The sequence below is a fragment of the Vibrio tasmaniensis genome, from assembly GCF_024347635.1.
Taxonomy (GTDB): domain Bacteria; phylum Pseudomonadota; class Gammaproteobacteria; order Enterobacterales; family Vibrionaceae; genus Vibrio; species Vibrio tasmaniensis.
Genome location: NZ_AP025510.1, coordinates 2,536,733 through 2,594,403, shown reverse-complemented (window position 1 = coordinate 2,594,403; position 57,671 = coordinate 2,536,733). Strand labels below are relative to the sequence as shown.

The window sequence follows — 57,671 nt, the reverse complement described above, 5'->3', positions numbered from 1 at the left end:
GCGAATTAAATAGATTAAGTTAATCGAAAAAAGCGATGAGCTTAATCTTTGCCCAGTCCTTAGGTCTGCTGACCTTTACGTAACTTATCCTACTCATATTACAAAGTAATTTCATGAATAAATGGCCAAGTCTTAAGCAACTTCACTATCTCGTGACCCTTCACGAAACTCGTCACTTTAGCGATGCGGCGGATCGCTGTTTCGTAAGTCAATCCACACTAAGTAAAGGCATTCAAAACCTCGAAGAGTTGATTGGTTGTCCTCTCTATGAAAAGAAAGATAAAAAGAGTCCCTTAGTTTTTACTCAAGCTGGAGAGCTGGTGGTTAAGCATGGTCGAGAGCTATTGGCGAAAGGGCAAGACCTTGTCGAGCTTGGAAATCTATGTAACGGGGATGCGATGCAAGGGCAGTTGCGAGTAGGGTGTATTCCTACCATTGCGCCATTCCTTTTGTGTGATTTGGTCCAAGAAGCCAACCATCGTTTTCCACAATTGAACTTACTGTTACGTGAAGACACGACGACTAACTTATTGGCTGCACTGCGTCATGGTGAATTAGATGTGCTGATTCTGGCCCTGCCTGTTGACATCGATAACATGGAGAGCAAAGTTGTTGGGCAAGATCCTTTCAGAATGGTGATCAGTCGCAACCAAGCTGACGGTATTCGTGTTCCGATTAAATACGATGACCTGCCAGACGAATCTGTATTTCTACTAGAAAATGAACACTGTTTAACAGAGCACGCGGTATCGGCTTGTAAGTTAACAGACAAAGAGAAGATCAACCCGTTCACCGCGACAAGCCTACATACATTAGTGCAAATGGTGGCGAATGGCCTTGGTACTACCTTTATTCCGCAGATGGCGATAGATCACGGCTTGCTAGAGAATCAGAACTTAGTGGTAATCGACCCACCAGGCCAGCAAGCATACCGAGATATAGGCCTTGTTTGGCGACCAAGTTCTTCACGTCGCGAAACATTTCATCAACTAGCGGATGTAGTTTCGGAATTGCTTTAAAAAGCTGAGCAATAAAATAAAAAGAGCAGTTATTTGGCTGCTCTTTTTATTTGTTCATTTGAGAAGAAAAACGCCACAAATAGTGGCGTTAGAAGCTTATTTATCTATTTATCTATTTATCTATTTTACTATAGCGTTAGATTTTGAAAAAACTCAGTAAGTCTTTTTGCTTAACGGCTAATGAAGAGAGCTCCTCACTCGCTTGTTTGCTCTGCTCAATCCCTGAAACATTTTGATGAACAATATCAAAGGTCAGAGAAACATTTTGTGAGATATCTTGTGTCACGCCAGATTGCTCTTCAGACGCAGTCGCTACTTGTGTGTTCATATCAGAGATTAGTTGAACAGAGTCAGTGATTGAGGCGAATGCAGTGCGAAGCTGTTCGCTATATTGTCTAGACTCTTCTGCCAACGAAAGATTGGATTGCATAAATTGGTTCGCATCTTTCGCTTGAGCTTGAAGGCGAGAGATTATTTCTTGAATATCGACCGTTGACTGTTGTGTTTTCGCTGCCAGAGAACGAACTTCATCTGCAACCACAGCAAAGCCTCGGCCTTGCTCTCCCGCTCGAGCGGCTTCAATGGCTGCATTTAATGCAAGCAAGTTAGTTTGCTCTGAAATAGAATTGATTACTTCAATAACACTACCGATCTCTACCGAGTACTCCTGCAATTGATTAACGATGTTTGATGTTTCTTCGATCGAATCTTCAACTTTTCGGGATATATCGTCTGATGCATCGAGTGAAACACTGCCATCTTTGACATTTGTCGTCGCCCCAGTTGCTGCGCTCTCTGCGCTAGCTGCGTTCTGGCTAACCTCACTCGCAGTACTAGAAAGTTCATTGATGGCTGTCGCGATTTGCTCCATTTGACTCAGTTCTTGTTGAGCATTGCCTTCTGTTTGGCTCATTACCGCAGTTAGCTCAACGGAGGCAGCTGAAACATTGTCTGAAATCTGGTGGAAACCATCGATGATTCGACGTAGTTCTTGGCGCATTTCTAAAATGTTTGCGTATATACCGGTTTCTTTACCTGTAATTGGAATCTGCTTTGAAAGATCACCAGCAGCAACTTCGGCAACAATGGCTTGGATGTCACTTGGCTCTCCTCCAACGACTTTCCATACGCTGCGGTAAATCGAAATGGCAATGCTAAGAGAAGCGGCGACAACGATAATTGAAAGAACGCCTAGCACAAATTGTGCGTTAGAGAATCGTTCGACCATATTAGGCCCGACAGAGTCTTGCTCTGATTTTGTCGATAGCTTTATCTCTTCAATTGTTTTTGCTGCATTAACACCGGCAAGATCAAGAGTCCCTGAAATGATGCCATTTCGTGTATTTATAGTGTTAACGATCTTTGAAAATGTGCTGCGATAAGTTTTGAAGGCACTAGTGAAATCGTTTAAGTAGCCGATTTGTTCCATCGACATAAGTTGAGATTCGATTGTTTCTGCTAGCAGTGCGGCAGAAGCGAATTCTTTTTCAGCACGCTGAGCATCCTCTGCTTGATTACTAGTCAAAAACTTAGAAGCGTACAATCTTGATAGCAATACATGTTGTTGAAGCTGGCCTGAACTTACGGCAACCTCAAGATCTTCTTCAGCTGAAGCTTGGGTCATCAAGTTGGTCACTGCTTTGCGCATATTGACCCCTGATGGATCTAAGGCCTCTTGAACTAGGTTGTTTCGAGTATTGACCAGTTGAACTACTTGGTTAAAGCCTTGGCTATATTGATTAAGCAGGCCTTCTATAGCTAGGAATTCATTTTTGTGTAGGTCGTCAATATGAGAGTCTAATATGTCATCGATCAATTGATTTGATGCGGTGATACGTCTATTCAGTTCAGAAGCATGTGACGGAGTAGGGTTCTTAATATATTTAAGTGCAGATAAACGAGCCTCCAGTATATTGGCTTGGATTCGACCCGTTGAGACGCTTGTTAATGCAAGGGAGCGGTAGGTGTTAAACCCATCACTCGATTGATAAAAGCGTAATGAAGCAACGACTGAAATAACCAAAATTAGCGCGAGAATCACGCCAAAACCTAAGGTCAGTAATTTCTTTAAACTCATAAATATCATTCCTAGTAAGGCAGCTTGTGTCTATTCTTAACAAATTCTTACATGATTCTAACGATAAATATATCAATAAATAGTATGTATCTACTATATTTTGATGCCTAAAAATGATAGGTGAAGTAGGTTGTTGATATTATTGTTTTTTGTAACTTGCTTCTCGGTTTTTTACAAAAAATCAGATGAGGCTTTAGATGTGTCAGAATTTAGATATGTGAAGAGCCTCGGGTTCAAAGGCTCTAAGGATTATCGTAAGTAGAACAAACGGATTAACTTTCGACTTCTTCTGGTTCCGCTTCTTCTTGTAGCTCTAGCAGGTTAATGGCTATCGTAACGAAATCGCTGTCTGTAATGATGCCCACGAGTTCGTGGTTCTCTACGACAGGTAAACAACCCACTTTGTGTTTCTGCATATAAACAGCAGACTCTTTTAGTCCTGCGCGCGGCTCTACAGACATAACACTCTTGTGCATGATGTCATTGAGTGGTGTTGCAAGAGTATAGGATTGAGCTTGTGGGATGTTTTGTAGGCTAGATTCTTGAGCGGCAAGAACGTCTCGCTGTGTGACGACGCCAAGTAGTTGTCTGTCGGCATCAACAACCGGAATATGGCGGATATCAAGCGCTTCCATCATGTGCTTTGCATCGGCCAGTGAGTGTGAGCGCAATAGGGTATGAGGGTTGCGAGTCATCATATCTTCAACCTTGATCATACGGACCTCCTTCTTTTTTATTTATTGCTATTACTATAGTTTTTTATCCAAAAAATAACTGAGATCTAACGCATTTTTGGGTGAGTTTCATGCAACTAATTTTGGTTTTTTTATGAGGGGGAGTGGTCGTATTATTTTACGACTCTTTACAATAATCCAATGCTGTAAACCTTGCTATTGCGGCTCGTGTGCCTATACTAGCCCACTGCGAAATTTTTAGTCATGTTTACGATGTGTTTCTGGTAACGATTTACTTACCGAAACGATTGTTCGGCAACTTCGACTTATTATTCGTCAACGGCATAAATATCATCAACTAAGACAAGACTCGACACATGCAAGTTTCAGATTTTCACTTTGACCTACCAGATGAACTCATTGCTCGCTACCCTCAAGAGGAGCGCACAGCAAGCCGCCTACTTAAATTAGATGGCAACAATGGCAACCTAGCTGATGGTTCGTTTAAGGACGTTTTAGACTTGGTTGAGCCAGGCGATCTTGTTGTTTTTAATAACACTCGCGTGATTCCTGCTCGTGTATTCGGTCGCAAGGCATCAGGCGGTAAGCTTGAAGTGTTGGTTGAACGTATGCTTGATGAGAAAAGCATTCTTGCGCATGTTCGTTGTTCTAAATCACCGAAACCGGGCACCAAATTGTTCCTTGGTGAGAACGATGAGTATGAAGCTGAAATGGTGGCACGTCATGATGCGCTATTTGAAATCCATTTCACATCCGATCAAAGCGTTTTAGAGATTCTTAACAGTGTTGGTCATATGCCACTGCCTCCTTACATCGATCGTCCAGATGAAGACGCCGATAAAGAGCGCTACCAAACTGTCTATAATGAAAAGCCGGGTGCGGTTGCTGCGCCAACAGCAGGCCTTCACTTTGATGATAAGCTAATGGCTGACATGAAAGAAAAAGGTGTTGAGTTTGCTTACGTGACACTTCACGTTGGTGCTGGTACGTTCCAGCCGGTAAAAGTCGATAATATCAATGACCACCATATGCATGCTGAGTACGTTGAAGTACCGCAAGAAGTGGTGGATGCCGTAGCTGCTGCAAAAGCTCGTGGCGGACGCATCATTGCCGTTGGTACAACCTCTGTGCGTTCACTAGAAAGTGCGGCTCAAGATGCAGTGAAAAATGGCACTGAGTTAGTTCCTTTCTTTGGTGACACAGAAATCTTCATCTTCCCTGGTTATGAATACCAGTTGGTAGATTGCTTGATTACCAATTTCCACTTACCAGAATCGACACTGATCATGTTGGTGAGTGCATTTGCTGGTTATGACAATGTGATGGGCGCATACGATCACGCAGTGAAGAGCGAATACCGTTTCTTCAGCTACGGTGATGCGATGTTCATCAATAAGAAAACGAGCTAATTTTAGCTGGTTATAAACGATATAAGCAGAATTTACGGGTGCTAGCAGTAAGCTAGGAGTCGGGCAGGGTGTCTGTCTAATCTCTCGCAAGGAATACGCGACCGCTCCTCATAGAATCCACTAGACTTAACTTTTGTTTGGCCTAAGGTTCTGAATTAACAGTCAGATTGTTTCTCTGGCATATTGGAGGCTTCGTGAAATTAAAATACGAACTTAAAAAAACTAATAGCGGCGCACGTCGTGGTCAACTTCAGTTTGAACGCGGTACCGTTGAAACCCCAGCATTCATGCCTGTAGGTACTTACGGTACGGTTAAAGGCATGACACCTGAAGAAGTAAAAGACACAGGTGCTGAAATCCTACTAGGTAATACATTCCACCTATGGCTACGTCCTGGTCAAGAAATCATGAAACTGCACGGTGATTTGCACGATTTCATGAACTGGAAAGGTCCTATCTTGACTGATTCAGGTGGCTTCCAAGTATTCAGCCTAGGCGCAACGCGTAAAATCACTGAAGAAGGTGTTCATTTCCGTAACCCTGTAAACGGTGACAAGATCTTCATGGACGCTGAGAAGTCGATGGAAATCCAAAAGGATCTAGGCTCAGACATCGTAATGATCTTTGACGAATGTACGCCTTACCCTGCGACGCATAAAGAAGCTAAAGACTCGATGGAGATGTCTCTTCGTTGGGCTCAGCGTTCACGCGATCACTTTGATAAGCAAGAAAACCCGAACTCATTGTTTGGTATTGTACAAGGTGGCGTATACGAAGACCTTCGTGATGTATCCGTTAAAGGCTTAACAGAAATTGGCTTTGACGGTTACGCAGTAGGTGGTCTAGCTGTAGGTGAACCAAAAGAAGATATGCACCGCATTCTTGAGCACACATGTCCTCAACTGCCTGAAGATAAGCCTCGTTACCTAATGGGTGTAGGCAAACCTGAAGACTTGGTTGAAGGTGTTCGTCGCGGTATCGATATGTTTGACTGTGTTATGCCAACGCGAAATGCACGTAATGGCCACCTGTTTGTAACAGAAGGTGTGATCAAGATCCGTAATGCGAAGCATAAAACCGATACAACACCACTAGATTCAGATTGTGACTGTTACACTTGTAAGAACTACAGCAAGTCGTACTTACACCATTTGGATCGTTGTAACGAAATCCTAGGTGCTCGACTGAACACGATTCACAACCTGCGTTTCTACCAACGAGTAATGTCAGACATTCGTCAGTCTATCGATGAAGACCGCTTTGAAGAGTTCGTTGCAGAGTTCTACGCAAGAATGGGGCGTGAAGTGCCACCACTAGGTAAAGAATCTTAGTATTTCTTTTTTGCGAGCCCTATCTCTCTTCCGAGTGATGGGGCTTGAAAATAAAGGGATACGACCCAATTAGACAAACAATTACGAAAATATAATAGAGGATGTTTTAAATGTTTATTTCTCAAGCTCACGCAGCAGCAGAAGGTGCACCAGCAGGCGGCGGTTTCGAAATGCTTATCATGCTAGGTATGTTCGCTGTGATCTTCTACTTCATGATCTACCGTCCACAAGCTAAGCGTGTTAAAGAGCACAAGAGCCTTATGTCTTCTATGGGCAAAGGCGATGAAGTTCTTACAAGCGGCGGCCTAATCGGCAAGATCACTAAGATTGCTGAAGACAGCGACTACGTTGCTATCGAACTGAACGCAAACAACGAAGTCGTTATCAAGAAAGACTTCGTTACAGCAGTGCTACCAAAAGGTACTCTGAAATCACTATAAACAGCTAGAGGATCCTCGCTGTGCTAAACCGTTATCCGTTATGGAAGTATTTGATGGTGATGTTTGCCATCGCTATCGCTGCGTTGTACGCACTTCCAAATATATACGGTGAAGATCCGGCAGTTCAAGTTACAGGGGCGCGTGGCGCCTCTGTAGATCTGTCTACGCTGGATGCTGTCACCAATGCTCTTGAAGCAGAAAACCTTTCTACTAAATCCGTTGCTCTCGAAAACGGTTCCATTCTTGTTCGATTTAACGATACAGATACGCAAATCAGTGCCCGTGATATCATCACAGAAGCACTCGGTGATGACGTTATCGTAGCTTTAAACCTAGCGGCTTCAACTCCTGATTGGCTTGAATCTATTGGTGCTGCACCAATGAAACTGGGTCTTGATCTACGTGGTGGTGTTCACTTCTTAATGGAAGTGGATATGGACGCTGCGATGCAAAAACTGGTTGGCCAACAAGAAGAAGCGTTCCGCAGTGAACTTCGTGAAGAGAAAATCCGCTACCGTGCTATTCGCCCATCGGGTAAAGATGCGGTTGAAGTGATTCTGCGTAACGAAGAGCAGCTTGCTGAAGCGAAATCGCTTCTGCAATCTAAGCACCAAGATATGACGTTCGTAGATTCAGAATCTAACGGTCGTTTCTCTTTGATTGCTAACTTCACTGAAACTCGTCTTCAAGAAATCCGCAATTATGCGGTAGAGCAAAACATTACTATTCTACGTAACCGTGTTAACGAACTTGGTGTTGCTGAGCCTTTGGTTCAACGTCAAGGTGCTAGCCGTATCGTAGTGGAATTGCCAGGTGTTCAAGACACGGCTCGTGCTAAAGAAATTTTAGGCGCAACCGCGACTCTTGAATTCCGTGAAGTGGACAGCAGTGCCGATTTGGCCGCTGCAGCTTCTGGCCGTGCTCCTGCTGGTAGTGAAATTAAGCAAGACCGTGATGGTCGTCCTGTAGTACTTAAGAAACGCGTTATCTTAGGCGGTTCTAGCATTACAGATGCAAGCTCAAGTGTTGATGAATATGGTCGCCCACAAGTTAACATCTCGCTAGACAGCGAAGGTGGTAGCAAGATGTCTACATTCTCTCGTCAAAATATCGGTAAGCTAATGGCAACCGTATTTGCAGAGTATAAAGACAGCGGTCGTAAAACACCTGAAGGCCGAGTGATCCTAAGTAAGCACGAAGAAGTGATTAACCAAGCGACGATTCAATCTGCGCTTGGCCGTAACTTCCGTATTACAGGTATCGACTCAACGGCTGAAGCTCATAACTTGGCACTTCTACTACGTGCAGGTGCATTGATTGCGCCTATCTCGATTGTAGAAGAACGTACGATTGGTCCATCTATGGGTCAACAAAACATCGATATGGGTATCATGGCGATGGTTTGGGGTATGGCTGCAGTAATGCTGTTTACACTGCTTTACTACCGTACTTTCGGTTTGATTGCGAACGTCGCTCTGATGGCTAACTTAGTGTTGATTATTGGTGTGATGTCGATGATTCCTGGCGCGACAATGACGCTACCAGGCATTGCCGGTATCGTATTGACGGTCGGTATGGCAGTCGATGCCAACGTTCTTATCTTTGAGCGTATACGTGAAGAACTTCGAGATGGACGCAGTCCACAACAAGCGATTCACCAAGGTTATGCAAACGCATTTAGTACAATCGCCGATGCCAACATCACCACACTACTAACAGCAATCATTCTATTTGCTGTAGGTACAGGTGCGATTAAAGGCTTCGCGGTAACGTTATCAATTGGTATCTTGACTTCAATGTTTACAGCTATTATCGGAACACGTTGTATCGTGAACCTGATGTATGGCGGCAAACGCGTTAAGAAACTGTCGATCTAAGGCTAGGAATTAATATGTTTCAGATTCTAAAAGCAGACAAAATGATCGACTTCATGCGTTGGTCAAAGGTTGCCTTTTTATTCTCAATCTTGATGATTGGTACTGCTATCTTCACCCTAACAACGAAATCGTTGAATTGGGGTCTAGATTTTACCGGCGGTACTCTGATTGAAGTGGGCTTTGAGGAGCCAGCAAACCTACCTGACATTCGAAGCGCACTAGAAGCTGAAGGCTTTGGTGATGCTACGGTTCAGAACTTTGGTTCTGCGCGTGAGGTAATGGTTCGTCTACGTCCACGTGATGGTGTTGCGGGCGAAACGCTTGGTAACCAAATCCTGTCTGCAATTAAAGATGGTACTGGTGAGCAAGTTGAAATGCGTCGTATCGAGTTCGTTGGTCCTAACGTAGGTGACGAATTAACAGAAGCTGGTGGCCTTGCTATCCTTGTTTCTCTTATCTGTATCTTGATCTACGTATCAGTGCGATTTGAATGGCGATTAGCTGCAGGTGCGGTATTAGCCCTAGCGCACGACGTTATCATCACACTAGGCGTGTTCTCTCTAATGCAAATTGAGGTCGACCTTACTATCGTGGCAGCCTTGCTAACGGTAGTCGGTTACTCCCTCAACGATACCATCGTTGTATTCGACCGTATTCGTGAGAACTTCCGTAAGATGCGTAAAGGCGAGGCACCTGAAGTGCTGAACAGCTCAATCACACAAACATTGAGCCGTACATTGATCACTTCTGGTACAACGTTATTCGTAGTTATCGCACTGTTCGTTCAGGGCGGCGCTATGATTCACGGCTTTGCGACTGCACTTCTACTGGGTATTACCGTTGGTACTTACTCTTCTATCTACGTTGCATCTGCACTAGCTATGAAGTTGGGTATTACGCGTGAACACCTAATGCCACCACAAGTGGATAAAGAAGGTGAAGAGTTTGACGAAATGCCTTAGGCCACGGCTTAACAACTTTCGCTAAACCAAAAAAACCGCTGGGCAACTAGCGGTTTTTTTATGTCTGTATATTGTGGGTTAGCTTTTGGAACCGACTGAACATTGTCGTATTTACTAATACCAATACCAATACCAATACCAAGTGCCAAAGTAGCTAAGTCACTATCTAGTGACGATCTAAATACAGCCGACAGAGCAGTGATTTGTGTTCACTGTAACTAACCGACATTTTGGTCGTATCTCGTATCTCGTATCTCGTATCGCGGATACAAAAAAGCCTCGCAATAGCGAGGCTTTGAAAATCTTCTGCTCTTAACTAGAGAGCATTAACGCAAGGTCTGAATTACTTCAGCATACCTTCGTTAGAGTTCTCACGAACGTGCTTAAGAATAGACTTAACACCACGTGCGCTTGAAGCAACAACATTACCAGACGTCATGTAATCAGTGCCGCCAGCAAAGTCAGTCATGATAGCACCAGCTTCACGAGCGATTAGATCGCCAGCTGCTAGATCCCATGGCTTAAGGCCTAGTTCTAGGTAACCGTCAACACGGCCAGCTGCTAGGTAACATAGGTCAAGAGCTGGAGAACCAGTACGACGGAAATCAGCACAATCAACGAATAGACCAGAGATGATCTTCATGAAAGATTCAGAGTGTTGTTTTTGCTTGAATGGGAAACCAGTCGCTAGAACAGTACCTTGAAGGTCTTTTAGTTGAGTAACACGCATACGAGCGTTGTTAAGTTGAGCGCCAGCGCCACGTTGAGCTGTGAATAGCTCGTTTAGCATTGGGTCATAAACACAAGCAACTTCTGTACGACCGTTCATGCGAACAGCGATAGATACAGAGAAGTGAGGGAAACCTTTTACAAAGTTGTTGGTGCCATCTAGTGGGTCAACGATCCATTGTACGTCAGAATCTTTACCTTCAGTTAGGCCTGACTCTTCAGAAATAATGCTGTGCTCTGGGTAAGATGATTTGATTGTCTCAATGATCATGTACTCAGCTTCTTGAGCAATGTTAGTAACGTAATCGTTGTTACCTTTTAGAGACGATTCGATCTTATCAGTTGTTTCTAGAGATTTAGCAATATGGTTGCCAGCTTTACGCGCAGCGCGTATCGCAATGTTTAGCATTGGATGCATATGGTTTTTCCCACAAGATGTTAAAGAACAGTTTAAAGCGGCGGCGAGTATACCAAAGTTTCCCCAAAAGGGAAGTGGTTATTTTTTGAACTTTTGATTTCACATTCCGAGAAGGGTCTGACCATTTTACTTAGCTATGTGTTAATATCTCGCGATTATTTTTAAAGTGGTGTCATATAGCATGTTAGACAATGTAAAAGTCGTTCTGGTTGGTACGTCTCATTCGGGAAATATCGGATCAGCAGCTCGCGCAATGAAAGTGATGGGTTTGAGTCAGTTAGTTCTTGTAGACCCTCAATGTGAAGTTGACGAGCAGACCTTAGCACTGGCTGCGGGTGCAGGTGACATCGCGGAAAACGCGACCATCGTTTCTACACTGGATGAAGCAGTAAAAGACTGTGGTTTGGTGGTTGGTTCGAGTGCACGCTCTCGTACGCTTGAATGGCCAATGCTTGAGCCGCGTGAATGTGGACAAAAATTTGCAGTTGAAGGTCAAAAGCACCCTGTAGCGTTAGTGTTCGGCCGTGAGCGTACTGGCTTAACCAATGATGAACTTCAGAAGTGTCATTTCCATGTATGTATTCCTGCAAACCCAGAATACAGCTCACTAAACCTAGCAATGGCAGTACAGACTCTTAGCTATGAAGTGCGTGTAGCACACCTTGATATGGTGGCGAGCCAGTACCAGCCGCAGCAACAAGATGAGTACCCTCGTCACGAAGAACTAGAAATGTTCTATGAGCACCTTGAAAAAGTGATCATTGATACCCAATTTATCTCTAAGGATAAGCCGGGTCAGGTGATGAATAAGCTACGTCGTTTGTTCAGTCGAGCTCGTCCAGAGCTGCAAGAGATCAACACTCTACGCGGCATTTTGACTTCAATTGAGAAGAGCAAAAACGACAAATAAAGCCCATGCAAACCCTAAGGGTGAATACCTGACTAAAATAGTCAACTAAATACTTGACCAATTTAGTCGGGTATGGGAAAATTCCAACCACATAAACAATGTGGATACGGTGTGATATGAAACTTACATCTAAAGGAAGATATGCGGTAACAGCTATGCTAGATGTAGCACTGCATTCGCAAAAAAGCCCAGTTCCTCTGGCTGATATTTCAGAGCGACAAGGCATCTCGTTATCTTACTTAGAACAACTTTTTTCTAAGTTACGTAAAGCTGGCTTGGTTGCTAGTGTTCGTGGTCCTGGCGGTGGTTACCGTTTAGGTGCTGAAGCGAGCGACATCGCTGTCGGAACTGTAATTGCTGCAGTTGACGAATCAGTCGATGCAACTAAGTGTCACGGTCGAGCAGATTGCCAAGGTGGTACTCGTTGTTTAACTCACACTTTATGGCGTGATTTAAGCTCCCGAATCAGCAGCTTCTTAAACGACATTACGCTCGGTGAGCTAATGAAAGATAACGAAGTTTTAGAAATTTCTGATCGTCAAGATATCGATCTTGCGGTTAATAATGGTTTTGCACATAAAAATACGAGCACTACAACGATTAGTGCAGCACCTCACGGTGTTAATGCCCGCTCTTAGCGGTCAGTTTTTACATTGGAGTAGAAAATGAAACTGCCTATTTACTTTGACTATTCAGCTACATGCCCAGTCGATCCACGTGTTGCTGAAAAAATGGTTCAGTGCATGACGATGGACGGTAACTTCGGTAACCCTGCATCTCGTTCACACCGTTACGGCTGGCAGGCAGAAGAATCAGTAGATAATGCTCGTGAGCAAATTGCCGATCTACTAAATGCAGACCCACGTGAGATTGTTTTCACGTCAGGTGCTACAGAGTCAGATAACCTTGCTATCAAAGGTGCTGCGCACTTTTACGAGAAGAAAGGTAAGCACGTAATCACGTGCAAAACAGAACACAAAGCGGTTCTTGATCCATGTCGCCAATTAGAGCGTGAAGGTTTTGAGGTGACATACCTTGAGCCAGAAGCAAACGGCATCATTGATCTAGACAAGCTACAAGCTGCAATGCGTGAAGATACTGTTCTAGTTTCTATCATGCACGTAAACAACGAGATTGGTGTAATCCAAGATATCGGTGCAATCGGCGAATTATGTCGTGCACGCAAGATCATCTTCCACGTTGATGCAGCGCAGTCTGCGGGTAAAATCCCACTAGACGTAAAAGAGATGAAAGTTGATCTTATCTCTATGTCTGCACACAAAGCATACGGCCCTAAAGGCATCGGCGCTTTGTACGTTCGTCGTAAGCCACGTATTCGCCTTGAAGCGCAAATGCACGGTGGCGGTCATGAACGTGGTTTCCGTTCTGGTACGCTTGCTACTCACCAAATCGTGGGTATGGGCGAAGCGTTTGCTATCGCTAAGCAAGACATGCAGAAAGATTACGACCACGCACTAGCACTTCGTGAGCGCCTATTGAAAGGTGTTCAAGATCTAGAAGCAGTAACCGTAAACGGCGACTTAGACCAACGTGTACCACACAACCTAAACGTGAGCTTCGCTTTCGTTGAAGGTGAGTCTCTGCTTATGTCTCTAAAAGACCTAGCGGTATCATCAGGTTCTGCATGTACATCAGCAAGCCTAGAGCCTTCATACGTTCTACGTGCTCTTGGTCTGAACGATGAACTGGCACACAGCTCAGTACGTTTCTCATTCGGCCGTTTCACAACGGAAGAAGAAATCGACTACGCGATTGCACAAATCCGTGTAGCGGTAAACAAATTACGCGACATGTCTCCTCTATGGGATATGTATAAAGAAGGGATTGATTTGAACACTGTTGAGTGGGCTCATCACTAATCTCACGGAAATAGAGGATTCGAGGTAACTATCATGGCATATAGCGAAAAAGTAATTGATCACTACGAAAACCCACGTAATGTAGGTTCGTTTGATAAAGAAGACCCAAGTGTAGGTAGCGGCATGGTTGGCGCACCGGCTTGTGGTGACGTAATGAAACTGCAAATCAAAGTATCTGCAGAAGGTATTATTGAAGACGCAAAATTCAAGACTTACGGTTGCGGTAGCGCAATCGCTTCTAGCTCACTAGTAACTGAGTGGGTTAAAGGTAAAAGTATTGATGAAGCAGCTGCTATTAAAAACTCTGAAATCGCAGAAGAGCTTGAGTTGCCACCAGTGAAAGTTCACTGTTCAATTCTTGCTGAAGATGCAATCAAAGCAGCTGTTGCGGATTACAAAAAGAAGCACTAATCGCTTCAATACTGTAATTACGTCGACAAAATAAGTAATATTTGGGAGCACCCTTTGTGCTCCCACCTGAGTTCTCAATTTATATAAAACACAAGGTTGTAGTATGGCCATCACCATGACAGATACGGCAGCAAGCCGAGTTCAAGCTTTCCTAGATAACCGTGGTAAAGGTCTCGGGTTACGCTTAGCAGTAAAAACTACTGGCTGTTCGGGTATGGCGTATGTACTGGAATTCGTTGACGAGCTTAACGAAGAAGACGAAGTGTTCGAGCACTCAGGTGTTAAGGTCATCATTGATCCAAAGAGCCTAGTATACCTAGACGGTACTGAGCTTGATTATGTAAAAGAAGGCCTAAACGAAGGTTTTGAATTCAACAACCCTAACGCGAAAGGCGAGTGTGGTTGTGGTGAGAGCTTCAATGTTTAAACGCTTGAATCGTTAAGCGTTGTAAGCGAAGAATAAAATTAGGCTCTGAACAAAGAGCCTAAACTTAGGACCACCTTTACATGAATCATTTCGAATTATTTGGGCTACCACTTCAGTTTCAACTGGATGGTAGCCTTCTTTCTTCTCAGTTTAGAGATCTGCAACGCCAATTCCATCCTGATAAATTTGCGATAGCTTCTGAGCGTGATCGCTTATTAGCCGTGCAAAAAGCGGCACAAATCAATGATGCGTACCAGGTATTGAAAAATCCAATCAGCCGAGCAGAATACCTGTTGGTTCAACACGGAGAAGACATTCGTGGTGAACAACAAACCATGCAAGATCCTATGTTCCTGATGGAGCAAATGGAACTGCGTGAAGAGCTGGAAGACATCGCAGACAGTTCTGATCCTGAAGATGCGCTATTTGCATTTGAAGGCAAGGTTAGCAAAATGTATAAACAACAATTAAGCGCTATCCAACAAGAACTCGAAAGCGAAGCTTGGCTAGAAGCAGCAGACCGAGTAAGAAAGCTTAAGTTTATTGCAAAATTAAAGAATGAAATCGAATTAGTTGAAGATCGTTTGATCGACTAGTTTGTATAACAAGGACACATCCATGGCACTACTTCAGATTGCAGAACCAGGGCAAAGCGCCGCTCCTCACCAGCATAAGCTTGCTGTGGGTATTGATTTAGGTACAACAAACTCGTTGGTTGCTGCAGTACGCAGTGGCGAGGCGAGCACGCTCGTTGATCAACAAGGTCGAAGCATTTTACCTTCCGTTGTTCACTATACGTCAGAGTCGTACACCACTGGCGATGAAGCTCGTGCTAACGCGCAGACTGACCCTAAAAATACCATTATCTCAATAAAGCGATTAATCGGTCGCTCACTGTCGGATATTCAACAGCGCTACCCGTCTCTGCCATATCAGTTTGAAGAAAGTGATAATGGTTTGCCTGTGATTCGCACAGAGCAAGGCAACAAAAACCCAATTCAAGTATCAGCAGACATTTTGCGAGCGCTCGGTCAACGTGCTGAGTCAACACTCGGTGGTGAGCTAGCTGGTGCAGTAATTACCGTTCCTGCGTATTTTGATGATGCACAGCGTGCTGGTACCAAAGACGCAGCGCAACTGGCTGGTCTTCACGTGTTACGTCTTCTTAATGAACCTACTGCGGCAGCGATTGCTTATGGTTTGGATTCAGGTAAAGAAGGGGTAATCGCCGTTTATGACTTGGGTGGTGGTACGTTTGATATCTCTATCCTACGCCTATCTAAAGGTGTCTTTGAAGTATTAGCAACCGGTGGTGACTCTGCATTAGGCGGAGATGATTTTGACCATTTGATTGCAGAACATTTCCAAGAGCAAATAGGCCTATCAGCGCTAACGGCAGAACAGAACCGTATTCTTTTAGACGCAGCAACAGAAGCGAAGATTGGCTTATCTGAAGCTGAAAGCGTTGATGTTGACGTGCTGGGTTGGTCTGGCTCATTAACTCGTGAAGAGTTCGAAGAGATCATCAAGCCGCTAGTTAAGAAAACGCTACTTTCGTGCCGTCGTGCACTGAAAGATGCGGAAGTTGACGCGGAAGAAGTTCTGGAAGTGGTTATGGTTGGCGGTTCAACTCGTACCTTACTTGTACGTGAAATGGTCGGTGACTTCTTTGGTCGTACTCCATTAACCAGCATTAACCCTGATGAAGTGGTTGCGATTGGTGCGTCGATTCAAGCGGATATCTTAGTCGGCAACAAGCCTGACTCTGAAATGCTGCTACTGGACGTTATCCCTCTGTCTCTTGGCATCGAAACCATGGGTGGCTTGGTCGAAAAGATCATCCCTCGTAACACCACGATCCCAGTTGCTCGCGCACAAGAATTTACCACGTTCAAAGACGGTCAAACTGCAATGACAGTTCACACCGTGCAAGGCGAGCGTGAGATGGTTGATGACTGTCGTTCATTGGCTCGATTTGCTCTGAAAGGCATACCGCCAATGACAGCAGGTGCTGCGCATATTCGTGTCACTTACCAAGTGGATGCGGATGGCCTGCTATCGGTTACCGCAATGGAGAAGAGCACTGGCGTTCAAGCTGAAATCCAAGTTAAGCCTTCTTACGGCTTAAGCGATAACGAAGTGGCTAGCATGCTGAAAGATTCGATGACGTTTGCAAAAGAAGACATGCAAGCGCGTGCTCTTGCTGAGCAACGCGTAGAAGCGGATCGCGTTATCGAAGGCCTTATCGCAGCAATGCAAGCTGATGGTGACGAGCTACTTGATGATCAAGGCAAACAACAACTTGTTCAAGCGATTGAAGCACTGATTGAAGTGCGCAATGGTGACAATGCTGATGCCATTGAACTAGAAATTAAGAATACCGACAAAGCGAGCCAAGATTTTGCTTCTCGTCGTATGGATAAATCAATTCGAGCTGCACTGTCAGGTCAGTCAGTCGATAATATTTAATAGTTAGAGAATAGATAAACATGCCAAAGATTATTGTTTTACCTCACGAAGATCTATGTCCAGAAGGCGCTGTTTTAGAAGCAAAAACTGGTGAGACGGTTCTTGATGTTGCATTGAAGGCCGGTATTGGTATTGAACACGCATGTGAAAAGTCGTGTGCATGTACTACATGTCACGTTGTGATTCGTGAAGGTTTCGACTCATTAGAAGAGAGTGATGATCTAGAAGACGACATGCTAGATAAAGCATGGGGCTTAGAGATGGAATCTCGCCTTGGTTGCCAAGCTAAAGTTGCTGATTCGGATCTTGTTGTAGAGATTCCAAAGTACACATTGAACTTAGCTTCTGAAGAGCATTAAGAATTCAGCTCGACTAAACGTGTTAGTAAAACTGGCATAGAATATAAATCATTAAGATGACAAATCGTCGCTGATAAAGATAAGGAAGTGTTATGAGCTTGAAATGGATTGATTCGCGAGATATTGCGATTGAGCTATGCGATTTATACCCGGAGACGGATCCTAAAACCGTACGTTTTACGGATTTGCATCAATGGGTGCTAGATCTTGAAGATTTTGATGATGAGCCGAATCACTCGAATGAGAAAATTCTAGAGGCCATTATATTGTGCTGGATGGATGAGATGGATTAATCCTCTTGTCTAATTATTTGGTTGCAGGTTGGTATCAGTCCAATATAAACGCAGCCAAGTTAACAATTTTCACTAAAAAAAGCGGACCTTATGGTCCGTTTTTTTATCAAAATGACATTTTCATCCTACATAATGCTAACATCAGTGCGCTAATGAAAAATAATCAGAATCACACACTCAAAGTGGTTCATGACAAGGAGAAATCATGTCTACACAGATGTCAGTATTTTTAAGTCAACAAGCTGCCCAGCCTCAGTGGGGAGCAAGAGCTATTTTATCGTTCTCAGAAGCGGGAGCGACAATTCACATTGGTGAAGGCCACGATCTAGGCGCGGTTCAACGTGCAGGTCGTACGCTTGACGGACAAGGAATCGCATTGGTTTCACTTAGTGGTGAAGGTTGGGATCTAGAAAGCGTTTGGGCTTTCTACCAAGGCTACCGTGGACCAAAGAAAAAGAATGCATTGGAATGGGATGCGCTTTCAGAAGCCGATCAAACTGAGCTTGAAGCTCGAATTCGCGCGACTGACTGGACGCGTGACATTATCAATAAAACCGCTGAAGAAGTGGCACCTCGTCAACTCGCGACAATGGCTGCTGAATACATCAAGTCAGTGGCTCCAGCTGGTACAATTAAAGCGAAAATCGTTAAAGACAAAGATCTACTAACCGAAGGTTGGGAAGGCATCTACGCAGTAGGCCGTGGCTCTGAGCGTACTTCTGCAATGCTTCAACTGGACTTCAACCCAACAGGTGACGAAAACGCACCCGTGTTTGCTTGTCTAGTGGGTAAAGGTATTACTTTTGACTCAGGCGGTTACAGCATTAAGCCTGGTCAATTCATGACAGCGATGAAGGCTGACATGGGTGGTGCAGCGACTATTACGGGTGGTTTAGGCCTAGCGATTGAACGCGGTCTGAACAAGCGCATTAAGCTTATCCTATGTTGCGCAGAGAACATGATCTCGGGTCGTGCATTGAAGCTTGGCGACATCATTACTTACAAAAATGGTAAGACTGTCGAGATCATGAATACCGATGCGGAAGGTCGTTTAGTTTTAGCTGATGGCCTGATGTTCGCAAGCGCTCAGAATCCAGAGTTGATCATCGACTGTGCAACGCTAACAGGCGCGGCTAAAAATGCACTAGGTAACGACTACCACGCACTATTAAGTTTTGATGATGAGTTATCTCACCAAGCGCTAACGGCGGCAAACCAAGAGAAAGAGGGCTTATGGCCACTGCCTCTTGCTGATTTCCACCGTGGTATGTTGCCTTCAAACTTTGCTGATCTTTCAAACATCAGCTCGGGTGATTACACACCGGGTGCAAGTACCGCTGCTGCGTTCCTTTCTTACTTTGTAGATGACTACAAAAAAGGTTGGATTCATATGGATTGCGCGGGTACTTACCGTAAGTCAGCGAGTGATAAATGGTCGGCAGGCGCAACGGGTATGGGTGTTCGCACACTGGCTCGTCTTCTTATCGACCAAGCAAAATAATAATAAGAGTGAGCGGTATTTCGATGCCGCTCATTCAAAAAATTGAGATCGAAAGATTTCAGCAATTTCAGTCTTTAATAACAAAAAAATGAAGTAAAGGAACCCCTATGGCTCTAGAAAGAACGTTCTCAATTGTTAAGCCGGATGCAGTTAAGCGTAACCTTGTTGGTGAAATCTACCACCGAATTGAAAAAGCAGGCCTAGAAATTATTGCCGCTAAGATGGTTCGTCTTACTGAAGAGCAAGCGAGTGGCTTCTACGCAGAACACGAAGGCAAAGAGTTCTTCCCAGCTCTAAAAGAGTTTATGACTTCTGGTCCTATCATGGTTCAAGTACTTGAAGGCGAAAACGCGATTGCTCGTTACCGTGAACTTATGGGCAAAACAAATCCAGAAGAAGCGGCATGCGGCACTATCCGTGCTGACTACGCAATCAGCATGCGTTACAACTCAGTACACGGCAGTGATAGCCCTGAATCGGCGGCTCGCGAAATCGAATTCTTCTTCCCAGAATCTGAAATTTGCCCACGTCCAGCTGAATAAGCAGACAACAGCAAATATCAATAAAGGCTTCACTTCGGTGAGGCCTTTTTCGTTTCTGGTGGATTGTGGAAAAAGAGGTGTAGTGAAAAGCGAGATTCCAGATACTTCGTTCCTCAGTTCTGGAATGACGGGCTTTGAGGAATTCATAACCTGATGGCGATGAATAGTGAGAGCCACAACCTCGTGCTAAGTATTGTTGAACTGTTGGCGATTATGTACGTCATTCCCGAAAGCGACGAAGGAGCGTAATCGGGAATCTCGCTTTGAATCGACCAAACTTAAGCTGGTCAATTTTATTGTGTAAATTTTAATCGCTTAACTTTGAATGTCTTAATAAACACAGGGTTTTACAGTGCTTGTTGAAGTTGCGTAAAGCCTGTACAATTCGCGCCCTTAATTATTGTTCCGTCATTGAGAGGCATCATGACCACAGCTAAAGTCAATCTACTCGATTTTGATCGTAAAGGTCTTCGTAAATTTTTCACAGAAGAACTGAATGAGAAAGCGTTTCGAGCAGAGCAAGTGATGAAGTGGATTTATCACTTCGGTGTCGATGACTTCGAACAAATGAACAACATCAACAAAAAATTACGCGAGAAACTGCTGCATCGCTGTGAGATTGTTGCCCCTATCGTTTCTGAAGCTCAGCACTCAGCAGATGGCACAATTAAGTGGGCGATGAGCGTTGGTGACCAAGACGTTGAGACTGTATACATCCCAGATGGTGATCGTGCGACGCTATGTGTATCTTCGCAAGTAGGTTGTGCGCTTGAATGTAAATTCTGCTCTACGGCTCAACAAGGCTTCAACCGTAACCTGAAAGTTTCAGAGATCGTTGGTCAAATCTGGCGTGCAGCACGTGAAATCGGTTTAGAGAAAGAAACGGGTCGTCGTCCAATTACTAACGTCGTAATGATGGGTATGGGTGAACCTCTATTGAACATGAAGAACCTAATTCCATCATTGGAGCTGATGCTTGATGATCTGGGTTTCTCACTGTCTAAGCGTCGTGTAACAGTATCAACATCTGGTGTTGTTTCTGGTCTTGATCAGATGACAGATAACATCGATGTAGCTCTGGCGATTTCTCTACACGCACCAAACGATGCACTACGTAGCCAAATCATGCCAATCAACGACCGTTGGGATATCCAAGACTTCCTAGCATCGGTTCGTCGCTACATTGCTTCTTCAAATGCTAACCGCGGCAAAGTAACGGTTGAGTACGTTCTATTGGATCATGTGAATGATGATATGGACCACGCTCGTGAACTTGCTGAGCTAATGAAAGATACGCCTTGTAAGATCAACTTGATTCCATTTAACCCTTATCCGGGGTCGCCTTATAAGAAGCCAAGCAACTCTCGTATTGATCGCTTCCAAAAAACGCTGATGGAATACAACTACACAGTTACGGTTCGTAAAACTCGTGGTGATGATATTGATGCCGCATGTGGTCAGCTGGTTGGTGATGTTATTGATAGAACCAAGCGTACTAAAATGCTGAAAGCCGCCTCTGAAGCTAACTTGATCGCAGGTGATGTGATTCAAGTAAAAGCGGTTTAAATACCATTTAGATCTAAACAAGCCAGAAGGATTCCTTCTGGCTTGTTGCTTTTCTGGAAGGTGAATTTCCAATAATTGGATTTTTTCCCCACGCTTTCTTACATTTTTCGTTAAATTTTGGACAAAACCATGAGCTGACGGTAAATTTTGTCGAAAGTGTTTTTGCCTTGTAATGGCATTAGCTTATGATTAAATAATCTTAAATTAATTTAAGTGCTCGCTTGTTACCCGATAATCGTCAATGTGTCTATTTAGGTTGGCTACTTGATAAACTAGCTTCCTGAGAAAATCGCTCACCAACAGCGTGTGGTTTTCTACTTTAAGGGTTGATGAACTGGGTTGCAGGAAAAATTCCACATAGTAGGTTGTAAGATTGAGCTTAAACGAAAATAAAAAATGCTCTCATCAACCTGCGATAATTATTTAGAAGTTCACTCTCTATGAACACAGAACACGAAATACAAGTACAACCGAAAGAAACTGTCGCTCCAGCAATTGAAGCGGGAACGCTGCTCAAAAATAAACGAGAATCTCTTGGGTTAACACAAAAGCAGATTTCTGATCGTTTGAAGTTGCGCGTTACGCTTATCCAACAAATTGAAGAAAACCAATTCGAGTCAGATCAGGTCGCCACCTTTATGCGTGGTTACATCCGTTCATACGCGAAATACGTGAATCTTGATGAAAAAGTGGTGTTGAACGCGCTTCATCATTCTGGTGATGCTCAACATCAAGAACAAGAAATGCTGAGTTTTTCTCGTAAGACAAAAACAGAGAAGCATAACAGCCGTATTATGATCCTCACATGGAGCATCTTTGCTGTGATTGCGGGTATCTCATCACTTTGGTGGTGGCAGAACCAGCAGCAAGACACCTTATCTCAATCTCTCGCCAACACAGAAAGCTCAGAAGAGCTTGTGGTGGAAGAGTCTCTAGAGCCAGAATTTACGTCATTAGAAGTGATTGAAGCCGAGCAAAACAGTGCGCAGCCTTCAGCGACTGAAAGTACGGATGAACTTGCAGTGGTTAGCGCGGCTGAGGCTTCAGAGAATATTGAGCAAGCAGAACAGACACAAGACGTTGCAGAGGTTACCCCTGTAGCGGCTGAATCAGAGACAGTGACGCCTGAACCTGTAGCCAACGAGCTAGTGATGCAGTTCTCTGCAGACTGCTGGATCCAAGTTAAAGATGCGGCAGGCAAGACTTTGTCGACTGGCATCAAAAAAGCAGGTCAGTCGTTAAATCTATCAGGAACTGCGCCATATAAAGTGATTCTAGGTGCGCCAGAAGGCGTATCGATGACATTTGCAAGTGAACCTGTCGACCTTTCTGGGTATACTTCAGGCAAAGTAGCTAGAATAACCTTACCTTAGAGTTAATATGCAACACGAATCTCCTATTATTCGTCGCAAATCAACCCGTATTTATGTGGGTGATGTGCCGATCGGTGATGGTGCACCAATTGCTGTGCAATCCATGACCAACACAAGAACAACAGATGTAGCCGCGACCGTTGCTCAAATTCGAGCTCTGGAAAAGGTTGGCGCTGATATCGTTCGCGTATCTGTACCGACTATGGAGGCCGCTGAAGCCTTTAAGCTAATCAAGCAGCAGGTCTCTGTTCCTTTGGTTGCTGATATTCACTTCGACTACCGTATTGCCCTTAAAGTGGCAGAGTACGGCGTTGACTGTCTGCGTATCAACCCAGGTAACATCGGTAACGAAAGCCGTATCCGCTCAGTTGTTGATTGTGCACGTGATATGAATATTCCGATTCGTATTGGTGTTAACGGCGGTTCTCTTGAGAAAGAGATCCAAGAGAAATACACAGAACCTACAGCAGAAGCGCTTGTTGAATCTGCAATGCGCCACGTAGATATCCTAGATCGTCTGAACTTTGATCAATTCAAAGTCAGCGTTAAAGCTTCTGATGTATTCCTAGCTGTCGGTTCTTACCGTTTGCTTGCCAAGCAGATTGATCAACCTCTTCACCTTGGCATTACCGAAGCGGGTGGTGCGCGTGCAGGCTCTGTGAAGTCAGCGGTAGGTTTGGGCATGCTGCTTTCTGAAGGTATCGGCGATACCTTGCGTATCTCGCTAGCGGCGGATCCTGTTGAAGAGATCAAAGTTGGCTTTGATATTCTTAAATCTTTGCGTATTCGCTCGCGTGGCATCAACTTCATTGCGTGCCCGAGCTGTTCTCGCCAAGAATTCGATGTTATCAACACTGTTAACGCCCTTGAAGAACGCTTAGAAGACATAGTGACTCCAATGGATGTCTCTATCATCGGTTGTGTCGTTAACGGCCCAGGTGAAGCTGAAGTGTCTCACTTAGGCCTTGCGGGTAGTGCACGTAAGAGTGCCTTCTATGAAGACGGTAAGCGTCAGAAAGAGCGTTTTGACAACGATGACCTTGTCGACAAACTTGAGGCTAAGATTCGTGCAAAAGCGTCAGTGCTTGATAAAGCAAATCGCATTGATGTAGAAAACTTAGAAGATTAATACAACGCGATGGGGTGTGATTGTCTATTCGCACTCACACCTGGTCGTGAGAAATTACGGAATAAATACTGTGGCTAAAAATATCCAAGCAATTCGAGGCATGAACGACTGCCTTCCAACTCAATCACCACTGTGGCAGAAAGTAGAAAGCGCAGTTAAAAGTGTGGTGAGCGCATACGGTTACAACGAAGTACGTATGCCTATCGTTGAAGAGACGAACCTATTTAGCCGTGCGGTTGGTGAAGAGACAGACGTTGTTTCTAAAGAGATGTACACCTTTGATGACCGTAATGGTGACAGCCTAACGCTGCGTCCAGAAGGCACTGCAGGTTGTGTACGTTCATGTATTCAAAACAGCCTTATTAACCGTGATGAACAGCGTCTATGGTACATGGGCCCAATGTTCCGTCACGAGCGTCCTCAAAAAGGTCGTTACCGTCAATTCCACCAATGTGGTGTGGAAGTATTTGGCCTAGACGGTCCAGACGTTGACGCAGAACTTATTATGATGACAGCACGTCTATGGCGTGAGCTAGGTATCGATAAACACGTTCGTCTTGAATTGAACTCAATCGGTTCTCAAGAAGATCGCGTAAGCTACCGTACTGCGTTAGTGGCTTTCCTTGAGCAACACATTGATGTGCTAGATGAAGACTGCAAACGTCGCATGCACACTAACCCTCTACGTGTACTTGATACTAAGAACCCGGATGTTCAAGCTATCTTAGGTGACGCACCTCGACTATCTGAATATTTAGGTGAAGAATCGAAGCAACATTTTGCTGGTTTGTGTGAACTTCTTGACGCTGTTGGTATCGAATACCAAGTTAACGAGCGTCTAGTACGCGGCCTAGATTACTACAACCGCACCGTATTTGAGTGGATCACAGACAGCCTTGGTGCTCAAGGTACAGTATGTGGCGGTGGTCGTTACGATGGTCTTGTTGAACAACTCGGCGGCAAAGCAACCAATGCTGTTGGCTTCGCTATGGGTCTAGAACGTCTAGTCCTTATGATGGAAACGCTAGAGCTTACAGAAGTTCGCCGCAGTGTTGACGTATACATGGTTGCTGCTGGCGAAGGTACTATGATCGCGGGCATGCAGTTAGCGAATCAATTACGCGATAACGTTGAAGGCGTACGTGTGATGAACCACTTCGGTGGTGGTAACTTTAAGAAGCAATTCAAACGTGCTGACAAAGTAGGTGCTGTTGTGGCGTTAGTACTTGGTGAGAACGAAGTTGCTGACAATACAGTTGTGCTAAAAGATTTGGTTGGCGGCGAGCAACAAACCGTGTCTCAAACGGAAGTTGCAGAAAAAGTTGCGGCGTTAATCTAAGCCATTGAGCAAACGCTCATCATGAATATCAACGTCAGCACTATGCTGGCGTTTAAAGAATTAAAGAGGACAGGAAGTGGAACTTTACGATAGCGAAGAGCAACAAGTTGAAGCCATTAAAGATTGGTGGAAAGAGAACGGTAAAGCCGTAATCTTCGGTGCGGTTATTGGTTTAGGTGGTCTATTTGGTTGGCGCTATTACCAAGATTCAGTCGTTGAAGCGCGTGAAGCCGCTTCAGAAAGCTACACCTCTGCAATTTCAGCTCTAGATGCTAAAGGCGTTGATGCTCAATCTGATATTCAAGCTTTTATCGACGCTAACAAAGACGCTGAGTACTCGGTACTTGCTGCTATGCAATTAGCAAAAGCGCAAGTTCAAGCGGGTGAGCTTGCAGCAGCACTTGAACAGCTTGAGTGGGCACAATCGGCAACTAAGGATGCGGCACTTACGCCACTACTTACTTACCGTGCCGCACGTATCAAAGCAGAGCAGGGTGAATTTGACGCTGCATTGACTGATCTTGAAGCGATGACTGACGAATCTTGGAAAGGTCGTGTTGCTGAACTGCGAGGTGATATCTCACTTCGTAAAGGCGACACAGATGCGGCTTACAGTGCTTACTCTGAAGCTCAACAAGCTGCTGATGCGAGCCAAACGCTTCAAATCAAACTTGACGACCTAGCTAAATAAGGCGCTTTGAATGAAGAAGATGTTTCCAAAAGTGGCGTTGTGTGCGATTGCTCTTGGCCTGCTAGCGGGCTGTGCAAGTGAAGAAGACACCGTAATCATGGCGCCAGTACCAACGGTAAACAGCGAGTTCACTCCTAGTCAGGAATGGTCTACGTCGGTTGGTGATGGTGTTGGTCACTACTTTTCAAAACTAACGCCAGAATTGGCTTACGACAAAGTATTTGTTGCGAGCCGTGAAGGTATGGTTAAGGCGCTTGATCCTGAAACAGGTAAAGAGCTTTGGAAAGTCGATCTTGAGAAAGAAGTACTGGCTCGTTTATCGGGCGGCTTAACGGCAGCTTACGGCAAGGTATTTGTTGGTTCTGAAAATGGCGAAGTGATCGCGATGGACGAATCAACTGGTGAAGAGCTGTGGCGTGTCTCAGTGAATGGTGAGGTGCTTGCATCCCCTGCAACTGAAAGCAACATGGTTATTGTTCATACCAGCCGCGGCATGCTGACCGCGTTAGATCAAGAAAGTGGTGAGCAAAAATGGACCATCAGTACTGAAGTACCAAGCCTAACACTTCGTGGCGATAGCTCACCTGTAGCTGTTTCTGGTGGTGTTTTCTGGGGTACAGCGAATGGTCGTTTAGCCGCAGCTATCGTTGATCGTGGTCAGCTTATTTGGCAACAACCAGTAGGTACACCAAAAGGCGCAACGGAAATTGATCGTTTGGTTGATGTGGATGCGTCACCGGTTGTTCTTGGTGGAACCCTGTATACCGTCGGTATCAATGGTCAGTTGATTGCAATCGATCTTCGTTCTGGCAAGCCAGTTTGGAAACGTAATTACTCGTCAGCGATTGATTTGGCAAGTGATGGCAGCCGTTTATTCGTTGTGACTGACAAAGACCATGTGGTTGCGGTTGATGCGCGTAGTGGTACTGAACTGTGGAGCACTCCATTGTTAGAAAACCGCTTACTGACAGCACCTGCTATTATTAATGGTTATGTAGTTGTTGGTGATACGGAAGGTTATCTGCACTGGTTAGATCGTTCATCAGGTGAGTTTGTAGCTCAACAGTTGGTCGATGATAGCGGCTTTGCGGTTGCGCCAATTGAAATGCCTCAAGGCTACTTAGTGACGACTCGCAATGGCGATGTAAAGAAACTAACGATTAGCCAATAAAAGCGTGATATAATTCACAGTCGGCTCCTGGTTGGTAACAGCTAGGAGCCGTTTTGTTGTTATAAATTAATAAACCGTGTGGTTATAGGTAAGAGTTTAAACTTGCGATCAAGTGCTTACCTATAACTACATTTAGAGAAGAAATTGTAGAGGTTGTTATGGTACCTGTTGTTGCTCTAGTAGGGCGTCCGAACGTAGGTAAATCTACGTTATTTAACCGATTGACTCGAACTCGTGATGCATTGGTTGCGGATTTCCCTGGCTTAACGCGTGACCGTAAATACGGTCATGCTCATTTTAGCGAGCATGACTTTATTGTTATCGACACTGGTGGTATCGACGGTACCGAAGAAGGTGTTGAAACTAAAATGGCTGAACAGTCGCTAGCGGCGATTGATGAAGCTGATGTCGTTCTATTTATGGTAGATGGCCGTGCGGGTCTAACACCTTCAGACGTAGCTATTGCTAAGCACCTTCGTCAACTAGAAAAGCCTTCAATGCTAGTAGTAAACAAGGTTGATGGTATCGACCCTGATGCTGCAAGTGCTGATTTCTGGCAACTAGGCGTAGAAGACATGTACCAAATCGCTGCAGCGCACGGTCGTGGTGTAACTGCGTTGATTGATCTTGCTCTAAACCCATTCGCTGAAGCGTTAAAAGCTGAGAATGGCGAAGTAAGCGATTTAACTGAATTTGAAGACGAAGAAGAAGAGCAAGTTGATTTCACTGAAGAAGAAGCGGAAGAAGAATTCAAGCGCCTTCAAGATCAACCGATTAAGCTAGCGATCATTGGTCGTCCTAACGTAGGTAAATCAACACTAACTAACCGTATTCTTGGTGAAGAACGTGTTGTTGTTTACGATATGCCAGGTACAACTCGTGACTCTATCTACATTCCGATGCAGCGTGATGAGCGTGAATACGTTCTGATTGATACTGCGGGTGTTCGTCGCCGTAAAAATATCAATGAAACAGTTGAGAAGTTCTCAGTGGTTAAAACACTGAAAGCGATTGAAGATGCTAACGTTGTATTACTGCTTATCGATGCTCGCGAGAACATCTCAGATCAAGATCTAAGCTTGTTAGGCTTTGCGTTGAATGCTGGTCGTTCAATTGTTATTGCCGTAAACAAGTGGGATGGCCTAGATAACGACGTTAAAGATCGTGTTAAGAAAGAACTAGATCGTCGTTTAGGTTTCGTTGATTTCGCGCGTATTCACTTTATCTCTGCACTTCACGGTACTGGTGTTGGTCACTTGTTTGAGTCTGTTCAAGAAGCTTATAAGTCAGCAACGACTCGTGTTGGTACTTCTGTTCTAACTCGTATCATGAAAATGGCAACCGATGATCACCAACCGCCTATGGTTCGTGGCCGTCGTGTGAAACTCAAATACGCGCACGCTGGTGGCTACAACCCACCGATTATCGTTATCCATGGTAACCAAGTACGTAACTTGCCAGATTCATACAAACGATTCTTGATGAACTACTACCGTCGTTCACTAGAAATTATGGGTACACCTATCCGCATTCAATTCCAGAACAGCGAGAACCCATTTGAAGCTAAGACAACCAAGCTGACAATTTCTCAAGAACGTAAACGTAAGCGTATGATGAGCATGGTTAAAGGTCGTAAGTAAACCTTTCCAATAGATTTGATACCCGAGCCTGTCTCGGGTATTTTTTTAAGCAAAATTCACGTTAAGCCATAACTGCACCTTTTCGTATCGCTATGGCTTAACGAATCAGACTAGATTCCAAAAGAAGAATGATATGGCCATTAGCGATTTGAATACACCTGCGACATCCATGAAACCAACAATAGTCATCACACCAACCATCACTCAATTTTGTCATCAAACTTGGCTGCTCAATGCAAAAGCGGTGTACGTTGAAAGTGACGACAGCAAAACTCACTTGATCACTGACGTGACACCTTTCCACCCTGTGAGTCATATTTGGCCCGATCACCCAGCAGACCGAGGTTTTGTCAGCGTAGGTGGTGAACAGTATATTGTTGAAGATTGCCTTGTTGGTGCAATAGAGCAATCTACTGGAAATCTTTATATTGCAGCAGATATCCCTGTTAAGCGTGATACGGAAGGGTGGGCGTTTGTGGTTGTCCACCAACTACCTGTATCAGCTTCTATGATTAACATGGGCGATGAAATTGAGTTGTCGGTTGATAAAGAGCACCAAGCCAGTTTGAGCCGCGGTCATAGTGCCGGACATATTGCTTTCTTAGCCTTGAATAAAGTATTGGCTGAGAGTTACTGGCGTAAAGATGCAGACAGAAAAGATCCATTCGGCAGCTATGACTTCAATAGCTACGCACAGGTGACTAGCTTTGTGACTCCAGAGTTGTGTACCGATAAGTATCGTTTAGGTAAAACCTTGAAGAAACGCGGTCTGAACGTGGCTGACATGCTAACGAACCTTGATGGCATTGAGGCCGACATCAACCAGATGATTGCAGGCTGGCTTGTTGAATCGACTCTTGTAACGATGAGACTAGAAGGTGAGGCGTTAACAGACTCTCGCTACTGGGAATGGCAGCTAGATGACGAGACTTTAGTTTCTATTCCGTGTGGTGGTACTCACATTGATAATACGTCAGAACTTAAGGCATTATCGGTTAAGTTAACCCAATTAGATGATCAACATATCGAAATGCAGACGTGTGTATCTCGATGATCTCAATTAAAGATCGGAAATAGATTATTCTGATCTGTATGTGTTTTTATTTTTAATTTGGTTTTATATGTCACTTGAAATTGAAATGCAGCATATGTAACTTATGCTTTCGGTGTGTGGTGATATAAATATTCTTTTTGGGGTAGATCGCTGATCAAAGTAGATAAAGCAAAAGATCAACCTATGATCTTCGGTGGTGTGTTGTGACAATTTAGTGTGTTAATATTGACCAGTATAGAGGCTTGCATAAGAACAAGCTGTTCCCAGTACACAATTGAAAGCTTTAGTAAATGAAACAACAATTTTTATTAGAAGGTCACCGAGCAGTAAACAGCTTGCTTCGAAAGCTTGCCCTTGGGTTGGAGCGCAAAGAATTAAATCGCAAGATCATTCAACTCACCGAGCAAATTTTTGGTGAAAGAATGGCCTCTATTTTATTGCTAAACCCTGAATCGAATACATTGCATTTAGAGTATGCTCCAAACTTACCTGATTTTTATAACCAGCAGATTGAAGGGGTTGGGATTGGTGCTGGGATTGGTTCTTGTGGCGAAGCGGCGGCACTTAAGAAAGCTGTCATAGTTTCCAATATTAACGCACACCCGAATTGGACTCCTTTCTTAGCCTTAACCAATCAGGCTAATCTTCATGCATGTTGGTCTGTGCCAATTATCTCTTCAAACGGCCATGTATTAGGTACCTTCGCAATTTACAGTCAGTACATCTCAGAGCCCCATGAGTGTGAACTTGAGATCTTAGAGCTATTGGCTTCTCTGTATTCAGTGGCACTCGAGAAGTATGAGTTAGAGAATCAACTCAACTTTTTTGCTAATCGAGACTCCCTAACACACAGTTTGAATCGCAGAGCGCTGCTGAGAGAAGCTGAGCTAGTGCTAACTAAGCGCTGTTTTTCAGAAAAAGTGATGGCGTGCTTGTTTGTTGATGTCGATAAATTTAAGTCAATAAATGATAGGTTTGGCCACAGCTTTGGCGATAAGGTGTTGTTAGCCGTTGCAAAAGTGCTTGATCAAGCGACCACTGCCTGTGCCAAGATAGGGCGCTATGGTGGCGATGAGTTTGTGGTGTTTTCTTGTTTTAATGATCGAGAAAGCGTGCTGAACTTTTATCAAAGCTTAGAAAGAGCCTTGGAGCAAGCTCTCTATATCGATGGCACTCAGTTTTCAGTCAGTATTGGGCTTGCTTATGAGAAAGATCCAGAGTTATTGGAAGCCTTGATCGCACAAGCTGATAAGAACATGTACCAAATCAAGCAAACCAAGTCTCAGCAATAGTAGATTGTAAAAATAGTTGTGAATTAGGAAATGCTAATGAGTGAAAATATCTGCCCTAAGTGCCAATCTGAGCTAGGTTGGGATGGAAAGTATCACTGTGAAAGTTGTCAGGCACACTTTACTAAGGTTGGGTTTTGCCCTGAGTGCAGCAGCCAACTTGAGAAGCTTCAAGCTTGTGGTGCAGCGAGCTATTTTTGTAATGGTGAGTGTAATGAGCTTAAATCTAAATCGAGAGTAAAGTTCGAATTCCAACCAGCGGAATAGCCTTAAATTATTTGGTTTGAACGACAATCGGTGATGTTATATCAGAGACTCAATACCAAAGTGTTGGGTCTTTTTTGTATCTAATGAACCTAGAGCTCGCTCTTAGCGAATCTTGTTGTCACTTGCGATTCAATCACACCGTCTTCAACTTGGGTGGTGATCACTTCACCGACTTCGATATCGTTAACGGATGATACAGTTTTACTCGATGCTGAATGGGTAATGCTGTAGCCACGTTTTAGGGTTGCTAATGGACTTACGGTTTCTAACTTTTCGGCAGCCATGGCTAGTTGGTGGCGAGTAGTCAGTAATGTCTTGTCCATTGCATCCAATAGCTTTTGCTCTGAACGTTGTAGATGCAGTTTCTGTTCACCAAGGCGTTTCACTGGCGAGTTCAGCTGAAGTTGGTGCTGCTTACGTTCAACACGCTGCGCATGCTGCTTTAGGTATTGAGTCATACCACGACGCAAACGCATGTCTAAGTCATCAAGTTGCTGACTCTGCTTTTGCAGTTGGTAGCTCGGGTGTTGTTTCTCTAAGCGGTATTTCAACGTTTGAGTTGATTGCGCTTGTTTGATTAACACATGACGAATCGCACTCACTAAACGAGCACGTTTAGACGCATAAGCTTGCTCTTTATGACTGTTGTCACGGCTAACCAATTCAGCGGCTGCTGATGGCGTTGGAGCACGCATATCTGCGACGAAATCGGCGATAGTGACATCAACTTCGTGTCCAACGGCGCTGATAATCGGGATCTGACTTGCTGCAATGGTGCGAGCTACGATCTCATTATTAAAGCACCATAGATCTTCCAAAGAACCGCCGCCTCGGCCAACGATCAATACATCACACTCATTGCGTTCATTGGCACGCCCAATTGCTTGAGCAATTTGAATCGCCGCTTCTTCGCCCTGAACCATGGTTGGGTAAACCACAACAGGCAATGAAGGATCGCGTCTTTTCAGTACATCGAGAATATCGAAGAGGGCTGCGCCTGTTTTTGAGGTGATAACACCGACGCATTTAGGATGTTCTGGAAGAATTTGTTTACTGGACTGAGCAAATAAACCTTCCGCCGCCAAGTTCATCTTAAGTTTTTCAAACTCTTGCTGAAGCTTGCCGTCACCTTCTGGCTGCATGCTTTCGATGATAAGTTGATAGTCACCGCGTGGCTCATAAAGAGACAGACGTGCTTTGACTAACACTTGATTACCGTTCTGAGGCTTAAAAGTCACACGGCGGTTATTGCCACGAAACATGGCGCATTTAACTTGAGCTAGAGAATCTTTAAGCGTGAGGTACCAGTGACCAGAGACAGGTGCAGAGAAATTTGAGATTTCACCAACGAGCCAGACTATTCCCATTTCGTTTTCTAATAGGAGACGAACCTCTGAGTTGAGGCGAGAAACAGTAAAGATGTTTGGATTGGTCATAGAAGCGCTATCTATCCTTGAAGGAAGGTCTTTATCTTGGAATCTCACTGGGCGTGAGTATGGAAGATAGCGGCAATATAATACATAGCAAGGGGGTGAATGCAAATTAAAAGTATAAAAATGTGTAGCCAAGCGATTTCGTTGGCCGTATAATCCGTCCGCAATATCTAATCCAAATGCAGTTTGATTTTCCTTAATTGGCTGCCCTCATTAGGCGAAACGATGAGATTGGATTGTTTCTTTTTACTCCTATTATTGTGAGATATTGCAAATGCTAAGAATTGCCAAAGAAGCGCTGACATTCGACGACGTACTGCTAGTGCCAGCACACTCCACCGTTCTCCCTAATACAGCTGATCTTCGCACTCAGTTGACGAAGAATATTTCCCTTAACATTCCAATGATCTCTGCATCGATGGATACTGTGACAGAAGCTCGCCTAGCGATTGCACTGGCACAAGAAGGCGGAATAGGCTTCATTCATAAGAACATGTCTATTGAACAGCAAGCTGAAATGGTTCGCCAGGTTAAAATTTACGAAGCAGGTGTGGTTTCTCACCCTGTTACTGTAAACCCTGACGCGACAATCGCTGATGTTGTAGCCCTTACTCAAAAACACGGCTTTGCCGGTTTCCCTGTTGTTACTGAAACAAACGAATTGGTTGGTATCATTACTGGCCGTGACGTTCGCTTTGTGACTGACCTTTCTAAGAAAGTTGACGTAGTAATGACGCCTAAAGCTCGCCTTGCTTCTGTTAAAGAAGGTGCAACTCGTGAAGAAGTTCAAGAGAAAATGCACGAAGCGCGTGTTGAAAAAGTTCTTGTTGTAAATGATGACTTCCAACTAACGGGAATGATCACTGCAAAAGATTTCCATAAAGCAGAACGTAAACCAAACGCTTGTAAAGATGAGCGCGGCAGCCTACGTGTAGGCGCAGCTGTTGGTGCTGGTGCTGGTAACGAAGAGCGCGTTGCTGCTCTTGTTGAAGCTGGCGTAGACGTTCTACTTATCGACTCTTCACACGGTCACTCTGAAGGCGTACTTAACCGTATCCGTGATACGCGTGCTGCATACCCTGATCTACAAATCATCGGTGGTAACGTAGCAACTGGCGCTGGCGCTCGTGCTCTTATCGAAGCCGGTGTGAGTGCAGTTAAAGTGGGTATCGGCCCGGGTTCAATCTGTACGACTCGTATCGTTACTGGTGTTGGTGTTCCTCAAGTAACAGCAATCGCAGACGCAGCTGAAGTGGCTAACGAATACGGTATTCCAGTAATCGCAGATGGCGGCATCCGCTTCTCTGGCGATATCTGTAAAGCTATCGTTGCTGGCGCATCTTGTGTGATGGTTGGTTCAATGTTCGCGGGTACTGAAGAAGCACCGGGTGAAGTTATCCTTTACAACGGTCGTTCTTACAAGTCTTACCGTGGTATGGGTTCTCTTGGCGCTATGTCTCAAGGTTCTTCTGACCGTTACTTCCAATCTGACAACGCTGCAGACAAGCTTGTTCCAGAAGGTATTGAAGGTCGTATCGCATACAAAGGTCGTCTAAAAGAGATCGTTCACCAACAGATGGGCGGTCTACGTTCAAGCATGGGCCTAACGGGTTCTGCAACTGTTGAAGACATGCGTACTAAAGCTGAGTTTGTTCGTATCTCTGGTGCGGGCATGAAAGAATCTCACGTACACGATGTTCAAATCACGAAAGAAGCACCTAACTACCGTTTAGGTTAATAATACGTCCAAACGTTTGAATAATGTGCTGATTTAATCGGCACATTATTTTATCTACCGCCTGTTTTGTTGAACGTATGATTTTCTCAAAACACGGGGTTAAAGATATCCTACGAAAACGTTTGCTTTATTTCTTGAAGAGTTAATCAGAGGTGAGTAAACTCGCCTCCGTTTTATCACATAGCCAATAAGACTGCTTACAATGACTAAAAATATTCATGACCAACGTATTCTAATTCTGGACTTCGGTTCTCAATACACACAGCTAGTAGCTCGTCGTATTCGTGAGATCGGTGTTTACTGTGAACTTTGGAGCTGGGACGTAGAAGAAGCGGATATTCGTGAATTCAATCCAGACGGCATCATCCTATCTGGTGGTCCTGAAAGTGTAACGGAAGAGAATTCTCCACGTGCACCCCAGTACGTATTTGATTCAGGTGTTCCTGTCTTCGGTATCTGCTACGGCATGCAAACTATGGCTGAGCAACTTGGCGGTAAAGTAGCAACGTCTACTGAGCGCGAGTTCGGCTACGCAGCAGTACAAGTAACGGGTGAATCTGCACTTTTCGCTGACCTTGAGACGACTCAAGATGTTTGGATGAGCCACGGTGATAAAGTGGTTGAAATCCCTGCTGATTTCACAAAAATCGCAGAGACAGACACTTGCCCATACGCAGCAATGGCAAACGAAGATAAGAAATACTACGGTGTTCAATTCCACCCAGAAGTAACGCACACTAAAAACGGCCTGAAAATGCTTGAGAACTTCGTTCTTAACGCGTGTGGTTGTGAAGGTCTGTGGACTTCAGCATCTATCATTGAAGATGCAGTTGCACGTATTAAAGAACAAGTAGGTGACGATGAAGTTATCCTTGGCCTTTCTGGTGGTGTTGATTCATCAGTAGTAGCAATGCTTGCTCACCGTGCTATCGGCGACAAACTAACATGTGTATTTGTTGATAACGGTCTTCTTCGTTTAAACGAAGGCGAGCAGGTTATGGAGATGTTTGGCGATCAATTCGGCCTAAACATCATTAAAGTTGATGCTGAAGATCGTTTCCTTGACGCTCTTGAAGGCGAAGCTGAACCAGAAGCGAAACGTAAGATCATCGGTCACGTATTCGTAGATATCTTCGATGAAGAGTCTAAGAAACTGAAGAATGCTAAATGGCTTGCTCAGGGTACTATCTACCCAGACGTAATCGAGTCTGCAGCATCTAAGACAGGTAAAGCACACGTAATCAAATCTCACCACAACGTTGGTGGCCTTCCTGATGATATGGAAATGGGCCTTGTTGAGCCTCTACGTGAGCTGTTTAAAGATGAAGTACGTAAGATCGGTCTAGAGCTTGGTCTTCCATACAACATGCTTTATCGCCACCCATTCCCAGGTCCTGGTCTAGGTGTTCGTGTACTTGGCGAAGTGAAGAAAGAGTACTGTGATTTACTGCGTCGTGCTGATGCTATCTTCATTGAAGAGCTTCACGCTGCTGACCTTTACCACAAAGTATCTCAAGCATTCACGGTATTCCTACCTGTACGTTCAGTTGGCGTAATGGGCGATGGCCGTAAGTACGATTGGGTTGTATCTCTACGTGCAGTAGAAACTATCGACTTCATGACTGCTCACTGGGCACACTTACCATACGACTTCCTAGGTAAGGTATCTAACCGTATTATCAACGAAGTTAACGGCATTTCACGTGTTGTTTACGATATTTCTGGTAAACCACCAGCAACTATCGAGTGGGAATAATCTCTTAGAGATTTAACCAGTTTTGATTAAGATCTTAAGCCTCGAACTCAGTTCGGGGCTTTTTTCTTTTTATTTAGGAGATTAAGGATTTACATCTACAACGAGCAACAAAATCCGTTGGAAGTTAGATATCACCTCAAGAAACAATGAGACGTTTTGTTGTGTTGAAGGATACATAAAAGTGTCACTCGCACTTTTTATAAATTCACATGGTAACGACTGGCTCATTTCCCATGCGCCGCATACTCTTTGATGGACTTATTAAGGACAGATAAGAGAATCCATCATGTTAAAAATCAAATATTTGGCGACAGTAGTTGGCTGCACTTTAGCTGCGCACAGTTACGCGTCTTTGAACATTCAACCTGATCCGCAAAACCCGAATGGCTACCTTGTTGAAAAGTCAGCATTACAAGCGGCTGAACAAGCGAAAACATCCGATCCTATGTATGCGATCTGGTCACAGGCATTGCAGACTCGACCAAATAGCATTGTTGAGGCGATTGAACCGGGCTTGGCTTCTAACCCTGAAAACGTGAAACGAGTCGAGCGTGTGTTCCCTCAATCTGAATGGGACTTCCTGACTCAGATGGCAGCACCAGAGTACACTTATACTCGCTTCTTACGCGCGATTGGCAAATTCCCAGCCTTCTGTGGAGAGTACACTGATGGCCGCGACTCTGACGCCATTTGTAAGAAATCCATCATCACGGCCTTTGCTCATTTCGCTCAAGAGACCGGCGGTCATATCGCGATAGATAACACCTCTGATAACCCATTGGCCCTAGAAGAGTGGCAGCAAGCTTTGGTGCATGTTCGTGAAATGGGTTGGTCTGAAGGTCAAGAGGGTTACACCACAGGGTGTGGTCAGAACGATTGGCAGAATGCACGCTGGCCATGCGCGGCAGGGCAGGGTTACTTTGGACGTGGTGCTAAACAGCTTTCTTACCATTTTAACTACGGCGCGTTCTCTGAAGTGATGTTCGATGGCGATGCGACGGTGCTACTGAACAATCCGGGCTTAGTCGCTGATTCTTGGTTGAACTTGGCTTCTGCTATCTGGTTCTTCCTTACGCCTCAAGCTCCTAAACCTGCTATGCTGCACGTTATCGACCGCACTTGGACGCCATCTCAACGCGAATTGGATGCGGGCATTGGTTATGGGTTTGGTACCACGATCAATGTGATAAATGGTGGTATTGAATGTGGTGAGCAGAACAAAGATAAAGGCCAACCCGTTAACCGTATTCGTTACTGGGAAGGGCTAGCGGCGCACTATCAAATTCCTGTAGAAGCGGATGAAGCCAATACATGTTGGCAGCAAACCCCTTATGGAAGCCTGAACCTCAATGGTGCAACGGATGTGTTGTACACCAACTGGGATGGAAACTGGAAATACTACGCAGACCGCCCAGAAGGCTACTCATTTGAATGTGAGTTGGTTGGTTTCCAAACCGCTTATTCAGCCTTGGTGGCCGGAGATTACGAGAAGTGTGTGACCAATTTTTATGGATCACATGCGAGCTGGCCTGAAGTGAAAGTGGTCGATAAGCTTGAACCGGTTGACCCTGGTACTAACCCCGGAGGCAATGGTTGGAGTGTAACGAAAGTTTACAATGCTGGCGACCAAGTCACTCACAACGGCGCGACTTATCAAGCTAAGTGGTGGACTCAAGGGGATGATCCTGCCAATGGCGGCCCTTGGAAATTAGTAGCGGGTGAGCTAACACCACCCGTAGTGACAGATCCATCGCCAGTTGACCCTACACCTGTCGATCCTGATCCGGTAGACCCAACACCGGTTGAACCACCTGTGACTGAGCCGCCTGTCGTTGTTGATCCATCGGTGTTTATCACATGGCAAGCGGGTGTTAGCCAAGTGAGCAATGGCGATAAGGTTACACATAATGGCAAGTGCTTCGTAGCTAAAAACGGCCCAGGAGTCTGGGAAAGCCCTGTTCAATCGAACTGGTTTTGGGATGAAATTAGCTGTAAATAATTGACTTAAGCAAGCCTCCTAGAGGCTTGCTTGTTCAGTGACAGTTATACGACACTTCCCTTACTTTCTATTACAGTAGTGCTTTCCATTTATCGATAAACTGTGTTCGTGAATAATTCGATTACAGGGCAATTAAAATGAAGTTAAAGCTATCTATTCTTGCGTTATTGGTAACTGGAGTTACTGGGTGTAACAGTACGCCGCAGTCAGGTATCGAGCAAAGTTTGGGCTGGGGTAATTATGGCAGTTTGAGTTTTGAAACGAGCTCTGAAGGTATTGTTGCTCAGCGTTATCAAGTATTAAAAAGTCCTGTAGGTCAAATCACGTCTATAGAGGAACAAGGTAACCAAATTCATGTTATTCAAACACTTGAAGGCGCTTTAATTAAAGGTGTCGATAGTACAGGCATTATGAATTACGAAGGCTGTATGGAGTCTGTTGGGGAAGTTGATGCTGCTGTTAATGCATACCCGTCAATCGTTCAATTCTTATTAAAGCAAGCTGCGCCTCAAGGTCCTAATTCTGTATCAACATCATTACCTTTCACTGTCTCAGAGTCAGCCAATAACGCTCAAATTTACATTGGTGAAGCAACTTCTGTAGAAATTGAAGGTGAAAGCTATCCTATCGGTCCTATGATCGAACTTTCTGCGCCGTGGGGGGCATCTGGCCAAATCACATCTGTAGATGCGACAACCTTTGAATTTTCATATTTTACGACCAACGATGGCCACAAAGATACGGTTGATATCCGTGGTGCATGGAGCCAAAGTATGGGCCCGATGGATAAGTTTAACCAAGAACCTTCGGGAGAGTGGTTAGCGTGTGTAAAGCCTGAGGTTCAAGCGGTCTTGATGGAACAAAGCCCTAAACGAGTTGGCGAGATACTTGAAATCATCACGAAAGCCGAACTGGCGAACGATGCAATCTAAGATTGCGATTTAGCGATCTATCTTTTTATGCCGTTCGGATTAAAATTTGCGTACAAATTTTATTAACTTTTTTTAAAGGCGCGCAAAATGTCAACAAAACTGGCGAACCCGGCACCACTTGGCCTAATGGGTTTCGGTATGACTACTATACTTCTTAATATCCATAACGCAGGTTTCTTTCCAATCGATTCAATGATTCTTGCTATGGGTATTTTTTACGGTGGTCTAAGCCAAGTTATCGTGGGCACAATGTGTTTCAAACGTGGTGACACGTTCGGAACAACTGCGTTTACTTCTTACGGTCTATTCTGGTTATCTTTGGTTGGTTTAATCGTAATGCCTTACATGGGCCTACCAGCAAGTCCAGCAGCGTTTATGGGTTGGTACCTACTACTATGGGGCATCTTCACTGGCTTCATGTTCATTGGTTCTCTATGCTACCCAGTAGCGAAACAAGTAGTATTCGGTTCACTTACTATTTTGTTCTTCCTACTTGCCGCTCGTGATTTCACTGGCAGCGAACTGATCGGTACTATCGCTGGTTTTGAAGGTATCTTCTGTGGTGCGTCAGCTATCTACTTTGCAATGGCACAAGTAATCAACAACGAATATGGCCGCACAGTACTGCCAATCGGTGAGAAAAAAGCGCCTCAAATGACGGCTCAAGAGATTGCTGCTTAACGCTCTAGCTTGGGAACAGTTAGTTTGTTATAAGCAGTCAGTTCATTATAAGTAATGAGCTCGTTATAAACTGCGATTTTTATGAACAAAACAAAAGGGGTTAGCCGAAATGGCTAACCCCTTTTTTATGCGTTATTTATAGTGCGAGTTAAAGCGATCTACTTATAAAGGCGATCTGTGCGTAAACGCGACCTATTTATTAAACGCTAAGTCAAGCTTAAGCTGAAGGTTGCTCTACAGGTTTACTGTCTGCAACTTCAGATTCAGGAGACTTGCCTGTTTTTCGCTTGTACTTCTCTTCCCAGTAAGTTGCCCCTTTAATGCCTAGTTTTACAGGGTTGAACGTGTACTCAGTCACACCTTGTTTCTGTTGTTCTTCGTAGTCTGCTAAAGCCTTAAGCGCAGGCTTAGACATGAAGAATATGATCAGAATACCAACGATGTTTAACCATGCCATCAAGCCAACACCCACATCACCCATTGCCCATGCAAGGTTTGCTGTTTTAACGGTGCCATAGAAAACGGCACTAATAAGAACAAGCTTAAGTACGAACATCATGCCAGGGATCTTGATGGTACGACGTAGGTAAGCAATATTCGTTTCTGCGATGTAGTAGTAAGCAAGAATCGTTGTAAATGCGAAGAAGAACAGAGCAAATGCGATGAACGGCTTACCAATGCCTGGCAGTGCACTTTCAATAGCAAGCTGTGTAAATACGGGACCATTCGCACCGATGTTTGCTGCTAGGTTCTGAACAAGGAATACACCTTCAGCGCCGCCGTGAACGTTGTAAGCACCAGTGATGATGATCATGAACGCTGTAGCAGAACATACTAGAAGAGTATCAATGTAGATAGAGAACGCTTGAACCAAACCTTGCTGAGCTGGGTGATCAACACTTGCCGCAGCTGCCGCGTGAGGACCAGTACCTTGACCTGCTTCGTTTGAGTAAACACCACGTTTAACACCCCAACCGATTGCAGCACCAAAGCCTGCCATAGGAGTGAATGCATCACCCAGAATCATTCCGAAAACAACAGGAACTTGGCTGATGTTTAGTAGGATGATAACGAATGCGATGATGATGTAAGCCAACGCCATGAATGGAACGACAATTTGTGTGAAGTTCGCGATACGTTTAACACCACCAAAGATGATGAAAGCAAGGATGATAGCAACAACAGTACCAGTGAAAATTTTAGCGAAACTGAATGTACCGATAGCTGTTTCAATCATATCACCTGAGCCAAATGCAGCTTCTACAGCATTACCTATACTGTTTGACTGAACACCTGGAAGCAAAATACCACATGCAAAAATAGTCGCGATAGCGAAGATCCATGCGTACCACTTCTGACCCATTGCTTTTTCAATGTAGTAAGCCGGACCACCACGGAACTGGCCTTCATCTTCTTCTTTATAGATTTGCGCCAGCGTAGATTCTGCGTAAGCAGTCGCCGCGCCAAAGAAAGCTACCACCCACATCCAGAATACTGCACCTGGGCCACCGAAACCGATAGCGGCAGCAACACCTGCAATGTTACCTGTACCTACACGGCCAGACAGCGAAACGGCAAGAGCTTGGAAAGACGAGATGCCTTTTGATGAGCTTTTACCCGAAAGTAGCAAGCGCCACATTTCAAAGAAGTGACGGATTTGAACAAATCGAGTCATGATGGAGTAGAACAAACCTGCACCTAAACATAGGTAGATAAGTACTGGGCTCCAGATTATTCCATTCAAAAAATCAACGAACGACTGCATGAGTATTTTCCCTGTTAGTTTTGCTTATGATTGTTTTTCGAACAACACAATACTTCACTTGTAACCCGAGTGTTAAATTATTTAACTGCGCATTGGGATTACTGTGACATAAAGCAAGTTATAGAGGGTGTTTGTTAATGCTTAGTGCTAATTCTATAATCGTTCCATTTAACTTGTTATGCAACAGATTGTTGCGGCTGGTGTTTTGCAAAGTGAATAAATAGTGATTAATACAAAAGGGTGGGGAGGTGCGCAGAAGAAGGGTAGGTGTGCACAAGAGACGAAATTGCGTAAAACAGCGGTTAAAGCCACTTAGCATGAACGGCTGATATATGAGTGGTGAGATGGATTTGATTGGAATATATCACCTGCATCGAGTGATCTCGCAGGTCTAAGAGACTGTGTTTTTTGAAGGTTCGATAGTTGAGGACTTCATGTTTACTGAGGGAAAGTGGCTAGTTTGATACGTGTTTCAAACAACCACAAACCCTCGCGCCTTTAGTTCTTGAGCGAATTCAGACTGAGTATTTGGCTCACCGTGAATCAAATGCACCTCTTTCGGTGGAGTCGCGATGCCCTCTATAAATCGATTGAGATCCTCTTTATCGGCATGAGCAGAATAGCCAGACATGCCATGAATTTGAGCATTAACCTCAACGTCTTTGTTATCAATAGAAACTTGCATTTCGCCTTGTTGCAGCTCTCGTCCGAGCGTTCCGTGTGCTTGATAGCCCGCTAAAATCACATCCGTCCGTTTATCGGGAAGCAAAGCGGATAAGTAGTTCATTATCCTGCCGCCCTGACACATTCCAGAAGCTGCGACCACAATCGCGGGTTCACCTGTCGACTTGAGGCGATTCACGATTTTCTTGTGCATTCTATGTCCATCAACCGTAATGCACTGCTCAAAAGCGAGTGGGTGACGTTTCAGTTCAAGACGCTGCTTTGCTTCTTGCCCCCATAACTCTTTAAAGCGTCGGTAGGATCGCGTCACCTTTTCTGCCATAGGCGAATCGAGGATGATAGGAATATCGCTGCTGAGTTGATGCTCAAAGATCAACTGTTCGATATCAAATAGCAGTTCCTGTGTTCGACCGATGCTAAAAGCCGGAATTAGAATAACGCCGCCATCAAGTAACGAACGATCAATGATTGCTTTGAGGCGTTCAGAGCGTGAAGCAATATCATCATGTGTACTGGTGCCGTAAGTTGATTCGATAAACAGATAGTCGGCTTGTTGTGGTGGTTTAGGATCCGGTAGCAGTGGCGTGTTACTAGGGCCCAAGTCACCTGAAAAGACCACTACCTCTTGGTTGGGTAATTTAATCTCGATATAGGCAGAACCTAAGATATGTCCTGCAGGTTGAAAGCGAGCGTACAGAGTATTTGGCCTATGATGATCTTTTCCATCGTTTTGCTGTTTAGAGACAATTGGAAACCATTCCCCATAAGGCTTGGGAGCTATCAACGAATGAATCTTTTTGAGTATCAGCTTTGATTGTTTATTGCTGAGCCCTTGCAGTTTTAAGCCATCTTCAATCATTAAAGGAGCGAGCTCTGCGGTGGCTTGCGTGCAATAAATTGGTTGGTTAAAGCCACTGGCAAGCAACCAAGGTAATCGTCCGATATGATCAATGTGAGTGTGGGTCAGCAGCAGAGCGTTAAGGTGGGACGTTGCAAATTCAATATCAAGAGGGCGTGCATCTTCACCTTGGGACTCTTTACCTTGAAGATCTAAACCTTGAAACAAGCCACAATCGATGAGAACCGCTTGGCCTGAATCTCTTAATTCGTGACAAGATCCTGTAACGGTATGTTTGCCGCCATGGTGAATCACTTCCATCGTTTACTCCCATTACTCTAAAAAGCCATTAACGCCTGTTTTTATTTTGCGGATAAGCGCCAGCAAGTAAAACAAGAACAATGAGAGTTGCGATCGTTGAGTGTCTTTTTAAGTAACTGAGCAATGACTCTGTGGGTTCGTTGCGAGTTAGTTCTTGTTCCTTCTGTGACTACCTTGTTAGCGCACGGAAGAACCGTCTGAATCCAGTTCTGGGTTTTTCTGTGCTTCTAAACGAGCTACTTCGGCATCAAGCTCTGCTATTTTTTCAGCCATAATTGCGTGACAGCGATTGGCTAATTCTCTAGCGTCGCTGATCTTGTATCCAGACACATCGATAGGTTTGAGCATCTCGGTGATCACAATGCCATTATTAACTCGGTTGAGGTTAATCTTATTGTGCGTGGTACTGGTACACATCGGGGTGATAGGCACACCCGCCTCAATCGCCATTCGGAAAGCGCCCGTCTTGAATGGCAGTAGTCCACGCCCTTTACTGCGCGTTCCTTCAGGGTAAACCCAAACAGACAGATCTCGCTGGTGAATCGCTTCCGCCACTTGCTTGATGGTATCGCGTGCTTTGGACTTGTCTTCGCGGTTAATTAAAATATTACCGGTGATCCAATACAGCAGGCCAAAGAAGGGCACGTACAACAAATCGCGTTTGCCTAAAGAAACCGTGCGAGGCCTTAACATCCCTGGGGCGGTCACAAAGTCCAACACGCTTTGGTGGTTAGATATGTAGACACTCTTTTCTGGTGTCGGCGCATTATCTAGGCCTCTCTGTAGGATCTTTACCCCAACGAGTTTTTGTAATTGGTTGAACCAACGGCAAAAAACGTACACATGCTTTGGGTTTTTGGGGCTAAACAAGCAGTAACCAAAAGCACATAGAGTGGTGAAAATAATAAACACAGTAGCCAAGATAATACGAAGAACAGCAAGCACAATTCACTCCTTACTCACGACAAGATTGCAGTGATTAAATAGTTTTAGATGCTTGAAGTTTTCACTCTATTTAACCGAATTGCAACAATTAACTGTTAAAGGGTGTGATTTTTAGATCTTTATATAAAACAATAACTAACAATGGGTGTTTGGCATGGTTATCGAGCTTACACGTGTTCACCAGTAATGGTTAATGATCACCAATATTGTTTATTTGGATCCGACTTTTCTACCCATTCCGGATCTTGGCGTGATTCTAAATAGAGCTGTAGGCCGTTATAAGACATGAAAGCCGCAGGGCCACCAAGATGTTCGAAATAGTCAAAATAATCATCTTCGAGTGCGCAAAGGTGAGCTAAATCTTTAACGTTATTCATCATTGCCCATTGAATAGCGAAAACCGGAGCCGTCGAACCTGAAATGCTGACCTCTTCGACATTTGGGTTGAACAGTGAATTAGCTTGTTCAAGCAGTATCTCTTCTTGTTCAGATTCTTGCTGCAAAATTTCTTCGATGATCTCTGAGCGTTTGGCATTAGAGACATTCTTGTTCAGCTTGGCGATTCGAAGCGCGTAGCTAAAACGGTCTGTTGAAACGATGTCGACAAGTTGCGACAACAGTTCTTTATCCACCCCGGCAGCTTTGGTGAAGTAGTCGATACACGAATTGATTGAAGCATAACGAGTACCGTCAAACTCAAAGCCATTGGTTTCGTCGTATACCTCAAGTGGGATGTCATCAACCGATAAAGGCCAGCCTTTATAATCGACGCGTTGTTTGGCGATTTGATACATCTTCCAAGCACTGCGCCCAAACCCACCAAGCGTCGAACCCGAGAAATCAGAATCAATAAGCTCTTGCTCCGTCCAGTTCTCACCGATGCCAAGGTGCTTAGCGTACTTGTCTATGAGAGTGTGTTTTATCTGATCGCGCACCGCCCAAATTGAAGTCAGATCTTTTGCATACCTAACACTCGCGCACTCCTTACAAGCTGGCAGTGCAATCGGAGAATAGTCTATCTTGGCAATAGCTTGTGCAGTCTTAGGAAATTCAACAAGGTTACTGGATGGTTCACCACAAAACCAACAGGTGTGGCGCAGGTTAAACGGGGTATCTATGTGTGAGTATGTGGTCATTAGTCTTTATCAGCTAGGTACTTGAGGCGAGTTAATCATCTTCAAACAATTATCTCTGTTCGCACGTCAGCTTGCACCTTGTTTGTTTTTGTTTTGCTGACGAAACTGATTCGTGATGTGACTCGCCTGATGAGCTCATTAGGTGGATATTGATATAAAACAGTCACTAACGATAAATATTGATTGGTGTGGCTGAACTTACATGACTTGCTAGCAATCGCCTAAGCTCCCCATTACTATTGAGATAGACTCCTAACCCCAATAGCGCATATGTCCTCATCGATTCCTTTTTACGATAAAAATGCTCACACACTTTGTGAACAGTACAACTCAGTGACGTTCGAGACGGTACATAAAAGCTGGCAAGCTTATTGGCCTTTAGAGGGCGATAAAGTACTAGATGTTGGTGCAGGAAGTGGTCGTGATGCGCTATGGATGCACAAAGCCGGAGCTGATGTTATTGCGATAGAACCAAGTGCTTCATTACGCGAACAAGGCTCGAAATATACAAGCCCAAGTGTTACCTGGATTGATGATTCACTTCCCTCGCTTAGCCGCACTGAAAACCTCGGAATGCGTTTTGACTTGATATTGGTGAGCGCAGTATGGATGCATTTAGCCTCGTCTCATCGAGATCGTGCATTTAGAAAGTTGTCTAACTTGCTGGCTCCAAATGGCAAGTTGGTGATAACTCTACGTCATGGGGAGTTTCAAGACAGTCGACAAGGCTATGAAGTCTCAGTTGAAGAGCTCGAGCGTTTATCAAAAAACAGCGCCTTGTTGGTTCGTCATGTTGATGATAGCCAAGATACATTGAACCGCAGTGAAGTGTGGTGGCAAACCGTGGTGATGACACTGCCAGACGATGGCTCCGGTGACTTGAACAAGGTGCGCCACATTATTGTGAATGACAATAAGTCAGCGACATACAAGCTGGCCTTATTAAGAACCTTACTGAGAATTGCGGATGTTCATTCAGGCGCTGTGATTGATCGAACGGATGGGAAAATTGCTCTACCAGTGGGCTTAGTTGCTCTGTATTGGGTAAGGCAGTTTAAGCGTTTGATTGATATCGATATAGAAGGCACTGGGATTCAGCAAAATAGCAACACGTGTAAAGGCCTCGGATTTGTAAAAGAGGATGGTTGGAATAAACTCAAACACCTCAGTGCTGATGATCTAGCGATAGGCTCTATGTTTCTCGGCGATGAAGCCAAGGCACTACAGAAGCTGTTTTCACAAACGATCAGCACCATTAAATCAGGGCCTGTGACTTTTATTTATCAAGGCTCGAAAGACAACCGACTATTCGATATATACCCACCTCAGAAACGACGGAAGAGCCGAGAATCACTGGTCATTGATAGTGAGTTTTTAGAAAGCTTTGGCTATTTCACTCTCGATGAAAGCCTGTGGGAGTGCTTTAGAATCTACCACTCTTGGATTGAACCGCTGGTGGTGAATCAGTGGGTCATGGAGATGCAGCGTTTCGAGTTGAACCGACAGCGAAGTATCTCACTACAGACGTATCACGACTGCTTGGTATGGATCGATCAAAACCACGATACTCGCGATGTGCGTAAACGTGTCGAACAACTTAGATCTGAACGTGCCGATATTGTCAGTGTCTGGAGTGGAAAATCATTAAAAAATGAGTATCACGTTGATCACTGCTTGCCTTTTGCTTATTGGCCGAATAACGACAAGTGGAACCTCTTTCCGACCACAAGCAAAGAGAACCTAAGCAAAAGTGACAAAGTTCCTACTGCTGAAAAACTTCGAGCGTCTAAGTTTCGTATTCTCGAATGGTGGCAATTGGCGTGGAGCGATTCGGCTCATTTTGAACAACAATTCTTTTCTGAAGCAGCACTTTCTTTACCCAATATTCCACCACAGTGTCGAGACTTCGAAGAGGTGTTCGATGCAATGGGTTTACAGGTACGTGGCGTGAAAAGCCGACTGTTAATTAATGAGTGGCACTGATCATTAAGTGGCTAGTTATCCCAAATAACCCTCAACAAACTAATCATCGAGAACACAATGAAATACATCGGAATTGATGGCTGCAAGGCGGGTTGGATTGCTTGGATTGTCTCAGACAATGAGGTACCTGCGTTTAAAGTGGTAAACACCCTCGATGAGTTGGTTGATGAATTTGCAGGTTCGATGACGTTAATCGACATGCCAATTGGCTTTAGCGATTCGCTTACTCCAGATAGATTATGCGATAAAGCGGCAAGGCGTTTTCTCACCAGTAAGCGTGGCTCTTCCGTTTTTCCTGTTCCGTGTCGTGAGGCGGTTTACCAAACCGATTACATTGCGGCGTGTAGTGCCAATGTGGAGCAGCTCGATAAGAAGTTTTCTAAACAGACTTGGGGAATTGTGCCCAAGATCCGCGAGCTTGATGAGCTCATTGAAACTCATCCCAATCTTTCTATCAGGGAGTCACATCCTGAGGTGGTGTTTGCAGCATTGAAAGACGAACCGCTGACGTTTTCCAAACGAACACAAGAAGGCAAAGAGGAACGGCTTTCTATTATTCAGCAACTCGCTCCTCAATGGTGTGACGGCTTGTCGTTAGCCATTTCAACCACCAAGCGTAAAGACGTCGCGATAGATGATATTTACGATGCGTTCGTACTTATGTTGGTTGCCTATTACGCTCCGCAATTATCGACCTTATCTGAGCCTTCTGATGTTGGTGGAGAAGCGGATGTCGACCAGAACGGACGAGTTCGAGAGATTGTCTATTGGAATAAAGCGCGCTAATAAATCGTGCGCTCCACTTGGCCTAATATGCTATTTTCCAACATCTGCTACTTTTCACTCTTACTATTTTTGAGTCTTTGATATGAAACGTTTTATTGTCGGCTTGCTGACCACCGTGCTCAGTGCTGCGAGTTATGCCCAAGTTGCCCCTATATCTCAATGGCAATGCGACATGATGAAAAAGAACAATGTCTTGAGTAGTGGTGCGCCCGTTGGTTGTGAGCGGTTATCTAAAGTGGATTTCGATTTCATTAACTTCAAAGGGGAAACGCAACAGGGCAATATGATCGTGCTTGATGTTATAGCGCCAGCTGTTGAACAAATATTTTCAGAGCTTAAACAGCGCAATTTCCCTCTTCATTCTGCTCGCCTAATGCGTGAATTCAGAGGTGACGATAACGCCTCAATGGACGCGAACAACAGCAGTGCGTTTAATGCTCGTCCTATTACAGGTGGAGGTGGTTGGTCGAAGCATGCTTATGGTGTGGCAATAGACATCAACCCAGTTCAAAACCCTTTCTTAGAGTTCGATAGCAACGGAAAAATCACGGTAAAGCCTTCACAATCTGCGACAAGCTATGTGAACCGTACTCGCTTTCGCGCGCGTGATGAAATTGAACGCCGCGGCATGGCAGAAGATGTGGTGGAGCTGTTTGCCCATCATGGCTTTATGATCTGGGGAGGCGATTGGAATAGCCCCATCGATACTCAGCATTTTGAGGTCGGCTCAAGCAAGTTCGTCAATCAACTGCTCTCTAAATCACAACCTGAAGCCAAAGTGCTATTTGAGCGTTACGTCGAATCTTATCGACAATGTTTTAATCAGAATAAAGGCGAGGGCACAGAAAAAGCTCGGGCTATCTGTGCAAAGAAAACAGTTGGCACTTTTTAGTGCTATGTTTATCTAGAACCGTTTGTGTTTTAGCAAGTTAAACTCGCTTCAGGGGTGTGTTGAATCGCTAAGGTCAGCGCTCGTCGTTGGCCTTTTTTGTATTCATTTCTTCAATAGAACACTGAGCATTGAAAAGGTTATTGGGTATCCATTAGTCAATAATCGATAAGCGAATGCAGCGCAAAGTCATCGGTTTGTCATTTAAAAACTCATAGCGTTAACGTTATGTGAGAACCATTGCTGGTGGGGGAACTCTTCGCTGAAACGCCAGTATTATTAGTGAACTGATCACAACGGACCAACTAATGAAAAAGATACCTTTGGCTCTAACTCTTTTAAGCACTCTACTTTTTTCACAATATTCTTTGGCTACAGACACTTCACACACCACTCAAAACCCGACTTACGAACTCGATGGTAAGGCGGTATTAGGCCGTACAGAGAATGTGTACCTCTCTAGCGTTCAAGGGCTAAAAGACGTTCCTTTCATTGGCAAAATCGACACTGGTGCAGAAACTACCTCTATGCATGCTGAAGATATTCATGTGAAGAGCTCTAATCCCGACAACCAAAATCTCAAAGACAAAGAGCTGATGGCGGCGTTAACCGAAGACCTGTTGAACAATTCTGATGTTGATTACGATGATTGGGATGGCAGTACCTTTGCGAAATATGAAGCTGTGGTCTCTTTCAAGGTTCAAAACCCACGTACGGGTGACATGGTATTAATCGAAGCACCTTTAGAGCGTGTCAGCATAATACGCAGCCGCACCAGCAGCACGCCTTTGCTTCGCCCTACCGTCAAAATGTCGCTCACCATTGCGGATCAAGAGTTAAAAACAGACGTTAACCTGACCGACAGAAGCCACTTCTCTGCGCCAGTATTGATCGGCAAAACCTTCCTTGCGGATAACGCACTGGTGTTTGCTGGTTACGACTATTTGCAGGAGCAGGAAAACGCGACGGTTGTTGGCCGAAAAGAGGTGATGTCTATCTCGGGAATGGCGATGAACGCGACCTTCTCATTAAAAAATCGCTACAGCATTCTTCATGCGAAAGACATCGATGTAGATAAGAAGAACAGTGAAGTGACGTTTGATATGTTCGACAACGATGGTAAGCAGAAAGAGATGACACTGCCATTAGTTCGTATGTTAAGTGTAGGTGGTAAAAAAAGACCTTTGGTGTATGTGCCAGTTCAACTTGATGAAAACACAACCAAAGACGTTCTGGTGTACCTGCGCGACCGTTCGAATAGCAGCTCACAGCTCAGATTGGGCACCGATACAGCAAGCGAATTTTTCATGATTGATACCAACGCTGAAAATATTCTTTCTGAAGGATCTGAGAATTTCAGCGAGGTTGCGAAAAAGACTGAGCCACTAATTATCTCACCGGAAGAAGATATCACATTAGATGGTTTCCCTATGAAGGCTGTTGCTTCATTTACTGTCAACACGCCTTTGTTGAAGGTCGACAGTTTTGAAATGACAGGTAAAGGCAAAGATGCTTTTGTTGAATTTTATCTTACAGATGTAAATGGTGAGAAGCAGAAGATAACAAAGCCAATTATTAAGAAGCTTAAGGTCGGTGATGATACTCGTCCGGTGGTAAGTGGTGAGTTTTTGGGCGCTGGTAAAGTTCGCCAACAAGAGTTTGCTATCGATGTACTTAACAGTAATGAGAAAGAGGCCTACTTCATTTTAGGTAAGAAGATGGCGAAAGATGGAGTATATGTGAATACTCGATCTGATTATCTTTTGAAATCGGAGCCTTTGTTTAAAGTGGGGCATATAGAAGTTGTTGAAGTCAACGGCATGAAGTTCCCGGCCAAGTTGGATACTGGCGCAGATGTAAGCTCAATGAACGCGGTGAACATCAAACGATTTAAGAAAGACGGCCAAGACATGGTGAGTTTCACCTATAAAAACAAACAAGGCGATAAGCAAGATTTCACTAAGCCTGTGATTGATGTGATGCGTATTAAAGCCAAGAAAGGCGAGAAGGTGAACATTCGCCCTGTCGTTGAAATGAAGGTGAAGCTTGGAGACCTAGAGAAAGAGGTGAGGGTAAACCTTCAAGATCGCTCTCGCTTCGAATACAGCATGATCCTAGGTAAGAACTTCTTGAAGCACGGCGCGGTAGTCAGTAGCGATGAAGATTATGTGTTGGGTGATATGGAGTAACACCTAAACTTATCTAAGTTCTATCGGTTCAACTTCCTCATCAGTAACTGAACTGGCTGCGATAATTATCAAGTAGGTAACACAAAGAGCTTTTGCTCTTTGTGCTTTCTATATTCTGATTAGATAGCTTATCTATAAGTTAAAGCTCAATTTCAGTGATGAGTGGTGATTGCTTGAGGAAGTGCTTACATCTAGCCACAACGATTTCACGGTATCGGTTTAAATAAGGTAATTGTGAATCAGAAGTAGGAGTGACGAGAGATATAGCATCATCAATGTTGTTTATAATGTCATTTGCGATCTTTACTAGGCTCTGTTGAAGCAATTTTGGTGAAATACCACAATCGTCAGCAAACTCTACAAGTTGGTAGGCATTAATAGAATCTGAGTCAAATTCATCCCCAATTGCCATCGCAAGATCCTGCTCAAATTCAGGGTACATCCTTACATTGACTAGATCGTAAAGTGGCGTTGGTGTTAAGCCCGATTTTTGGACAAAGAAACTGAAGTTTTTGCCATGTGCATCTGCGTTATAAATGCAGAGATTGAACATTGCCCACTTTAGGATCGCTAGTTTTGCCGCTAATGGGTTTTCACATTGCTCTGTTACCGAAAAAAGTCGGGCAAAGCTGACACCATCACGAATATGACTGACATCTCTTTGTTTACCTAAGTTTCGTTCATACTTTCTATCCACACCTAGGTTACAAGCTTGACAGGCATCGATCATATGCCTTCGTTTCACACTTGTTGAACTAAATAGCTTTCGATCAAACCTCTCTACAATTAAGGCTGGAAATTGGTCAAAATACCGCAACTCAACGTCAGCAACATCTAGTCCAACTAGCTTCGCTAATTTCATCGTCACAAATTCATTTATGACAAGGTGTTGTTGGTCATTTTTTTCGAACTTCACAATATGAGTTGAGCATAGTTCACCCTCTCCAAACCCTAAGTTTCCATCGATAGATAAAACGTTTAGCTTAGATTGAACCCCCGCTACTGATAGTCTTGGTTTTCCTTCCCATACTTCTAAATACCAAAGTTCAGGGTCAGATAGTTTCTTAATTAATTCACTATCATTGATTGGGTTGAAAGAGGTTTCAGTTTGAGCTGGAGAAACACCTTCGGATAAGAACATCATTGCACCTGATGTATCTGTTCCAATACCACCAACTTGTGCAAATACGTTTGAACGTGATACGCCAAGAAAGTCGATCAAATAATCTAACCCTTTATTTTCAGGGAGCAAATTCTGTAAGAACCTCCTGATATTGACGGATGGTATATCAGAGTTAAATGGAAGGTGTGGCGATATGGGAAACCCATTATCAATCCAATCTTGCTTGTAGATTACAGATAGAGCATCACTTTCTTTACTCAGTGATAGCTTGCCTATGACTTGCTGGCTATAAACTATATCGAGGATGTATTGATTAGACCCAGACATCATTACCTTTCTCCTGTGATGGGACTGAAGCATCTAAGTCTTGCCATGGTTGTATCGATATCTTTATCCCTAGAGCAGACACAACTTTCATTAAAGAGGTTAGTTTAATATCGGAGCTGCCTTGTTCAATTTTTATGTAGGTTTGTTTTGCAACACCAGAAAGCAATGCTGCATCTTGCTGGGTGATTTTACTTTGAGTTCTTTTTGCTTTGATCGCCTCACCAAGTAGTGATGGTGTGAACACCTGGCTTAGATCTGGTGACTCAGTTGCTTTTACTTTCTTAACCATGGAACCTCCACATAGCACGATTTAATAAAGTATGCCTTGATAGACTTTTAAATTATTTATACGTAGATTTTAAGTAAAAGTCTATTAAAGTTAACTTTATGGTAAGTGTATTGAGCTACTGTATAAAAGTCTACAGTAGTGAGCTTTATGCTTATAAACTTGGCGATCTTATTTAAAGTCTAGTGTGGTTTACTTTATGTAATGAAAGAATAATAGAGAAGTCAAAGCCATGGGGCTTTGAGATACCTAAAGTATGGCTAACTCTCTATCGGAACCTTAAGGTGGTCGTTCAAGTATTGTGTGTAATACAAAGGCATTACAACATTGTCTTGCTCTAGTGCATTAGAGCCTTGTGTTCCTGTTAGCTTGATTGTCTTGTGTGGCTTACACTTCGATATATAGGACTGCAGTGACAGCCTTTATTAGATCTGTCGCTAAGTTCTTCTGCGATTAGCGATTACGCGTGCGGGTAAGGTGAGATGATGGCTACACGTAAGTAGATCAAATATGCCACACTAAAGTTAACTAGAAATACTGACTTTGAAGCGCAACGAGATGGTTCGAAACTAAGTCATGGCAATAAAAAGCATTTTACACTGCGCGTCATCCTGTGAGTGAAAGGTAGCGCGTTTAGTGCCGACAGTATAACTGATGATTCTAAAATACAAAAAGGGCCAACTCTTTCGAGTTGGCCCTTTCCAAACGTTTGGTGGAGCTGGCGGGAGTTGAACCCGCGTCCAAAAATCATTCATCATTGGTACTACATGCTTAGTCGATCTTTAATTTCACCAGCAACCTGCGAACCGACACGCTAGTTAAAGGCTAACCTGAATTGTTATTCGCGCTTTTCCTCTCAGGTGGGAGAATCCGCGCTAGCTAGTTTGGGTTTGATCTCTTATTGGTCCCCGTCTTACGAGCGGAAGCTAGGGTAAGAGAGCTCTGAGCAGGTTATTAAGCTGCTAGTGCGTAGTTTTCGTCGTTTGCGACTATTTTTTTGCGGCTTTTAACGTGGCCAACCGCCCCACGGCATGCACCTCAGACTTCAAAATTCCTGTCGAATCCTAAATCAGCCCCAAGTGTTATTTGCATAGTACCAGAAAAGCTTTGCCTGTCTAGCACTGTGCGTTTAAGTGCTTAAAATTAACGCAAATTACTCTTCATAATTCGTGCTTTATCTCTCGCCCAATCTTTTTCTTTCATATCAGTACGTTTATCGTGCAGCTTTTTACCTTTCGCTACGCCAACTTTAATCTTCGCCCAAGAGCGAGACCAGTAAAGTGCGGTTGCGACAAGTGTCATGCCTTCACGGTTAATACGACCGATAAGGTTATCGAGTTCTTTTCTCGACATTAGTAGTTTACGGATACGTGTTGGGTTCGCCACGATATGAGTACTCGCTTGAGTAAGCGGAGTGATCGTCATACCACTGATGAATGCTTCGCCGTCTCGGATGTAGACGTAGCTTTCTGCGATATTGGTTTTGCCTTCACGTAGGGATTTTACTTCCCAGCCTTGTAGCTCAAGCCCCGCTTCTATCTCATCATCGATGAAATATTCGTGGCGAGCTTTCTTATTAAGCGCAATGGTATTGCTACCGGCTTTTGATTTTGATTTATTCTTTGCCATAATGGCCTCATTATACGGATTGCACCCTAGTTGGGGAATCCTTTTTATTTGCGCTCTGGCCCAATACAATTAAAATTGCAATTTGTGTTAATGTAACGCTGTCTTTAACAGGAGTCTATATGCCAAAGGTTACTCGTTCAGCATTAGTGTCATTTAGTGCCGACCAGATGTTCAGCTTGGTCAATGATGTTGCTCGTTATCACGAGTTTTTGCCAGGGTGTTCTGGTTCACGTGTGATCGAATCTTCAGATTCAACTATGGTAGCTTCGGTTGACGTCTCTAAAGCGGGTATCAGCAAAACATTTACTACTTCTAATCGTTTAGCGGATGGCTCTGAGATCTTGATGGAGCTGGTGGACGGCCCGTTCAAAAAACTGCAGGGTGGTTGGTATTTTACTCCGCTCGATGAGCAAGCGTGTAAGGTTGAGCTTAAACTAGAGTTTGAATTCTCTAGCCGAATGATTGAAATGGCATTTGGTAAGATCTTCAATGATCTGACGAGCAATATGGTCAGTGCTTTTACTCAACGCGCGAAACAGGTTTATTAAGTCATGACTATTGAATCGGATATGATCCACGTAGAGGTTGTGTTTGCGCTTCCGCACGAGCAGCGTGTGTTTACCTTGGTGGTGAACAAAAACGCGACTGTGGAAGAGATTATTGCGCAGTCTGGTGTTTTGGAACTGTATCCAGAAATCGACTTAGCGAAAAACAAGGTCGGCGTATTCAGCCGCAACGTTAAGCTAGATGCGACGGTTCGCGATAAAGATCGTATTGAAATCTACCGTGCACTGTTGGCTGACCCAAAAGAGATTCGCCGTAAGCGTGCTGAGCAAGCAAAAGCGGCCGCTGCTAAATCGTAATGCTAAAAAAATTCGACTAAGAAGAGAGCTCGCTATATTGGCGAGCTTTTTTGTGCCTGTTGGTTAGACAACGCACTTAATTTGTTAGCGGATATTAAAAAACCTGCTCGTGAGCAGGCTTTTGCGATTCATACTTTGTCGACTGATAGTTTTGTCGACAGATAGCTTTATCGGCTGAGATCTTTGTTGACTGGAAAACTTTGTTGATTGAAAACTAGCGAAGGCTTTCGAAGAACTCATCACTGGCTTCAAAATCACCATTGATCGTGACTAGAGTGCCAGTGGCATCAAAGTTCACGACAAGGTTTTTCTGGATAGGGTCGTTATGGCCTTTTTGATGGTGGTAAATGTAGTACCAAGTATCTGGGTAGCCGTTTTCGATAAGCATAGGTGAACCCATAACGTAACGAACTTGTGTTTTTGTCATGCCAAACTTGAGCTGGTCAACAGCTTCTTGTTCAACATAGTTACCCTGATTGATGTCAATTCGATAAACCAACTTCTCTAGTAGAGAGCAACCGGTCAACATTGTTAGTGCTAGTGGGACTGCAACTAACCACTTTTTAATTCGCATAGTCTGAGATCTTTCTTCGCTAAAATACTGCCTGATAATAAACAAGCTCCAGCAAGAAGTAAAAAGCTCCTTGCGCTTTGAGCTTGTTATGACTGGCAATTTTGAATTAAGTTGCAAAATTGCCAAGAAATTTCGGTAAATTATCAGAAAGTTGCTGAATATTTGACCTAAGCTGCGATTAATAACTCTTTTGCGTTGGCAAGGGTCGATTCTGTAATTTGGCTGCCGCCAAGCAGGCGAGCCAGCTCTGAAACGCGTTGTTGCTCATCAAGCGTGTGCATTTGCGTCTCTGTTTTACCCGACTTGGTACTCTTCGCCACGAACAGTTGTTGGTGACCACAGCCTGCGACTTGAGGTAAGTGAGTCACACACATAACTTGTGTTGATTCACCTAGTGTACGCAGCATTTTTCCGACAACCGCAGCGGTTGGTCCACTGATACCCACATCGACTTCATCGAAGATAAGGCTTGGAGTGTCTATTTTCTGAGCCGTGATGACCTGAATCGCGAGTGAGATTCGTGATAGCTCACCACCAGAGGCAACTTTAGCAATTGGCTGCATCGGTTGGCCTGGGTTTGTCGACACAATAAAGGTCACGTTATCCATACCTAATGGTGATGGGTGTGTATTCGTGTTGTTCACTTCAATGGCAAACTGCGCCTTTTCCATGCTCAGTTCATGCATGCTTTGAGTGATCAGCTTGTTCAGCTCTTTTGCGTAACGAGTGCGTGACTTATGAAGCTTTTCTGATTTCGCCACGAACGACTGGTATTGGTTCTCAACTTCGTTAGCTAATTCATCCAGCTTTTCATCAGAGCAATCCAGCGCTTCGACTTGTTGTAGCAAGTCTTGGTGGTGCTTATAAAGCTCTTCTGGCAACACATGGTGCTTACGCGACATCGACATCACTTTAGAGAAACGTTCTTCCACGTAAGCCATGCGAGCAGGGTCGACATCAATGCTGTCTAGGTAACTTCTTAACTCGCTATTGGTCTCTTCAATCTGAATTATGGCTTCAGAGAGTAGATTTGGTAGCTCAGCTAATCTTTCATCTAAATCAGCAAGTTGAATTAGGGAGTGATTGGCCGATTGCAAAATACCAAGCGCATTAACTTCTTCACCTTCGTAAATAAGTTCGATAGCTTGCTGGCAGGTTGAGGCCAATTCTCCGCTATTGGAGAGGCGCTTATGCTCTTGTTCGAGCTCTTCATATTCTTCCTCCCCAATAGATAACTCGTTTAGCTCTTTGATTTGATACTCAAGAAGCTGTTTTTGAGCTTGGTTTTGTTGGCTGTTTTCACGTAACTCTTTTAGATGGTTATCCGCTTGTCGCCAGGCTTGGTAAGCATTACGTGTCGATTTCAATAGGTTCAAGTGACCTGCGTATTGATCAAGCATGACCATTTGATAGTCGCTCTTCATCAATTGATGGTGCGCGTGTTGACCATGAATGTTGATCAGCAGTTGTCCCAGTGATTTCAGTTGCGAAAGAGGAACTGGGCTGCCGTTGATGAATGCACGAGA

At 44.2% G+C, this 57,671-nt stretch carries 51 protein-coding genes, 1 other RNA gene and 1 pseudogene (1 of these 53 cut by a window edge); 38 read left to right on the top strand and 15 right to left on the bottom strand.

The features are described 5' to 3' along the window. The first annotated feature begins 113 nt into the window (after positions 1–113). Positions 114–1,019 carry a hydrogen peroxide-inducible genes activator gene (locus OCV44_RS11645; protein WP_017090958.1) on the top strand — a complete coding sequence of 302 codons (906 nt, stop codon included), beginning with the start codon at positions 114–116 and terminating at the stop codon, positions 1,017–1,019. 136 nt (positions 1,020–1,155) lie between these two features. Here the strand turns inward: OCV44_RS11645 and OCV44_RS11640 are convergent, their stop codons facing one another. Both OCV44_RS11640 and OCV44_RS11635 read right to left on the bottom strand, forming a co-directional pair. Continuing rightward, complete coding sequence (locus OCV44_RS11640) at positions 1,156–3,096, bottom strand: HAMP domain-containing methyl-accepting chemotaxis protein (protein ID WP_139684143.1); 1,941 nt, start codon at positions 3,094–3,096, stop codon at positions 1,156–1,158. A gap of 272 nt (positions 3,097–3,368) precedes the next feature. Then, positions 3,369–3,812 (bottom strand): CBS domain-containing protein, encoded by a 444-nt coding sequence (locus OCV44_RS11635; RefSeq protein WP_009848278.1) that lies wholly within the window; start codon positions 3,810–3,812, stop codon positions 3,369–3,371. Positions 3,813–4,147: 335 nt separating this feature from the next. On the opposite strand from OCV44_RS11635, the gene queA reads away from it, so the two are divergent. The 5 genes from queA to secF all read left to right on the top strand — a co-directional run bounded on the left by queA (position 4,148) and on the right by secF (position 9,810). Further along, positions 4,148–5,200, top strand: coding sequence for a tRNA preQ1(34) S-adenosylmethionine ribosyltransferase-isomerase QueA (gene queA / locus OCV44_RS11630; protein ID WP_012603307.1), 1,053 nt, complete (start codon positions 4,148–4,150; stop codon positions 5,198–5,200). A gap of 194 nt (positions 5,201–5,394) precedes the next feature. After that, positions 5,395–6,531: a tRNA guanosine(34) transglycosylase Tgt gene (gene tgt / locus OCV44_RS11625; RefSeq protein WP_009848280.1), complete on the top strand. Its 1,137-nt coding sequence runs from the start codon at positions 5,395–5,397 to the stop codon at positions 6,529–6,531. 110 nt (positions 6,532–6,641) lie between these two features. Then, entirely contained in the window at positions 6,642–6,971 is a 330-nt protein-coding gene (gene yajC / locus OCV44_RS11620) for a preprotein translocase subunit YajC (protein ID WP_009848281.1), read from the top strand. A 20-nt stretch (positions 6,972–6,991) separates the two neighbouring features. After that, entirely contained in the window at positions 6,992–8,848 is a 1,857-nt protein-coding gene (gene secD / locus OCV44_RS11615) for a protein translocase subunit SecD (protein ID WP_009848282.1), read from the top strand. A gap of 14 nt (positions 8,849–8,862) precedes the next feature. Next, positions 8,863–9,810 (top strand): protein translocase subunit SecF, encoded by a 948-nt coding sequence (gene secF / locus OCV44_RS11610; RefSeq protein WP_012603308.1) that lies wholly within the window; start codon positions 8,863–8,865, stop codon positions 9,808–9,810. A gap of 343 nt (positions 9,811–10,153) precedes the next feature. Here the strand turns inward: secF and suhB are convergent, their stop codons facing one another. Next, on the bottom strand, positions 10,154–10,957 hold the full coding sequence (gene suhB / locus OCV44_RS11605; RefSeq protein ID WP_009848284.1) for an inositol-1-monophosphatase: 804 nt from the start codon (positions 10,955–10,957) through the stop codon (positions 10,154–10,156). A gap of 181 nt (positions 10,958–11,138) precedes the next feature. Between suhB and trmJ the strand changes: the two genes are divergently transcribed. The 21 genes from trmJ (at position 11,139) to OCV44_RS11500 (ending at position 31,268) form a co-directional block, all read left to right on the top strand. Then, entirely contained in the window at positions 11,139–11,867 is a 729-nt protein-coding gene (gene trmJ, locus OCV44_RS11600; RefSeq protein ID WP_004735091.1) for a tRNA (cytosine(32)/uridine(32)-2'-O)-methyltransferase TrmJ, read from the top strand. A 116-nt stretch (positions 11,868–11,983) separates the two neighbouring features. Beyond that, positions 11,984–12,505: a Fe-S cluster assembly transcriptional regulator IscR gene (gene iscR / locus OCV44_RS11595; protein ID WP_012603310.1), complete on the top strand. Its 522-nt coding sequence runs from the start codon at positions 11,984–11,986 to the stop codon at positions 12,503–12,505. Between the two features lie 27 nt (positions 12,506–12,532). Continuing rightward, positions 12,533–13,747 carry an IscS subfamily cysteine desulfurase gene (locus OCV44_RS11590; protein WP_009848287.1) on the top strand — a complete coding sequence of 405 codons (1,215 nt, stop codon included), beginning with the start codon at positions 12,533–12,535 and terminating at the stop codon, positions 13,745–13,747. Positions 13,748–13,780: 33 nt separating this feature from the next. Then, positions 13,781–14,158: a Fe-S cluster assembly scaffold IscU gene (gene iscU, locus OCV44_RS11585; RefSeq protein ID WP_004735094.1), complete on the top strand. Its 378-nt coding sequence runs from the start codon at positions 13,781–13,783 to the stop codon at positions 14,156–14,158. A gap of 103 nt (positions 14,159–14,261) precedes the next feature. Then, positions 14,262–14,585, top strand: coding sequence for an iron-sulfur cluster assembly protein IscA (iscA, locus tag OCV44_RS11580; protein WP_004735095.1), 324 nt, complete (start codon positions 14,262–14,264; stop codon positions 14,583–14,585). An 80-nt stretch (positions 14,586–14,665) separates the two neighbouring features. After that, positions 14,666–15,181, top strand: a complete 516-nt coding sequence (hscB, locus tag OCV44_RS11575) for a co-chaperone HscB (protein ID WP_139684142.1) — start codon at positions 14,666–14,668, stop codon at positions 15,179–15,181. 22 nt (positions 15,182–15,203) lie between these two features. Continuing rightward, complete coding sequence (gene hscA / locus OCV44_RS11570) at positions 15,204–17,054, top strand: Fe-S protein assembly chaperone HscA (protein WP_139684141.1); 1,851 nt, start codon at positions 15,204–15,206, stop codon at positions 17,052–17,054. Positions 17,055–17,074: 20 nt separating this feature from the next. Further along, the gene (gene fdx, locus OCV44_RS11565) at positions 17,075–17,413 is read left to right on the top strand and encodes an ISC system 2Fe-2S type ferredoxin (protein WP_017098073.1); all 339 of its coding nucleotides are present in this window, start codon (positions 17,075–17,077) and stop codon (positions 17,411–17,413) included. 92 nt (positions 17,414–17,505) lie between these two features. Further along, on the top strand, positions 17,506–17,706 hold the full coding sequence (gene iscX / locus OCV44_RS11560; RefSeq protein WP_017098072.1) for a Fe-S cluster assembly protein IscX: 201 nt from the start codon (positions 17,506–17,508) through the stop codon (positions 17,704–17,706). 205 nt (positions 17,707–17,911) lie between these two features. Continuing rightward, the gene (pepB, locus tag OCV44_RS11555; RefSeq protein WP_139684140.1) at positions 17,912–19,207 is read left to right on the top strand and encodes an aminopeptidase PepB; all 1,296 of its coding nucleotides are present in this window, start codon (positions 17,912–17,914) and stop codon (positions 19,205–19,207) included. A gap of 107 nt (positions 19,208–19,314) precedes the next feature. Continuing rightward, positions 19,315–19,749, top strand: coding sequence for a nucleoside-diphosphate kinase (gene ndk, locus OCV44_RS11550; RefSeq protein ID WP_010440533.1), 435 nt, complete (start codon positions 19,315–19,317; stop codon positions 19,747–19,749). A 423-nt stretch (positions 19,750–20,172) separates the two neighbouring features. Then, the gene (locus tag OCV44_RS11545; RefSeq protein WP_009848292.1) at positions 20,173–21,315 is read left to right on the top strand and encodes a bifunctional tRNA (adenosine(37)-C2)-methyltransferase TrmG/ribosomal RNA large subunit methyltransferase RlmN; all 1,143 of its coding nucleotides are present in this window, start codon (positions 20,173–20,175) and stop codon (positions 21,313–21,315) included. Positions 21,316–21,755: 440 nt separating this feature from the next. Beyond that, complete coding sequence (locus OCV44_RS11540) at positions 21,756–22,688, top strand: RodZ domain-containing protein (RefSeq protein WP_139684139.1); 933 nt, start codon at positions 21,756–21,758, stop codon at positions 22,686–22,688. 7 nt (positions 22,689–22,695) lie between these two features. After that, a complete protein-coding gene (gene ispG / locus OCV44_RS11535; RefSeq protein ID WP_086049997.1) occupies positions 22,696–23,817 on the top strand; it encodes a flavodoxin-dependent (E)-4-hydroxy-3-methylbut-2-enyl-diphosphate synthase in 1,122 nt (373 codons plus the stop codon). Between the two features lie 70 nt (positions 23,818–23,887). Continuing rightward, entirely contained in the window at positions 23,888–25,156 is a 1,269-nt protein-coding gene (gene hisS / locus OCV44_RS11530) for a histidine--tRNA ligase (protein ID WP_009848295.1), read from the top strand. A gap of 76 nt (positions 25,157–25,232) precedes the next feature. Beyond that, positions 25,233–25,847 carry a YfgM family protein gene (locus tag OCV44_RS11525; RefSeq protein ID WP_139684138.1) on the top strand — a complete coding sequence of 205 codons (615 nt, stop codon included), beginning with the start codon at positions 25,233–25,235 and terminating at the stop codon, positions 25,845–25,847. A gap of 10 nt (positions 25,848–25,857) precedes the next feature. Then, positions 25,858–27,018 (top strand): outer membrane protein assembly factor BamB, encoded by a 1,161-nt coding sequence (gene bamB / locus OCV44_RS11520; RefSeq protein WP_139684137.1) that lies wholly within the window; start codon positions 25,858–25,860, stop codon positions 27,016–27,018. A gap of 158 nt (positions 27,019–27,176) precedes the next feature. Beyond that, entirely contained in the window at positions 27,177–28,658 is a 1,482-nt protein-coding gene (der, locus tag OCV44_RS11515; RefSeq protein ID WP_009848298.1) for a ribosome biogenesis GTPase Der, read from the top strand. Positions 28,659–28,791: 133 nt separating this feature from the next. Next, complete coding sequence (locus tag OCV44_RS11510; RefSeq protein WP_139684136.1) at positions 28,792–29,712, top strand: alanyl-tRNA editing protein; 921 nt, start codon at positions 28,792–28,794, stop codon at positions 29,710–29,712. 290 nt (positions 29,713–30,002) lie between these two features. Then, positions 30,003–31,004, top strand: a complete 1,002-nt coding sequence (locus OCV44_RS11505; RefSeq protein ID WP_139684135.1) for a sensor domain-containing diguanylate cyclase — start codon at positions 30,003–30,005, stop codon at positions 31,002–31,004. A 36-nt stretch (positions 31,005–31,040) separates the two neighbouring features. After that, complete coding sequence (locus tag OCV44_RS11500) at positions 31,041–31,268, top strand: zinc ribbon domain-containing protein (protein ID WP_017099592.1); 228 nt, start codon at positions 31,041–31,043, stop codon at positions 31,266–31,268. 89 nt (positions 31,269–31,357) lie between these two features. Here OCV44_RS11500 and xseA read toward each other — a convergent pair whose 3' ends face one another. After that, complete coding sequence (xseA, locus tag OCV44_RS11495; protein ID WP_390903459.1) at positions 31,358–32,635, bottom strand: exodeoxyribonuclease VII large subunit; 1,278 nt, start codon at positions 32,633–32,635, stop codon at positions 31,358–31,360. A gap of 340 nt (positions 32,636–32,975) precedes the next feature. Here xseA and guaB point away from each other — a divergent pair, with 340 nt between their 5' ends. The 5 genes from guaB to OCV44_RS11470 all read left to right on the top strand — a co-directional run bounded on the left by guaB (position 32,976) and on the right by OCV44_RS11470 (position 39,807). Continuing rightward, a complete protein-coding gene (guaB, locus tag OCV44_RS11490) occupies positions 32,976–34,439 on the top strand; it encodes an IMP dehydrogenase (protein ID WP_004735127.1) in 1,464 nt (487 codons plus the stop codon). A 202-nt stretch (positions 34,440–34,641) separates the two neighbouring features. Beyond that, positions 34,642–36,195, top strand: coding sequence for a glutamine-hydrolyzing GMP synthase (guaA, locus tag OCV44_RS11485; protein WP_086049989.1), 1,554 nt, complete (start codon positions 34,642–34,644; stop codon positions 36,193–36,195). Positions 36,196–36,481: 286 nt separating this feature from the next. Next, a complete protein-coding gene (locus OCV44_RS11480; protein ID WP_139684133.1) occupies positions 36,482–38,194 on the top strand; it encodes a chitinase in 1,713 nt (570 codons plus the stop codon). Positions 38,195–38,331: 137 nt separating this feature from the next. Beyond that, positions 38,332–39,126, top strand: coding sequence for a hypothetical protein (locus OCV44_RS11475; RefSeq protein WP_139684132.1), 795 nt, complete (start codon positions 38,332–38,334; stop codon positions 39,124–39,126). Between the two features lie 87 nt (positions 39,127–39,213). Then, complete coding sequence (locus tag OCV44_RS11470) at positions 39,214–39,807, top strand: acetate uptake transporter (protein WP_009848306.1); 594 nt, start codon at positions 39,214–39,216, stop codon at positions 39,805–39,807. A gap of 217 nt (positions 39,808–40,024) precedes the next feature. Here OCV44_RS11470 and OCV44_RS11465 read toward each other — a convergent pair whose 3' ends face one another. The 4 genes from OCV44_RS11465 to OCV44_RS11450 all read right to left on the bottom strand — a co-directional run bounded on the left by OCV44_RS11465 (position 40,025) and on the right by OCV44_RS11450 (position 45,496). After that, complete coding sequence (locus OCV44_RS11465; RefSeq protein WP_009848307.1) at positions 40,025–41,572, bottom strand: alanine/glycine:cation symporter family protein; 1,548 nt, start codon at positions 41,570–41,572, stop codon at positions 40,025–40,027. A gap of 472 nt (positions 41,573–42,044) precedes the next feature. Continuing rightward, positions 42,045–43,415 carry an MBL fold metallo-hydrolase gene (locus OCV44_RS11460; protein ID WP_139684131.1) on the bottom strand — a complete coding sequence of 457 codons (1,371 nt, stop codon included), beginning with the start codon at positions 43,413–43,415 and terminating at the stop codon, positions 42,045–42,047. Positions 43,416–43,592: 177 nt separating this feature from the next. Continuing rightward, positions 43,593–44,360: a 1-acylglycerol-3-phosphate O-acyltransferase gene (locus OCV44_RS11455; RefSeq protein WP_139684130.1), complete on the bottom strand. Its 768-nt coding sequence runs from the start codon at positions 44,358–44,360 to the stop codon at positions 43,593–43,595. A gap of 197 nt (positions 44,361–44,557) precedes the next feature. Continuing rightward, positions 44,558–45,496, bottom strand: coding sequence for a hypothetical protein (locus OCV44_RS11450; RefSeq protein WP_139684129.1), 939 nt, complete (start codon positions 45,494–45,496; stop codon positions 44,558–44,560). Positions 45,497–45,766: 270 nt separating this feature from the next. Here OCV44_RS11450 and OCV44_RS11445 point away from each other — a divergent pair, with 270 nt between their 5' ends. The 4 genes from OCV44_RS11445 to OCV44_RS11430 all read left to right on the top strand — a co-directional run bounded on the left by OCV44_RS11445 (position 45,767) and on the right by OCV44_RS11430 (position 51,343). Further along, positions 45,767–47,479 (top strand): class I SAM-dependent methyltransferase, encoded by a 1,713-nt coding sequence (locus tag OCV44_RS11445; RefSeq protein ID WP_139684128.1) that lies wholly within the window; start codon positions 45,767–45,769, stop codon positions 47,477–47,479. 57 nt (positions 47,480–47,536) lie between these two features. Then, positions 47,537–48,265 (top strand): DUF429 domain-containing protein, encoded by a 729-nt coding sequence (locus tag OCV44_RS11440; RefSeq protein WP_139684127.1) that lies wholly within the window; start codon positions 47,537–47,539, stop codon positions 48,263–48,265. A gap of 82 nt (positions 48,266–48,347) precedes the next feature. After that, complete coding sequence (locus tag OCV44_RS11435; protein WP_139684126.1) at positions 48,348–49,157, top strand: M15 family metallopeptidase; 810 nt, start codon at positions 48,348–48,350, stop codon at positions 49,155–49,157. A 305-nt stretch (positions 49,158–49,462) separates the two neighbouring features. Next, entirely contained in the window at positions 49,463–51,343 is a 1,881-nt protein-coding gene (locus tag OCV44_RS11430; protein WP_139684125.1) for an ATP-dependent zinc protease family protein, read from the top strand. 139 nt (positions 51,344–51,482) lie between these two features. Here the strand turns inward: OCV44_RS11430 and OCV44_RS11425 are convergent, their stop codons facing one another. The 5 genes and pseudogenes from OCV44_RS11425 to smpB all read right to left on the bottom strand — a co-directional run bounded on the left by OCV44_RS11425 (position 51,483) and on the right by smpB (position 54,708). Next, on the bottom strand, positions 51,483–52,796 hold the full coding sequence (locus OCV44_RS11425) for a HipA domain-containing protein (protein ID WP_139684124.1): 1,314 nt from the start codon (positions 52,794–52,796) through the stop codon (positions 51,483–51,485). Further along, positions 52,780–53,082 (bottom strand): helix-turn-helix transcriptional regulator, encoded by a 303-nt coding sequence (locus tag OCV44_RS11420; protein WP_139684123.1) that lies wholly within the window; start codon positions 53,080–53,082, stop codon positions 52,780–52,782. The genes OCV44_RS11425 and OCV44_RS11420 overlap by 17 nt, the downstream gene beginning before the upstream one ends. A 257-nt stretch (positions 53,083–53,339) precedes the next feature. Next, positions 53,340–53,495, bottom strand: a pseudogene (locus OCV44_RS11415) (AAA family ATPase); the annotation flags it as partial. A gap of 294 nt (positions 53,496–53,789) precedes the next feature. After that, positions 53,790–54,156, bottom strand: a transfer-messenger RNA (tmRNA) gene (gene ssrA, locus OCV44_RS11410). Positions 54,157–54,222: 66 nt separating this feature from the next. Then, entirely contained in the window at positions 54,223–54,708 is a 486-nt protein-coding gene (gene smpB, locus OCV44_RS11405; RefSeq protein WP_004735156.1) for an SsrA-binding protein SmpB, read from the bottom strand. Between the two features lie 119 nt (positions 54,709–54,827). On the opposite strand from smpB, the gene OCV44_RS11400 reads away from it, so the two are divergent. Together OCV44_RS11400 and OCV44_RS11395 are read left to right on the top strand one after the other, a co-directional pair. Beyond that, the gene (locus tag OCV44_RS11400) at positions 54,828–55,256 is read left to right on the top strand and encodes an SRPBCC family protein (protein WP_139684122.1); all 429 of its coding nucleotides are present in this window, start codon (positions 54,828–54,830) and stop codon (positions 55,254–55,256) included. Positions 55,257–55,259: 3 nt separating this feature from the next. Next, entirely contained in the window at positions 55,260–55,571 is a 312-nt protein-coding gene (locus OCV44_RS11395) for an RnfH family protein (protein ID WP_004735158.1), read from the top strand. A gap of 214 nt (positions 55,572–55,785) precedes the next feature. On the opposite strand, the gene bamE is transcribed toward OCV44_RS11395, so the two are convergent. Both bamE and recN read right to left on the bottom strand, forming a co-directional pair. Then, positions 55,786–56,145: an outer membrane protein assembly factor BamE gene (bamE, locus tag OCV44_RS11390; RefSeq protein WP_009848326.1), complete on the bottom strand. Its 360-nt coding sequence runs from the start codon at positions 56,143–56,145 to the stop codon at positions 55,786–55,788. Positions 56,146–56,312: 167 nt separating this feature from the next. After that, positions 56,313–57,671: the 3' portion of a DNA repair protein RecN gene (gene recN, locus OCV44_RS11385; protein WP_139684121.1), read on the bottom strand. 306 nt of this gene lie beyond the right edge of the window; the window shows 1,359 of its 1,665 coding nt (coding positions 307–1,665); its start codon lies off the right edge, out of view; it ends in the stop codon at positions 56,313–56,315.

What these genes read in the sequence shown, in the direction of transcription:
- OCV44_RS11645 (WP_017090958.1), top strand. Translation starts at nt 114, where the DNA reads ATGAATAAATGGCCAAGTCTTAAGCAACTTCACTATCTCGTGACCCTT.
- OCV44_RS11640 (WP_139684143.1), bottom strand. Translation starts at nt 3,096, where the DNA reads ATGAGTTTAAAGAAATTACTGACCTTAGGTTTTGGCGTGATTCTCGCG.
- OCV44_RS11635 (WP_009848278.1), bottom strand. Translation starts at nt 3,812, where the DNA reads ATGATCAAGGTTGAAGATATGATGACTCGCAACCCTCATACCCTATTG.
- queA (WP_012603307.1), top strand. Translation starts at nt 4,148, where the DNA reads ATGCAAGTTTCAGATTTTCACTTTGACCTACCAGATGAACTCATTGCT.
- yajC (WP_009848281.1), top strand. Translation starts at nt 6,642, where the DNA reads ATGTTTATTTCTCAAGCTCACGCAGCAGCAGAAGGTGCACCAGCAGGC.
- secF (WP_012603308.1), top strand. Translation starts at nt 8,863, where the DNA reads ATGTTTCAGATTCTAAAAGCAGACAAAATGATCGACTTCATGCGTTGG.
- suhB (WP_009848284.1), bottom strand. Translation starts at nt 10,957, where the DNA reads ATGCATCCAATGCTAAACATTGCGATACGCGCTGCGCGTAAAGCTGGC.
- trmJ (WP_004735091.1), top strand. Translation starts at nt 11,139, where the DNA reads ATGTTAGACAATGTAAAAGTCGTTCTGGTTGGTACGTCTCATTCGGGA.
- iscR (WP_012603310.1), top strand. Translation starts at nt 11,984, where the DNA reads ATGAAACTTACATCTAAAGGAAGATATGCGGTAACAGCTATGCTAGAT.
- OCV44_RS11590 (WP_009848287.1), top strand. Translation starts at nt 12,533, where the DNA reads ATGAAACTGCCTATTTACTTTGACTATTCAGCTACATGCCCAGTCGAT.
- iscU (WP_004735094.1), top strand. Translation starts at nt 13,781, where the DNA reads ATGGCATATAGCGAAAAAGTAATTGATCACTACGAAAACCCACGTAAT.
- iscA (WP_004735095.1), top strand. Translation starts at nt 14,262, where the DNA reads ATGGCCATCACCATGACAGATACGGCAGCAAGCCGAGTTCAAGCTTTC.
- hscB (WP_139684142.1), top strand. Translation starts at nt 14,666, where the DNA reads ATGAATCATTTCGAATTATTTGGGCTACCACTTCAGTTTCAACTGGAT.
- hscA (WP_139684141.1), top strand. Translation starts at nt 15,204, where the DNA reads ATGGCACTACTTCAGATTGCAGAACCAGGGCAAAGCGCCGCTCCTCAC.
- fdx (WP_017098073.1), top strand. Translation starts at nt 17,075, where the DNA reads ATGCCAAAGATTATTGTTTTACCTCACGAAGATCTATGTCCAGAAGGC.
- iscX (WP_017098072.1), top strand. Translation starts at nt 17,506, where the DNA reads ATGAGCTTGAAATGGATTGATTCGCGAGATATTGCGATTGAGCTATGC.
- pepB (WP_139684140.1), top strand. Translation starts at nt 17,912, where the DNA reads ATGTCTACACAGATGTCAGTATTTTTAAGTCAACAAGCTGCCCAGCCT.
- ndk (WP_010440533.1), top strand. Translation starts at nt 19,315, where the DNA reads ATGGCTCTAGAAAGAACGTTCTCAATTGTTAAGCCGGATGCAGTTAAG.
- OCV44_RS11545 (WP_009848292.1), top strand. Translation starts at nt 20,173, where the DNA reads ATGACCACAGCTAAAGTCAATCTACTCGATTTTGATCGTAAAGGTCTT.
- OCV44_RS11540 (WP_139684139.1), top strand. Translation starts at nt 21,756, where the DNA reads ATGAACACAGAACACGAAATACAAGTACAACCGAAAGAAACTGTCGCT.
- ispG (WP_086049997.1), top strand. Translation starts at nt 22,696, where the DNA reads ATGCAACACGAATCTCCTATTATTCGTCGCAAATCAACCCGTATTTAT.
- bamB (WP_139684137.1), top strand. Translation starts at nt 25,858, where the DNA reads ATGAAGAAGATGTTTCCAAAAGTGGCGTTGTGTGCGATTGCTCTTGGC.
- der (WP_009848298.1), top strand. Translation starts at nt 27,177, where the DNA reads ATGGTACCTGTTGTTGCTCTAGTAGGGCGTCCGAACGTAGGTAAATCT.
- OCV44_RS11510 (WP_139684136.1), top strand. Translation starts at nt 28,792, where the DNA reads ATGGCCATTAGCGATTTGAATACACCTGCGACATCCATGAAACCAACA.
- OCV44_RS11505 (WP_139684135.1), top strand. Translation starts at nt 30,003, where the DNA reads ATGAAACAACAATTTTTATTAGAAGGTCACCGAGCAGTAAACAGCTTG.
- OCV44_RS11500 (WP_017099592.1), top strand. Translation starts at nt 31,041, where the DNA reads ATGAGTGAAAATATCTGCCCTAAGTGCCAATCTGAGCTAGGTTGGGAT.
- xseA (WP_390903459.1), bottom strand. Translation starts at nt 32,635, where the DNA reads ATGGGAATAGTCTGGCTCGTTGGTGAAATCTCAAATTTCTCTGCACCT.
- guaB (WP_004735127.1), top strand. Translation starts at nt 32,976, where the DNA reads ATGCTAAGAATTGCCAAAGAAGCGCTGACATTCGACGACGTACTGCTA.
- guaA (WP_086049989.1), top strand. Translation starts at nt 34,642, where the DNA reads ATGACTAAAAATATTCATGACCAACGTATTCTAATTCTGGACTTCGGT.
- OCV44_RS11480 (WP_139684133.1), top strand. Translation starts at nt 36,482, where the DNA reads ATGTTAAAAATCAAATATTTGGCGACAGTAGTTGGCTGCACTTTAGCT.
- OCV44_RS11475 (WP_139684132.1), top strand. Translation starts at nt 38,332, where the DNA reads ATGAAGTTAAAGCTATCTATTCTTGCGTTATTGGTAACTGGAGTTACT.
- OCV44_RS11470 (WP_009848306.1), top strand. Translation starts at nt 39,214, where the DNA reads ATGTCAACAAAACTGGCGAACCCGGCACCACTTGGCCTAATGGGTTTC.
- OCV44_RS11465 (WP_009848307.1), bottom strand. Translation starts at nt 41,572, where the DNA reads ATGCAGTCGTTCGTTGATTTTTTGAATGGAATAATCTGGAGCCCAGTA.
- OCV44_RS11460 (WP_139684131.1), bottom strand. Translation starts at nt 43,415, where the DNA reads ATGGAAGTGATTCACCATGGCGGCAAACATACCGTTACAGGATCTTGT.
- OCV44_RS11450 (WP_139684129.1), bottom strand. Translation starts at nt 45,496, where the DNA reads ATGACCACATACTCACACATAGATACCCCGTTTAACCTGCGCCACACC.
- OCV44_RS11445 (WP_139684128.1), top strand. Translation starts at nt 45,767, where the DNA reads ATGTCCTCATCGATTCCTTTTTACGATAAAAATGCTCACACACTTTGT.
- OCV44_RS11440 (WP_139684127.1), top strand. Translation starts at nt 47,537, where the DNA reads ATGAAATACATCGGAATTGATGGCTGCAAGGCGGGTTGGATTGCTTGG.
- OCV44_RS11435 (WP_139684126.1), top strand. Translation starts at nt 48,348, where the DNA reads ATGAAACGTTTTATTGTCGGCTTGCTGACCACCGTGCTCAGTGCTGCG.
- OCV44_RS11430 (WP_139684125.1), top strand. Translation starts at nt 49,463, where the DNA reads ATGAAAAAGATACCTTTGGCTCTAACTCTTTTAAGCACTCTACTTTTT.
- OCV44_RS11425 (WP_139684124.1), bottom strand. Translation starts at nt 52,796, where the DNA reads ATGATGTCTGGGTCTAATCAATACATCCTCGATATAGTTTATAGCCAG.
- OCV44_RS11420 (WP_139684123.1), bottom strand. Translation starts at nt 53,082, where the DNA reads ATGGTTAAGAAAGTAAAAGCAACTGAGTCACCAGATCTAAGCCAGGTG.
- smpB (WP_004735156.1), bottom strand. Translation starts at nt 54,708, where the DNA reads ATGGCAAAGAATAAATCAAAATCAAAAGCCGGTAGCAATACCATTGCG.
- OCV44_RS11400 (WP_139684122.1), top strand. Translation starts at nt 54,828, where the DNA reads ATGCCAAAGGTTACTCGTTCAGCATTAGTGTCATTTAGTGCCGACCAG.
- OCV44_RS11395 (WP_004735158.1), top strand. Translation starts at nt 55,260, where the DNA reads ATGACTATTGAATCGGATATGATCCACGTAGAGGTTGTGTTTGCGCTT.
- bamE (WP_009848326.1), bottom strand. Translation starts at nt 56,145, where the DNA reads ATGCGAATTAAAAAGTGGTTAGTTGCAGTCCCACTAGCACTAACAATG.